48 protein-coding genes and 7 tRNA genes (1 of these 55 cut by a window edge) are annotated in these 57671 nt (G+C 63.5%); 33 read left to right on the top strand and 22 right to left on the bottom strand.

The window, feature by feature from the left end; all coding sequences use genetic code 11:
* On the bottom strand, positions 1-887 hold the 5' portion of the coding sequence (locus D3260_RS09655) for a LacI family DNA-binding transcriptional regulator (protein ID WP_120098386.1). 109 nt of this gene lie to the left of the window's left edge; 887 of the gene's 996 nt are visible here — the first part of the coding sequence; the start codon lies at positions 885-887; its stop codon lies off the left edge, out of view.
* Between the two features lie 148 nt (positions 888-1035).
* Between D3260_RS09655 and D3260_RS09650 the strand changes: the two genes are divergently transcribed.
* The 5 genes from D3260_RS09650 (at position 1036) to D3260_RS09630 (ending at position 8283) form a co-directional block, all read left to right on the top strand.
* Positions 1036-2187: a Gfo/Idh/MocA family protein gene (locus tag D3260_RS09650; protein WP_120098385.1), complete on the top strand. Its 1152-nt coding sequence runs from the start codon at positions 1036-1038 to the stop codon at positions 2185-2187.
* Between the two features lie 16 nt (positions 2188-2203).
* Complete coding sequence (locus D3260_RS09645; RefSeq protein ID WP_120098384.1) at positions 2204-3280, top strand: sugar phosphate isomerase/epimerase; 1077 nt, start codon at positions 2204-2206, stop codon at positions 3278-3280.
* A 54-nt stretch (positions 3281-3334) separates the two neighbouring features.
* Positions 3335-4582, top strand: coding sequence for a nucleoside permease (locus D3260_RS09640; protein ID WP_120098383.1), 1248 nt, complete (start codon positions 3335-3337; stop codon positions 4580-4582).
* 823 nt (positions 4583-5405) lie between these two features.
* The gene (locus D3260_RS09635; RefSeq protein ID WP_120098382.1) at positions 5406-7178 is read left to right on the top strand and encodes an ABC transporter transmembrane domain-containing protein; all 1773 of its coding nucleotides are present in this window, start codon (positions 5406-5408) and stop codon (positions 7176-7178) included.
* A gap of 313 nt (positions 7179-7491) precedes the next feature.
* The gene (locus D3260_RS09630) at positions 7492-8283 is read left to right on the top strand and encodes a sulfite exporter TauE/SafE family protein (protein WP_370456288.1); all 792 of its coding nucleotides are present in this window, start codon (positions 7492-7494) and stop codon (positions 8281-8283) included.
* Between the two features lie 266 nt (positions 8284-8549).
* Here D3260_RS09630 and D3260_RS09625 read toward each other — a convergent pair.
* Positions 8550-8625 (bottom strand) — tRNA-Arg (locus tag D3260_RS09625).
* Positions 8626-8815: 190 nt separating this feature from the next.
* Here D3260_RS09625 and D3260_RS09620 point away from each other — a divergent pair.
* The 12 genes from D3260_RS09620 (at position 8816) to D3260_RS09565 (ending at position 19262) form a co-directional block, all read left to right on the top strand.
* A tRNA-His gene (locus D3260_RS09620) sits at positions 8816-8891 on the top strand.
* Between the two features lie 7 nt (positions 8892-8898).
* Positions 8899-8973: transfer RNA gene (locus D3260_RS09615), tRNA-Lys, on the top strand.
* A 92-nt stretch (positions 8974-9065) separates the two neighbouring features.
* The gene (locus tag D3260_RS09610; RefSeq protein WP_120098380.1) at positions 9066-10061 is read left to right on the top strand and encodes an aldo/keto reductase; all 996 of its coding nucleotides are present in this window, start codon (positions 9066-9068) and stop codon (positions 10059-10061) included.
* A gap of 135 nt (positions 10062-10196) precedes the next feature.
* A complete protein-coding gene (tig, locus tag D3260_RS09605; RefSeq protein ID WP_120098379.1) occupies positions 10197-11519 on the top strand; it encodes a trigger factor in 1323 nt (440 codons plus the stop codon).
* 79 nt (positions 11520-11598) lie between these two features.
* The gene (gene clpP, locus D3260_RS09600) at positions 11599-12240 is read left to right on the top strand and encodes an ATP-dependent Clp endopeptidase proteolytic subunit ClpP (RefSeq protein ID WP_120098378.1); all 642 of its coding nucleotides are present in this window, start codon (positions 11599-11601) and stop codon (positions 12238-12240) included.
* Between the two features lie 220 nt (positions 12241-12460).
* Positions 12461-13738 carry an ATP-dependent Clp protease ATP-binding subunit ClpX gene (gene clpX, locus D3260_RS09595; protein ID WP_120098377.1) on the top strand — a complete coding sequence of 426 codons (1278 nt, stop codon included), beginning with the start codon at positions 12461-12463 and terminating at the stop codon, positions 13736-13738.
* Positions 13739-13852: 114 nt separating this feature from the next.
* Positions 13853-16240, top strand: a complete 2388-nt coding sequence (gene lon, locus D3260_RS09590; RefSeq protein WP_120098376.1) for an endopeptidase La — start codon at positions 13853-13855, stop codon at positions 16238-16240.
* A 208-nt stretch (positions 16241-16448) separates the two neighbouring features.
* Positions 16449-16721 carry an HU family DNA-binding protein gene (locus D3260_RS09585; RefSeq protein ID WP_120098375.1) on the top strand — a complete coding sequence of 91 codons (273 nt, stop codon included), beginning with the start codon at positions 16449-16451 and terminating at the stop codon, positions 16719-16721.
* Positions 16722-16762: 41 nt separating this feature from the next.
* A tRNA-Val gene (locus tag D3260_RS09580) sits at positions 16763-16838 on the top strand.
* Positions 16839-16853: 15 nt separating this feature from the next.
* Positions 16854-16930, top strand: a tRNA-Asp gene (locus D3260_RS09575).
* Between the two features lie 113 nt (positions 16931-17043).
* Positions 17044-17120: transfer RNA gene (locus D3260_RS09570), tRNA-Asp, on the top strand.
* Positions 17121-17303: 183 nt separating this feature from the next.
* Complete coding sequence (locus D3260_RS09565; protein ID WP_158583479.1) at positions 17304-19262, top strand: SurA N-terminal domain-containing protein; 1959 nt, start codon at positions 17304-17306, stop codon at positions 19260-19262.
* Between the two features lie 178 nt (positions 19263-19440).
* Here D3260_RS09565 and D3260_RS09560 read toward each other — a convergent pair whose 3' ends face one another.
* The 3 genes from D3260_RS09560 to gloB form a co-directional block, all read right to left on the bottom strand.
* On the bottom strand, positions 19441-20232 hold the full coding sequence (locus D3260_RS09560) for an enoyl-ACP reductase (protein WP_120098373.1): 792 nt from the start codon (positions 20230-20232) through the stop codon (positions 19441-19443).
* A gap of 214 nt (positions 20233-20446) precedes the next feature.
* A complete protein-coding gene (locus D3260_RS09555; RefSeq protein ID WP_158583478.1) occupies positions 20447-22195 on the bottom strand; it encodes a LysM peptidoglycan-binding domain-containing protein in 1749 nt (582 codons plus the stop codon).
* Between the two features lie 4 nt (positions 22196-22199).
* Positions 22200-22976 carry a hydroxyacylglutathione hydrolase gene (gene gloB / locus D3260_RS09550; protein ID WP_120098371.1) on the bottom strand — a complete coding sequence of 259 codons (777 nt, stop codon included), beginning with the start codon at positions 22974-22976 and terminating at the stop codon, positions 22200-22202.
* A gap of 55 nt (positions 22977-23031) precedes the next feature.
* Between gloB and D3260_RS09545 the strand changes: the two genes are divergently transcribed.
* The 3 genes from D3260_RS09545 to dnaQ are packed head-to-tail and all read left to right on the top strand — an operon-like array spanning position 23032 to position 24977.
* The gene (locus tag D3260_RS09545) at positions 23032-23772 is read left to right on the top strand and encodes a methyltransferase domain-containing protein (protein WP_158583477.1); all 741 of its coding nucleotides are present in this window, start codon (positions 23032-23034) and stop codon (positions 23770-23772) included.
* Positions 23769-24212, top strand: a complete 444-nt coding sequence (rnhA, locus tag D3260_RS09540) for a ribonuclease HI (RefSeq protein WP_120098404.1) — start codon at positions 23769-23771, stop codon at positions 24210-24212. The genes D3260_RS09545 and rnhA overlap by 4 nt, the downstream gene beginning before the upstream one ends.
* Positions 24213-24257: 45 nt before the next feature.
* Complete coding sequence (dnaQ, locus tag D3260_RS09535) at positions 24258-24977, top strand: DNA polymerase III subunit epsilon (protein ID WP_120098369.1); 720 nt, start codon at positions 24258-24260, stop codon at positions 24975-24977.
* 459 nt (positions 24978-25436) lie between these two features.
* Here the strand turns inward: dnaQ and D3260_RS09530 are convergent, their stop codons facing one another.
* Genes D3260_RS09530 through D3260_RS09470 form a run of 13 tightly spaced genes read right to left on the bottom strand, consistent with a single transcriptional unit; the run spans position 25437 to position 35963 of the window.
* Positions 25437-27140 (bottom strand): Na(+)/H(+) antiporter subunit D, encoded by a 1704-nt coding sequence (locus tag D3260_RS09530; RefSeq protein WP_120098368.1) that lies wholly within the window; start codon positions 27138-27140, stop codon positions 25437-25439.
* Entirely contained in the window at positions 27133-27435 is a 303-nt protein-coding gene (locus tag D3260_RS09525) for a hypothetical protein (RefSeq protein ID WP_120098367.1), read from the bottom strand. The genes D3260_RS09530 and D3260_RS09525 overlap by 8 nt, the downstream gene beginning before the upstream one ends.
* Positions 27432-28898 (bottom strand): monovalent cation/H+ antiporter subunit D family protein, encoded by a 1467-nt coding sequence (locus D3260_RS09520; RefSeq protein WP_120098366.1) that lies wholly within the window; start codon positions 28896-28898, stop codon positions 27432-27434. Before D3260_RS09520 ends, D3260_RS09525 begins: the two co-directional genes overlap by 4 nt.
* Complete coding sequence (locus D3260_RS09515; RefSeq protein WP_120098365.1) at positions 28895-30391, bottom strand: monovalent cation/H+ antiporter subunit D family protein; 1497 nt, start codon at positions 30389-30391, stop codon at positions 28895-28897. Before D3260_RS09515 ends, D3260_RS09520 begins: the two co-directional genes overlap by 4 nt.
* Positions 30388-30873: a cation:proton antiporter subunit C gene (locus tag D3260_RS09510; protein ID WP_120098364.1), complete on the bottom strand. Its 486-nt coding sequence runs from the start codon at positions 30871-30873 to the stop codon at positions 30388-30390. Before D3260_RS09510 ends, D3260_RS09515 begins: the two co-directional genes overlap by 4 nt.
* Positions 30870-31310 carry a Na(+)/H(+) antiporter subunit B gene (locus D3260_RS09505; protein ID WP_120098363.1) on the bottom strand — a complete coding sequence of 147 codons (441 nt, stop codon included), beginning with the start codon at positions 31308-31310 and terminating at the stop codon, positions 30870-30872. Before D3260_RS09505 ends, D3260_RS09510 begins: the two co-directional genes overlap by 4 nt.
* Positions 31311-31313: 3 nt before the next feature.
* The gene (locus D3260_RS09500; RefSeq protein ID WP_120098362.1) at positions 31314-31871 is read right to left on the bottom strand and encodes a DUF4040 domain-containing protein; all 558 of its coding nucleotides are present in this window, start codon (positions 31869-31871) and stop codon (positions 31314-31316) included.
* Complete coding sequence (gene mnhG / locus D3260_RS09495) at positions 31868-32227, bottom strand: monovalent cation/H(+) antiporter subunit G (RefSeq protein ID WP_120098361.1); 360 nt, start codon at positions 32225-32227, stop codon at positions 31868-31870. The genes D3260_RS09500 and mnhG overlap by 4 nt, the downstream gene beginning before the upstream one ends.
* Positions 32220-32510 carry a monovalent cation/H+ antiporter complex subunit F gene (locus D3260_RS09490; RefSeq protein ID WP_199671439.1) on the bottom strand — a complete coding sequence of 97 codons (291 nt, stop codon included), beginning with the start codon at positions 32508-32510 and terminating at the stop codon, positions 32220-32222. Before D3260_RS09490 ends, mnhG begins: the two co-directional genes overlap by 8 nt.
* The gene (locus D3260_RS09485; protein WP_120098359.1) at positions 32507-32998 is read right to left on the bottom strand and encodes a Na+/H+ antiporter subunit E; all 492 of its coding nucleotides are present in this window, start codon (positions 32996-32998) and stop codon (positions 32507-32509) included. The genes D3260_RS09490 and D3260_RS09485 overlap by 4 nt, the downstream gene beginning before the upstream one ends.
* A 54-nt stretch (positions 32999-33052) precedes the next feature.
* Positions 33053-33790, bottom strand: a complete 738-nt coding sequence (locus tag D3260_RS09480; RefSeq protein WP_120098358.1) for a TVP38/TMEM64 family protein — start codon at positions 33788-33790, stop codon at positions 33053-33055.
* Positions 33787-34761, bottom strand: coding sequence for a metalloregulator ArsR/SmtB family transcription factor (locus D3260_RS09475; RefSeq protein ID WP_233544021.1), 975 nt, complete (start codon positions 34759-34761; stop codon positions 33787-33789). Before D3260_RS09475 ends, D3260_RS09480 begins: the two co-directional genes overlap by 4 nt.
* Positions 34762-34811: 50 nt before the next feature.
* Positions 34812-35963 carry a phasin family protein gene (locus D3260_RS09470; RefSeq protein WP_120098357.1) on the bottom strand — a complete coding sequence of 384 codons (1152 nt, stop codon included), beginning with the start codon at positions 35961-35963 and terminating at the stop codon, positions 34812-34814.
* Positions 35964-36203: 240 nt separating this feature from the next.
* Between D3260_RS09470 and fadB the strand changes: the two genes are divergently transcribed.
* Positions 36204-38354: a fatty acid oxidation complex subunit alpha FadB gene (fadB, locus tag D3260_RS09465; protein WP_120098356.1), complete on the top strand. Its 2151-nt coding sequence runs from the start codon at positions 36204-36206 to the stop codon at positions 38352-38354.
* 49 nt (positions 38355-38403) lie between these two features.
* On the top strand, positions 38404-39564 hold the full coding sequence (gene fadA / locus D3260_RS09460) for an acetyl-CoA C-acyltransferase FadA (protein WP_120098355.1): 1161 nt from the start codon (positions 38404-38406) through the stop codon (positions 39562-39564).
* Between the two features lie 413 nt (positions 39565-39977).
* On the opposite strand, the gene D3260_RS09455 is transcribed toward fadA, so the two are convergent.
* Entirely contained in the window at positions 39978-40808 is an 831-nt protein-coding gene (locus tag D3260_RS09455; RefSeq protein WP_120098354.1) for an aldo/keto reductase, read from the bottom strand.
* 479 nt (positions 40809-41287) lie between these two features.
* Here D3260_RS09455 and D3260_RS09450 point away from each other — a divergent pair, with 479 nt between their 5' ends.
* From D3260_RS09450 to D3260_RS09440, 3 genes are all read left to right on the top strand, one after another.
* Positions 41288-42226 carry an OmpW family protein gene (locus D3260_RS09450; RefSeq protein ID WP_120098353.1) on the top strand — a complete coding sequence of 313 codons (939 nt, stop codon included), beginning with the start codon at positions 41288-41290 and terminating at the stop codon, positions 42224-42226.
* 360 nt (positions 42227-42586) lie between these two features.
* Positions 42587-43213 carry a hypothetical protein gene (locus D3260_RS09445; protein ID WP_120098352.1) on the top strand — a complete coding sequence of 209 codons (627 nt, stop codon included), beginning with the start codon at positions 42587-42589 and terminating at the stop codon, positions 43211-43213.
* A gap of 37 nt (positions 43214-43250) precedes the next feature.
* Positions 43251-43679: a hypothetical protein gene (locus tag D3260_RS09440; RefSeq protein ID WP_147418155.1), complete on the top strand. Its 429-nt coding sequence runs from the start codon at positions 43251-43253 to the stop codon at positions 43677-43679.
* 85 nt (positions 43680-43764) lie between these two features.
* Here the strand turns inward: D3260_RS09440 and clpB are convergent, their stop codons facing one another.
* Positions 43765-46350, bottom strand: coding sequence for an ATP-dependent chaperone ClpB (clpB, locus tag D3260_RS09435; RefSeq protein WP_120098350.1), 2586 nt, complete (start codon positions 46348-46350; stop codon positions 43765-43767).
* 189 nt (positions 46351-46539) lie between these two features.
* On the opposite strand from clpB, the gene D3260_RS09430 reads away from it, so the two are divergent.
* A complete protein-coding gene (locus D3260_RS09430; RefSeq protein ID WP_120098349.1) occupies positions 46540-47304 on the top strand; it encodes an LOG family protein in 765 nt (254 codons plus the stop codon).
* 27 nt (positions 47305-47331) lie between these two features.
* On the opposite strand, the gene D3260_RS09425 is transcribed toward D3260_RS09430, so the two are convergent.
* On the bottom strand, positions 47332-48030 hold the full coding sequence (locus D3260_RS09425) for a TIGR04282 family arsenosugar biosynthesis glycosyltransferase (protein WP_120098348.1): 699 nt from the start codon (positions 48028-48030) through the stop codon (positions 47332-47334).
* Positions 48031-48219: 189 nt separating this feature from the next.
* Here D3260_RS09425 and D3260_RS09420 point away from each other — a divergent pair.
* From D3260_RS09420 to D3260_RS09390, 7 genes are all read left to right on the top strand, one after another.
* A tRNA-Ala gene (locus D3260_RS09420) sits at positions 48220-48295 on the top strand.
* Between the two features lie 207 nt (positions 48296-48502).
* Positions 48503-49477: a sugar-binding transcriptional regulator gene (locus tag D3260_RS09415; protein ID WP_158583476.1), complete on the top strand. Its 975-nt coding sequence runs from the start codon at positions 48503-48505 to the stop codon at positions 49475-49477.
* Positions 49478-49834: 357 nt separating this feature from the next.
* Positions 49835-51448 (top strand): hypothetical protein, encoded by a 1614-nt coding sequence (locus tag D3260_RS09410; RefSeq protein ID WP_147418154.1) that lies wholly within the window; start codon positions 49835-49837, stop codon positions 51446-51448.
* A gap of 203 nt (positions 51449-51651) precedes the next feature.
* The gene (gene zwf / locus D3260_RS09405; RefSeq protein WP_120098345.1) at positions 51652-53130 is read left to right on the top strand and encodes a glucose-6-phosphate dehydrogenase; all 1479 of its coding nucleotides are present in this window, start codon (positions 51652-51654) and stop codon (positions 53128-53130) included.
* A 47-nt stretch (positions 53131-53177) separates the two neighbouring features.
* Positions 53178-53861: a 6-phosphogluconolactonase gene (gene pgl / locus D3260_RS09400; protein WP_120098344.1), complete on the top strand. Its 684-nt coding sequence runs from the start codon at positions 53178-53180 to the stop codon at positions 53859-53861.
* A 36-nt stretch (positions 53862-53897) separates the two neighbouring features.
* Positions 53898-55727, top strand: coding sequence for a phosphogluconate dehydratase (gene edd, locus D3260_RS09395; RefSeq protein WP_120098343.1), 1830 nt, complete (start codon positions 53898-53900; stop codon positions 55725-55727).
* A 68-nt stretch (positions 55728-55795) separates the two neighbouring features.
* Positions 55796-56428, top strand: coding sequence for a bifunctional 4-hydroxy-2-oxoglutarate aldolase/2-dehydro-3-deoxy-phosphogluconate aldolase (locus D3260_RS09390; RefSeq protein ID WP_120098342.1), 633 nt, complete (start codon positions 55796-55798; stop codon positions 56426-56428).
* Between the two features lie 75 nt (positions 56429-56503).
* On the opposite strand, the gene D3260_RS09385 is transcribed toward D3260_RS09390, so the two are convergent.
* Positions 56504-57610, bottom strand: coding sequence for an ABC transporter ATP-binding protein (locus D3260_RS09385; RefSeq protein WP_120098341.1), 1107 nt, complete (start codon positions 57608-57610; stop codon positions 56504-56506).
* Between the last annotated feature and the right edge of the window lie 61 nt (positions 57611-57671).

Below are 57671 nucleotides of genomic sequence, written 5' to 3'. Positions count from 1 at the left end.
GCTTCGCCGAACGCTTCGGCGGGTTGGCTGATTGTCGTGAGGGGTGGGTCGCAGTAGCGGGCGAACTCGATATCGTCGAAGCCGGCCAGGGAGATGTCATGGGGCACACGCAGACCGGCATGCTTGAGGTAATGCAGCGCGCCGATCGCCATTTCGTCGCTTTCACAAAATAGGGCGGTGGGCCGGTCGGTCCGCTCGATCAGCGCTCGAGCGCCCGCATAGCCGGATTGGGGTGTGAAATCGCCAGGTTGGATCCATGACGGGTTATGGGTGATGCCGGCCCGGGCCAGGGCATCGCGATACCCGTCGGCCCGATCCCGTGTCAGCGGGCTGCGGCGCGGCCCTTTGATCATCGCGATGTGTCGGTGGCCGAGCGCGATGAGATGTTCGGTCATTTCACGGGCGGCCGTGCGGTTGTCCAGCCGAATCGACGGGCAGGGTGGGTCGTCCAGCACTTCGCAGGCATTGACCATCGGCCAGCGCTGCGAGGTGGCCGTTGCCGGGAAGGGATCGTGCGCTCGGAGCTGGATGACGCCATCGGCCTGGCGTGCGCTGACAAGCGCGGCGTAACGGGCCTCGACCTGTTCATCACCCTGTGTGTGACACAACAAGACTGCATAGCCAAAGCGTTGTGCGGCTTGCTGGATGCCGCTGATGACTCGGGCATAAAACGTATTGGCGATCGTGGGCACGAGCACGACCAGGCTCTGTGTCTTTTGTGCCCGAAACTGTATTGCTGTGCGGTTGGGGTGGTAATCCGCCTTGTCCACGGCGGCCAGAACGCGTTCCCGGGTCTTCGGCGAGACGACGTCCGGTTTCTTCAGCGTCCGCGAAACGGTTGCGACAGAGACGCCCGCCAACCGCGCGACCTCGCGGATACTCGACACAACGCGGCCCTCGAGTGCAAAACGAGCAGCATAAGACAATTGCCCGCGCGTTGCGGTCGTCTCCGACTTTGCGCCAATTGATCGACTGCACATGCTTGATACTTTATCGACATGTAACCGGTTACATTCGTGAAATCAGAGGTCAACGATGGCAGAACTCTTCCCGCCGATTCGTGCGGGCATGATCGGCGGTGGCCAGGGCGCCTTCATTGGCCAGGTGCATCGCATGGCGGCCCGACTCGACGGCGATTATGCGTGGGTGTGTGGCGCTTTCAGTCGCAATGCCGATAACAACCAGGCAACGGCTGACGGACTGGGCATCGAGTCGGCACGGGCCTATGCCGACTGGGAAACGCTGATCGAACAAGAGCAGCGTCTACCGGCGGATCAGCGTGTCCAGCTGTTGGTGATCGCCACGCCCAATCATCTACATGTGCCGATTGCTCGGGCCGCGCTGGCTGCAGGCATACATGTGTTCAGCGAAAAACCGGCCGGTATCGATGTGGGCGAGGTCGCGGCGCTGGCCGCGCAGCTCGACAGTAGCGGGACGCTCTACGGGCTGGCCCATACGTATCTGGGCTATCCACTCGTCTGGCAGGCGCAGGAGATGGTGTCGCAGGGTGCGCTCGGGGCACTGCGCAAGATTCATGTCGAATATCCGCAGGGTTGGCTCGGGAAGGCAGGCGACAACGCTGGCGCCTGGCGGGCCGACCCGGCCCAATCGGGCGTCGGTGGGTGTCTGGCTGATATCGGCACGCATGCCTTTACGCTGGCCGAGTTCATCTCGGGGCAAAAGATCGATCAGGTCTGTGCCGCGCTGGGCCGCCATGCCGACGCGCGACAGCTCGACGATGATGCCGACGTGCTGTTTCGCACCGAGACGGGCGTAAGCGGGACGTTGATCGCCAGCCAAGTCTGCACCGGTGAAGAAAACGGCCTGAAAATTCGCCTTTACGGCGAATACGGCGGCCTCGAATGGCAACAGATGGCGCCGAATAGCTTGATCCACCGCCGCCACGATGCGCCCCAGCGCTGTCTCCGTGCCGGCATCGACCGGCCCGGGCTTTATCCGGTGGCCCAGGCGCGATTGCGCCTGCCGGGCGGGCACCCGGAAGGCTACCTAGAAGCTCTGGCCAATCTCTATCGCGATTTTGCCAAGGCGATTCATCAGCAGGCCGCGGGCACGCCGGCGGGGGTGCCCGGTATTCAGGCGGGTCTACGGGGCATGGCGTTCATCGAAGCCGCCGTGCGCAGCCATCGCGATCACCAGCGCTGGGTCGCGCTCAAGACCGCGGCCTGATTCATTCGGAGTGTTCATGCAAGCCAACCTATCCATCGACAGCGCGATTCGTGGCCCAGGCCTGTTTCTGGCCCAGTTCCTTGGGGACGAACCGCCGTTCAACACGCTTGATGACATCGCGGCCTGGGCGAGCGGCCTGGGCTATGCCGGCATCCAGATTCCCAGCGGTGATCCGCGCTGCATGGATCTGGCGCTGGCTGCCGAAAGCCAGGAATACTGCGACGAGCTCAATGCCCGATGCGAAGCGGCCGGGGTAAGCATCACCGAGCTTTCGACGCATATCCAGGGCCAGCTCGTTGCCGTGCACCCGGCCTGCAACGAATTGTTCGACGATTTTGCGCCGTCTTCGGTGCGTGGGCGCCCCGAAGCTCGAACGCAGTGGGCGATCGAGCAGCTGCATCTGGCCGCGAAAGCAAGTCGCCGTCTGGGGCTGAGCGCGCACGCGACCTTCTCCGGTGCCTTGCTGTGGCCGTTCTTCTATCCCTGGCCGCAGCGCCCCGAAGGTCTGGTCGATGAAGGATTCGCCGAGCTGGCCCGGCGTTGGCGACCCATTCTCGACAGCTTCGAAGACGCGGGCGTTGATCTGTGTTTCGAGATCCATCCCGGTGAGGATCTGCACGATGGCGCCAGCTTCGAGCGGTTTCTGGAGGCGGTCGAGCACCACCCGCGGGCCCGGATTCTGTACGACCCCAGCCATCTACTGCTGCAACAGATGGATTATCTCGGGTTTATTGATCGCTATCACGAGCGCATCGGCATGTTTCATGTCAAGGATGCGGAATTCACGCCGAATGCCAGTTCGGGTGTCTATGGCGGCTACCAATCCTGGGTGGATCGCCCCGGACGGTTCCGATCGTTGGGCGATGGCCAGATCGATTTCGGGGCGATCTTCAGCAAGCTGACCCAGTACGGCTACGACGGATGGGCCGTTCTCGAGTGGGAATGTTGTCTGAAGGATTCGGCCCAGGGCGCCCGGGAAGGCGTTGCGCATATTCGCCGTCATCTGATCCAGCGGGCCGGCCGGTCTTTCGACGATTTCGCGGGCGTCGAAGCCAGTCCGTCACGCAATCGACGCATTCTCGGGCTCGAATGATCCGTCGCGGGCTGCGCGCGGCGTCGTTCTAAAGAATAAACAAGGAGGGGAGTCATGATTCGCGCTCGGCTCAGCATCATGATGTTTCTCGAGTTTTTCATCTGGGGCGGCTGGTTCGTCACCCTGGGGACCTTTCTGGGCAGTACGCTTCACGCCTCGGACGGGCAGATCGGCATGGCGTTCGCGACCCAGTCGTGGGGAGCGATCGTGGCGCCGTTCATCATCGGCCTCATCGCCGACCGATTCTTCAACGCCGAGCGTATTCTCGGCATCCTGCACCTGGTTGGTGCGGTGCTGATGTACCGGCTTTTTGTTGCCCAGGATTTCAGTGCGTTCTACATCACGGTGCTGGTGTATATGATCCTTTATATGCCGACGCTGGCGCTGGTGAACGCGGTCGCTTTTCGGCAATTGCGCGAACCGGACCGGGAATTCGGCAAGATTCGGGTATGGGGCTCGTTGGGCTGGATCGCGGCCGGGCTGGCCATCAGCTATGTCTTTGCATGGGATGGCGCGGCAGCCATCGAGACGGGCGCGCTGCGCTACACCTTTCTCATGTGTGCCGTGGCGTCTCTCGTTCTAGGCATTTATAGCTTCACGCTGCCCGCGACACCGCCGAAAGCCGGAGAGGCTGCGGGCGCGAGCCTGAGCGAACGGCTCGGTATCGACGCGTTGAAGCTGCTCAAGAACCGAGATTACGCGGTCTTTTTCGTCGCCTCGATCCTGATCTGTATTCCGCTGGCTTTCTATTACCAGAATGCCAACCCCTTTCTATCCGAGATCGGTGTGGCCGATCCGACCGCAAAAATGACTTTGGGCCAGATCTCGGAAGTCTTTTTCATGTTGATGTTGCCGCTGTTCATCCAGCGGGTCGGGATCAAGAAGACGCTACTTCTGGGCATGCTCGCCTGGGGTGTGCGGTATTTGTTGTTCGCGTTCGGCGATAGCGGCAATCAGGTATGGATGTTGTTGCTGGGCATCCTGTTGCACGGGCTTTGCTACGATTTCTTCTTCGTTTCCGGCCAGATCTATACCAATCAACGGGCCGGCGAACGTTTTCGAAGCGCCGCGCAGGGCATGATCACCCTGGCAACCTATGGTTTTGGGATGCTGATCGGCTTCTGGGTGGCCGGGGCGATCACCGATTACTATTCACTGGACGGCGGCACCCGACACGACTGGCAAGACATCTGGCTCTTTCCCGCGGTGTTCGCGCTGGCCGTGATGGCCATATTCTTCGTCTGCTTTCGTGGTGGGCAGCGCCCCCAAACCGACGGCCGCGGCGCTGATCACACCTCATGACGAATGCGAATCGGGCAGGGTGAACTTGTGTGATGTCCGCGCCCGTGCATCCGCCTGATCAAGGCGGGGTTAGGGCCTGTTGACACGTGCCGCGTGCGCCGCGCCGGCGCTTTGGTGTGAAAAGCATGTGGCATGAACGGCATCGCCTGTAAAAACTGCGATCGGGGGCAGATGCGCGAGCCCAATGGCACGCTGGTGGGATTTTTCCGCATGCTCGCTGCCTGTCAGTTGGGATGCCGGCGCCGCAAGGCTTGGCAATGCAAGTCAGGCCGAGCAGTGGGCCGCTCGCATGCCATACACGGCCGGTGTCCTAGGGCCTGTTGATGTTTCGTTCGAGCGCCTTTTCGTCGAGAGGCCGCAGTGTGTCCTGCAAGGCGCGAGTTGCCGATCGTGGCGTGCCACGATCCAGACTCGCAACGCCGCCGCCGGGCGAGATTTGTAGTCCAACCCGAAGGGACAAGTGCCCCCAAAATCAAAAACACGACGGCAATCCAGCGTTCTAGCCCGCTGGCGCAGAATGACACGCTATGCGTGCTATGCCTCGTCTTGCCGCCCATCGTCAATTTCAGGGCGCACTTGGCGCGGACTCGCACGACACATCAACAGGCCCTAGCGCGAGTCGGGCCGTGGACGCCCCTCCGTCGTGCCGACTGATCAGCCGTGTCCCGGTTTCGTCTCGATGGCGTTCGGACTCTAGCGCGGCGCTGATATCCGGTGATCTCTTTCTACCGGAGTGCGCGCGCCCGGCACGAGACTGGCTCCGGTATCTTGGGGCGTTAATCCTTATCGCTACGGTCCGCGATGTGTGCGGGCATGACGCCTTATGCGTACGACGTCGGTCGATTCCGGGAATCGCAATCATCGGTTTTCAGCGCTGTTCGGTCTGTGGCCGTTCTTGCGGCCGCACCGTGGCCTGGCACTGGGTTGGCTGCTCGCGTTGGTGTTGTCTTCGGGGGCGAGCCTCGTGTTGCCGGTCGCCGTGCGTCATATGATCGACCGCGGGTTCACAGCCGATAACGCCGCGGCTGTCGATCGCACGTTTGCCGCGCTGTTTCTGGTCGCTTTCGTCTACGCGCTGGCGATGGCGCTGCGCTATTTCTGTATCACGCTGCTGGGCGAACGAGCGCTGGCGTCGTTGCGCGGGGCGTTGTATCGCCATCTCGTGGGGCTGGACATGGCGTTTTTCGACACCAGTCGCACCGGCGAGCTGATGTCGCGTCTGGGCACGGATGCTGAACTGGTGCAGACGCTGATCGGCTCCAGCATATCCACAGCCTTGCGCTCCATCGTGATGCTGGTGGGCGCCAGCGCGGCCATGGTCTGGACGAGCCCGCGGCTGGCCGGCCTGACGGCCCTGATCATTCCGACGGTGGTCGTTCCGATTCTGGTCTTCGGCCGTCGCGTCCAGCGATTGTCGCGGCACAGCCAGGATCAGCTGGCCGAGGCCAGTGCGATCAGTCACGAAACATTGAATGCCGTCGCGACGGTCAAGGCATATGGTCGAGAGCATCTCGAAGGCCGGCGATACGGCCAGGCGATCGAACGGGCATTGCATACCGCTCGTCGTCGTATCGGCATGCGCGCCGCGCTGATCGCCGGTGTCGTCGTTCTGGTGTTCGGCGCGATCACGCTGGTGCTCTGGATCGGCGCGCTGGATGTGCTTGCCGGCACGCTCGAGGTCGGCATCCTGAGTCAGTTCGTGCTGTATGCCGTGTTCGCTGCCAGCGCGGTCGGCTCGATCAGCAACGTCTGGGGCTCGGTCCTGCGGGCTGCGGGGGCGATGGGGCGGATCGCCGATCTTTTCGCCGAGCGTTCGCACATCGTGGCGCCGGCCGAGCCCGAGCCCATGCCGACGCCTCGACAGGCGCGGATCCGCTTCGAGCGGGTGGCGTTCGCGTATCCGACGCGCACATCGCAGCCGGTGCTCGAGGATATCGATCTGGCAATCGTGCCAGGCGAGACCGTGGCACTCGTCGGGCCGTCCGGGGCTGGCAAGAGCACGTTGCTGGCCTTGCTGTTGCGGTTTCACGATCCGGTTGCCGGCGCCATCACATGGAACGGGGTCGATCTGAAAGCGTTATCGGTGGATATGCTACGCCAATCGATTGCCCTGGTGCCGCAGGACACGGTCGTCTTCGCGGCGAGCGTTGCCGACAATATTCGCTTCAGCCGGCCGACGGCCACGGATGCCGAGGTGCGGGCGGCTGCGCAGGCTGCCGAGGCACACACGTTTATCGCGGCGCTGGCCGAGGGCTACGACACACGTATCGGCGAGCGCGGCGTGGGGTTATCCGGCGGTCAGCGACAACGTCTGGCGATCGCTCGCGCGATCCTGCGTGATGCGCCGCTGCTGTTGCTGGACGAGGCGACGTCCGCGCTCGACGCGCAATCCGAGGCCGCGATTCAACAGGCCCTCGCCCGACTGGCTGTCGGACGTACCACGCTGGTCGTGGCCCACCGGCTGTCCACTGTCCAGCGCGCGGATCGCACCGTGGTCATGGACAAAGGCCGCATCGTCGCCCAGGGCACCCATGACAGCCTGCTTCGCGAGAGCAGCCTGTATGCGGAATTGGCGCGGCTGCAATTCGCGGCCTGAGCGCGCATACGGATTGTAGTGTGGCGCGGTATTCAAGGCTGGTTTCGTGTCTGCCGTCTCGGCTTTGCTGTGCCACGCGGGCCGTAAGCGCCTTGGCCCCGGGCGACCGGGAATCGGGCTGCCGATCCAGCGGCGCGCAAGCCAGCAAGACAACACGCGTGCTTCTATTCGGTGGTCGTGTGTCGACATTGCGGCCGGGCGCGTCTTGCTTCTGATCGGCGGCCGTTCCTGCGTCGTTGCAGACCGTCTCGACGCTTGGTCGGGGCTCGATTAAAGTGTCGCGCGACCGCCGCGTGCTCGGGCCTCACGGCGAATCGCTGAATATTGTCCGTCGCAACAGGATCGGCGCATTCTTACAACGCATATCGTTCTGCTGCTGATCGCTGCCCTGATTGTGGGCATGTCGAAGGGCGGTCTGGCCTCGGCGGCCGCGATTTCGGTGCCGATGCTGGCGCTGGTGATGAATCCGATTCAGGCCGCGGCCCTGTTGTTGCCGGTCTATATCGTGACCGACTGGGTCGCCGTGTCGCTCTATCGTCGCGATCACTCGAAGCGCAATCTGGCGATTCTGATCCCGTCGATGCTGGTTGGCGTGACGATCGCGACCGTCGTCACGCCGTATACGCCGGAAAGCCTGTTGCTGATCGTCACCGGCTTGATCGGGCTCTGGTATTGCCTGCGGACCTGGCTTGGCCGAGGCCAGGGGGCGGCCACGGAGGCGGCGGTGCCGCAGGGCGTGTTCTGGGGCACGATCACCGGCATTACCAGCTTCATCACGCATTCGGGCGGCCCGCCGGCCCAGGCGTATCTGTTGCCACAGCGGCTGCCCAAGCTGCAATTCGCCGGCACGATCGCGATTGCGTTTGCCTTTTGCAATCTCGCGAAGCTCCCGGCCTACTGGTGGCTCGACAAGCTCCATGGCCTGAGCTGGCAGCTGACGTTGGGGCTGGTCGCCACCGGCATCGTGGGCACCGTGATCGGCCGTCGGATCGCGCAATGGCTGTCCGAAACCACGTACCGGCGCATGATTGAAATCATGCTTTTCGCCCTGTCGATCATCCTGCTGTCGAAGGGGGCCTGGATGGCGCTGGTCCGGGTCGCGTGAGACCGTAGCCACCGGGCTGGCAAGAGTCGTGGTGAGACTGGCGGCGCGGTCTCGATGCGGTGCCGACCGCTTGTCGTTCGCAGCAATGACGACTCGCAATGGGGGCCGTCGTCGATCGTGGCAAGGGCCTTGCAATACCGGTGGAAAAGCGCGACGAGGCTCACGACTTGCCTATCTCGTGACGAGGCGCCCTGGTGAGGCGCCCTGGTAAAGCCCGCCCGCGCTGCGGGCGCGGTTCATCGAAGGCGGCTTGTCGTGGATGAGGATGGTGCGCCCGGCTGGATTCGAACCAGCGACCAGCGGTTTAGAAGACCGCTGCTCTATCCCCTGAGCTACGAGCGCAGCGTGCGTATTATCAAGGCTGGCCAAGGCATGCTGCAACTCGTCGGGCGCAGTGGCATGCGCTTTCAACACCGCTGGCGGCGGGGCGCGTAGGGCGATGATGCGATCGGCTGTTGGCAAGCGCTGACAAGCCCGCTAGAATACGCCGCTCGTTAGGCGGGATGCCCGGCTGACGAGTGATCTGTCGGTGGTGGGCGTAGCTCAGTTGGTAGAGCCCCGGATTGTGATTCCGGTCGTCGTCGGTTCGAGTCCGATCGTCCACCCCATCCCGGCGGGCCGCTAGCTCAATGGTAGAGCAGTTGACTCTTAATCAATTGGTTCGAGGTTCGAGTCCTCGGCGGCCCACCATCCTCTCCTTTTCCCGACGTTTCGAGCATCCACGCTTGAATGCGTCGTGATCGCACCCCACCTCCATGGCATTCGTCACGTGGAGAGACTGGTTGGAAACACGCGATCTCAACGGTAACGGCCTCGACGCATCCCGGATCGGCCTCGGCACATGGGCCATCGGTGGCTGGATGTGGGGCGGCACCGACGAAAAAGAATCGATTCACACCATCCAGAGCGCGCCCGATCGCGGCGTAACCCTGATCGATACCGCGCCCGTCTACGGGTTCGGCCGATCCGAGGAAATCGTCGGCAAGGCCGTCGAACAGGGCGGCATGCGCGATCAGGTGGTGTTGGCGACCAAATGCGCGCTGGAGTGGGACGACGACGGCAACGTACGTCGAAACGCCAGCAAGAAGCGCCTTCTCAAGGAGGCGGACGACTCGCGCCGCCGGCTGCGCAGCGATACGATCGATCTGCTCCAGGTGCACTGGCCGGATCCGCAGGTCGATATACGCGAAACTGCCGAGGCCATGGCCGAGCTGAAGTCGGCCGGCAAGATACGGGCGGTCGGCGTGTCGAATTTCACGCCCGCGCAGATGGACGCGTTCCAGGAGATCGTGGCCATCGATGTTGCGCAGAACCCCTATAACCTGTTCGAGCGCGAAATCGACAACGACGTGCTGCCATGGGCGCGTGATAACAATACACGCCTTTTGGCCTACGGCGCCCTGTGCCGGGGGCTGTTGTCCGGGCGCATGCACGCGGATCGAGAATTTCCGGGTGACGACCTGCGCAACAGCGACCCCAAATTCCAGCAGCCGCGCTTCGGGCAGTACCTGGCGGCGGTCGATGCGCTGGAAGCCTTCGCGCAGGAACACTACGGCAAGCACGTGCTGGATCTGGCGATTCGCTGGTTGCTCGATCAGTACGACCATGCTTTTGCGCTGTGGGGCGCACGCACGCCCGATCAGCTCGATGCGGTCGCCAACGTGCCCGGTTGGCATCTCGATGACGATGCTCGGGCGGAAATCGAGGCCATCGTGAATCGCCATGTCACCGACCCGGTCGGGCCGGAGTTCATGGCGCCGCCGGCGCGCGAGGGGTGAGCACTGAGCGGGGCGCCCGCGCGGGCGCCAACGATTGACTGGTTGTTATACTGGTTGGTCGATTGAGGCGATGCCTTCGGGCATCGCCTCGTTATTGTCTTTAGATAAACAAGATCAGTTTCGATTGAGGTACCAATGGACGTCTCCGTAGAAAATCCCGGCGGTCTGAAACGACGGCTCAAGGTCCAGATCCCGGCCGAACGTGTTAACGGCGCGGTGGACGAAAAGGTCAAGCGCGTCGGGCAGAATGCGCGCATTCCGGGTTTTCGTCCGGGCAAGGCGCCCGCCAAGGTGCTTTATCAGCGCTATGGCGCCCAGGCGCGCCAGGAAGTGGTCAGCGAACTGATTCAGCAGACGTATCCGGAAGCGATCGAGAAATCCGAGCTCAACCCGGCGGGTCAGCCGGAGATCCAGCTCGATTCGTTCGAGGAAGACGGGCCGCTGTCGTTCACGGCCGATATCGAGGTCTATCCGGAAATCACGCTTCAGGGGCTGGATTCGATCACCGTCGAAAAGCCGGTCGCCGAAGTGGGCGAGGCCGACGTCGACAACACCCTCGAGCGGATCCGCGACCAGAATAAGACCTTTGAGGCGGTCGAGCGCGAGTCCGTCGACGGTGATCAGGTCACCGTGGATTACATCGGGCGCATCGATGGCGAAGCCTTCGAGGGCGGCTCGGCCGACGACATGGAAATCACTCTGGGCGAGCAGAAGTTCCTGCCCGACATGGAGCGCGGGCTGGTCGGTCGCAAGGCCGGCGAGGATTTCGATCTGGATGTTGCCTTCCCCGAGGACTACGGCGCCGAAGAGCTGGCCGGCAAGACCGCGACGTTCTCCATCACGGTGAAGTCGGTCGCCGAGGCCAAGCCGGTCGAGTTGAACGAGGCGTTCATCCAGCAGATGGGCGTCGAGGAGGGTACGGCAGAGGCCCTGCGTGCACGGATCCGCGAATCGCTCGAGCAGGAGCTCAAGCACGCGATCGAAACGAGCATGAAGACGCAGACCATGGATGCGCTGCACGAGGCCAACACGATCGAAGTGCCCGAAGCGATGGTCGCTCAGGAAATCGATCGCATGCGCAAGGAAGCGATGCAGCGCATGCCACAGGAAATGCAGCAGGATCCGGAACAGGCCAAGCAGCTGCTGCCTGACGAGGCACTGCGCGAACAGGCGGAAAAGCGTGTTGCGCTCGGTCTGCTGATCGCGGAAGTGATTTCGGAGCGCGAGCTCGAACTCGACCAGGCCAAGGTCGACGAGAAGATGGACGAAGTCGCCTCCGGCTACGGCGAACAGGCCGAACAGGTCAAGCAGTACTATCAGCAGAACCCGCAGCTCATGCAGGGTCTGCAGGCGATGGTCATGGAACAGCAGGTGGTTGATAACCTGCTCGCCGGCGCCACCGTCACCGAAAAGGAAACCGAGCTCGACGAGCTCTTGAACGCCAACAGCCAGGGCTGATCAGGCGCAGATCGTTCCGGTCGGCCGGCCAACCCGGGCCGGCCGGCTTGCCCTCGTTGGCTCAGACAAGCGAGACGTTATGGCAGACAACGACAGCATGGCGCCCCAGAATCTGGGGCTCATCCCGATGGTCATCGAGCAGACCGCCCGCGGCGAGCGCTCGTTCGACATCTATTCGCGCCTGCTCAAGGAGCGGGTCATCTTCTGCGTCGGCCCGGTCGACGATCACATGGCCAACCTGATCGTCGCGCAGCTGCTGTTCCTGGAGTCGGACAACCCGGACAAGGACATCCAGCTGTATATCAATTCGCCCGGTGGCGTGATCACGGCCGGCATGTCGATCTACGACACGATGCAGTTCATCAAGCCCGACGTGGCGACCATGTGTCTCGGCCAGGCCGCGAGCATGGGCGCGGTGCTGCTGGCCGGTGGGGCCGAGGGCAAGCGGTTCGCCTTGCCGAACTCGCGCGTGATGATCCATCAGCCGCTGGGCGGCTTCCAGGGTCAGGCCACCGACATCGAGATCCACGCGCGCGAGATTCTGCATGCGCGTGAACGGCTCAACGAAGTGCTTGCGTACCACACGGGTCAGCCGCTGGACAAGATCAAGCGCGACACCGAGCGCGATTTCTTCATGAGCGCGAACGAGGCCAACGAGTACGGCGTTATCGACGATATCCTGTCGTCGCGCGCGGCGCTGGCCGAAAAGGCGGACAAGTAGCGAAACGTCACGCCCCGGCGTACGACGAGCGCCGGGGCGTTACCGCGTTCGATGCCTTGCTTGCGGACAATGGTGGCAGCCATGGTGCTCGATGCACCGCGCAAGGCCTGCATCATGCCGTTGCTGAGACCGCGGCACATGGCGATGGCGTGACAATTATTTGTCCGGTGTGTCATACAGGACGTATCGGACACTGAAGAGTTTCAAGAGGTCCCAATCCATGGCAGACAACGGCAACAACGACACGGGGTCCAAGGAGAATTCCGGGCGGACCCTGCATTGCTCGTTCTGCGGCAAGAGCGAACACGAGGTTCGCAAGCTCATCGCCGGCCCCTCGGTCTTCATCTGCGATGAGTGCGTGGACCTGTGCAATGACATCATGCGTGAGGAACTGGCGAGCAAGCCGGCCAAGAAAGGCCTGCCGAGCCCGCAGGAGATCCGGCGCGTGCTCGATGACTACGTGATCGGCCAGGAATCGGCGAAGAAGATCCTGGCGGTCGCCGTCTACAACCACTACAAGCGGTTGAACGCCGAAGCGGGCGAGGACGACGTCGAACTGGCCAAGTCGAACATCCTGATGATCGGGCCGACCGGTTGCGGCAAGACGCTGCTGGCCGAGACTCTGGCGCGTCTGCTGGATGTGCCGTTCGCGATCGCCGATGCCACCACGCTCACCGAAGCGGGCTATGTCGGTGAGGATGTCGAGAATATCATCCAGAAGCTGCTGCAGAAGTGCGACTACGACGTCGACAAGGCACAGCGCGGCATCGTCTACATCGACGAGATCGACAAGATCTCGCGCAAGTCGGAAAACCCGTCGATCACGCGGGATGTCTCGGGTGAGGGTGTGCAGCAGGCGCTGCTCAAGCTCATCGAAGGCACCACGGCCTCGATTCCGCCGCAGGGTGGACGCAAGCATCCGCAGCAGGAGTTCCTGCAGGTCGACACCTCCGGCATCCTGTTCATCTGCGGTGGCGCGTTCGCCGGCCTTGATGAAACCATCAAGACCCGTGAAGGTCGCTCGGGCATCGGTTTCTCGGCCGAGGTCAAGGGCGCATCCGACCAGCGCAGCCTGGGCGCCATGCTCAAGACGGTCGAACCCGAGGATCTGGTCAAGTATGGCCTGATTCCGGAATTCGTCGGCCGTCTGCCGGTGGTGGCCACGCTTGAGGAGCTCGACGAAACGGCCCTGATGTCGATTCTGCAGGAGCCCAAGAACGCGCTGACCAAGCAGTACGCCAAGCTCTTCGAAATGGAGAACTGCGAACTCGAGCTGCGCGAGGATGCCCTGCGGGCAATCGCGCATCGGGCGATGGAGCGCAAGACCGGCGCACGCGGGCTGCGTACGCTGCTCGAATCCATTCTGCTCGACGTCATGTACGAGCTGCCGGCCATGGAGAACGTCTCCAAGGTCGTGGTCGACGAAGCGGTGGTGCGCGGCGACGCACAGCCTTATATCGTCTATGAAAACGCCGACGCGGAACGTGCCGGCGCCTGAGGCAGGCGATCTGCGGCCGCGTTCGCGATTGAAAACCGCGGGCGCGCCCTCAACGTTTTCCTGAAATCCACGCGGCCGGCCTCTTGCCGGCCGCTTTATGTCAGCGAGGGCTGAATGGCAGACAACGCCCTGGTACCCGTGCTTCCGCTTCGCGACGTGGTGGTCTTCCCCCACATGGCGATCCCGTTGTTCGTGGGCCGCGAGAAATCCATTGCCGCGCTGGAAGCCGCAATGGCCGAGGACAAGAAGATTCTTCTTGTCGCGCAACGAGCGGCGGATATCGACGATCCCGGCGCAGGCGATATCTACGAAGTCGGCACGCTGGCTTCCATCCTGCAGCTGCTCAAATTGCCTGACGGCACCGTCAAGGTGCTGGTCGAGGGCGCGAATCGTGCACGCCTGTCGAATCTGCACGAGGCCGACGGCGGGCTCGTGGCCGAGCATGTCGATATCGACGAGAACGAACACGACTCGGCCGAAATCGATGCGCTGATGCGTTCGGCCGTCTCGACGTTCGAGTCCTACACCAAGCTCAACAAGAAAGTGCCGGCCGAGCTGTTGCCGTCGCTGTCCAGCATGGATTCGGCCGGTCGGCTCGCCGATACCGTGGCCGCGCATCTGAACCTGAAGCTCGAAGAGCGACAGGACGTGCTTGAAATCGCCGACGCCCAGGCCCGACTCGAACACGTCGTCGCCAAGACCGACGCCGAGATCGAGGTGCTGCAGATCGAGAAGAAGATCCGCGGTCGCGTCAAGCAGCAGATGGAGAAGTCGCAGCGCGAGTATTATCTGAATGAGCAGATGAAGGCCATTCAGAAAGAACTCGGTGAAATCGACGACGCGCCGAACGATCTCGACGAGCTCGAAGAGAAGATCGAAAAGGCCGGCATGCCGAAGGAGGCCAAGAAGAAGGTCACCACGGAGTTCAACAAGCTCAAGAGCATGTCGCCGATGTCGGCCGAGGCCACGGTCGTGCGCAACTATCTCGACTGGATGGTCGACATCCCGTGGAAGAAGCGCTCAAAGACCAAGATCGATCTCGCCAAGGCCCAGAAAACCCTCGATACGGACCACTACGGTCTGGAGCGCATCAAGGAGCGCATCATCGAGAATCTGGCGGTTCAGAGCCGCGTCAAGAAGATCAAGGGCCCGATTCTGTGTCTGGTCGGCCCGCCGGGTGTGGGCAAGACCTCGCTGGGGCGCTCGATCGCCAAGGCAACGAACCGAGAGTTCGTGCGCATGAGCCTGGGTGGCGTGCGCGACGAGGCCGAGATTCGTGGCCATCGTCGAACCTACATCGGCAGTCTGCCGGGCAAGATCATCCAGAACATGGCCAAGGTGGGCGTACGCAACCCGCTCTTCCTGCTCGACGAAGTCGACAAGATGGCCAACGATTTCCGCGGTGATCCGGCTTCGGCGCTGCTCGAGGTCCTCGATCCGGAGCAGAATAATACGTTTGGCGATCACTATCTCGAAGTCGACTACGACCTCTCGCAGGTCATGTTCGTCTGCACCGCCAACACCCTGGATATCCCGGCGCCGTTGCTCGATCGCATGGAAGTGATCCGCCTGTCGGGCTACACCGAGGACGAAAAGGTCAATATCGCCGAGCGTTATCTCGTGCCCAAGGCCATGCAGGAAAACGGCCTCAAGGAAAACGAGCTGTCGATCTCCGACAACGCGCTGACCGATATCATCCGGCGCTACACGCGTGAGGCCGGGGTGCGTAATCTCGAGCGCGATATCGCCAAGATCTGCCGCAAGGTGGTCAAGGAACTGATCAGCGACAAGGCGCACGATGCCAAGCAGGTCTCCAAGCGCAACCTGGACAAGTACCTTGGGGTGCCGAAATTCCGCTACGGTCGCGCCGAGGAGCATGACAGCATCGGTCAGGTCGTCGGGCTCGCGTGGACCGAGGTCGGCGGCGAGCTGCTGACGATCGAGTCGGCCGCCGTGCCGGGCAAGGGTAAGCCGCTGAACACCGGTTCGCTGGGCGATGTGATGCAGGAGTCGATCCAGGCGGCGCTGACGGTGATCCGGTCGCGTGTGGCCGCGCTCGGCATCGAGCGCGACTTCATGGCCAAGTCGGACCTGCACGTGCACGTACCGGAAGGGGCGACGCCCAAGGACGGGCCGTCGGCGGGCATCGGCATGTGCACGGCCATGGTGTCTGCGCTGACACAGATCCCGGTGCGGGCCGATGTGGCCATGACCGGCGAGATCACCCTGCGCGGCGATGTGTTGCCGATTGGCGGCCTCAAGGAGAAGCTGCTGGCGGCGCACCGCGGCGGTATCAAGATCGTGGTCATTCCGGACGAGAACCAGAAGGATCTGTCCGAGATCCCGGCCAACATCAAGAGCCGTCTGGATATTCGACCGGTCAAGAGCATCGATGAAGTGCTCAAGATCGCTCTCACCCGGGCGCCCCAGCCGCTGGCCTCGGATGAGGCCAATACGGACGGTCCCGGCAAGAGCGAACCCGGTGAGCTGCGCGCTCACTGATCGTGTATCCGACGCCAGGCGTCGATTCCGCGCCAAGCCTTTGTTGACGCTGGAATCGGCGCCTTGGTATAAATCTCCGCTCGTGACGGCCGACGCCAGCGTGAGCGTTCCAGTAGGCCGGAGGCCGGACGCGGCAGTTCAGCGCCAAGGCCGGTTCGCCAGGCGGACCATCGCAAATCTCTCATTCCTTATCAGGGGATAAAACGTTATGAATAAAACCGAACTCGTCGATGCCGTCGCTGCGGATGCAGACCTTTCCAAGGCCGACGCGTCTCGCGCCGTCGACGCGATGATCGACTCGGTCACCGATGCGCTCAAGAAGGGTGACAAGGTTTCGCTGGTGGGCTTTGGCGTGTTCTCCGTGCGCGAACGTGCCGCCCGTCAGGGCCGCAACCCGAAGACCGGCCAGTCGATCCAGATCCCGTCGGGTAAAACTCCTGGTTTCAAGGCTGGTAAAGCACTTAAAGACGCTGTAAACTAGCGCTCCTTCGCAAGGCGGGAAGCATATTTCCTGTCTTGGCGGGGTGCTTAGCTCAGTTGGTAGAGCGTCGCCCTTACAAGGCGAATGTCGGCGGTTCGAATCCGTCAGCACCCACCAAAAGTCAAGGTCAACGGAGCGGTAGTTCAGCTGGTTAGAATGCCGGCCTGTCACGCCGGAGGTCGCGGGTTCGAGTCCCGTCCGCTCCGCCACGGTTTGATCATCAGGCGAATGCCTGATCAGCCGGACAAAGAGAGCGCTTTCACGGTGCTCTCTTTTTTTAATCGCGATCCATTCGCCTGCGAGGCGTTCGGGTCCAATGTTTGGAGCGGTAGTTCAGCTGGTTAGAATGCCGGCCTGTCACGCCGGAGGTCGCGGGTTCGAGTCCCGTCCGCTCCGCCAGTCTGTTATCGGCACTTGCCGATCAGACCGAAAAGACGCTCTTCGGAGCGTCTTTTTTTTGCCCGGAATCCGCGACGCGCGCTGGATTGCGCGGTCCCGGCAGCGCGTCGGGTGCGCCCAGCCGCCCGGGCAGGCACAATGCAGGGCTTGTCCTTGCGAGTGACGGGTTCGAGAGCAAGACTTATGCTGCAGAAGATTCGGGATGGTGCCAGCGGACCGCTGGCTTATATTGTCGTCGGTGTGATTACCGTGGTGTTCGGTGTCTGGGGGATCGGGTCCTATTTCACGCCGTCCGCCGACCCCGTGGTCGCCTCGGCGGGCGATACCGATATCACGCAGTCCCAGCTGCAACGCGCTTTTGATCAGCGCTATCAGCGTCTGCGCCAGATGATGGGCGACAACTTCGACTCCAGCATGTTTCCGCCCGGTCAGATACGTCATCGCGTGCTCGACAGCTTGATCAACGAAGCTGTCACCCAGCAGTACGCCAAGGACGCCGGCTATCAGGTCAGCGACGCGAATCTGCTGGCCACGATCCGCAGCAATCCACAGTTCCAGCAGAACGGCCAGTTCTCGACCGAGCGATACAAGACATTGCTCGCGCAGGCGGGCATCCAGCCCGCGCAATACGAAGCGCGGTTGCGCCAGAGCCTGCTCAGCAATCAACTCGAACAGATCGTGGCCGCTGGCGCGTTTGCCGCACCGCCGGAAGTGGATGCGCGTTTCAAGGCGGCCAACGCACAGCGTCGTATCGCCGTATTGAACTTCGACCCGTCCGCGTATCAAGACCAGGTCGCGGTCGATGACCAGGCCGTACAGGCGTACTACAACGCCCACAAGCAGCAGTTCATGCAGCCGGCGAAGGTCAAGCTGTCCTACGTCTCGCTGAATGCGAATACGCTGTCCACCGACGCCGCGCCCAGCGAACAGACGCTGCACACGCTCTACGATCAGCATCGCACGGAATTCGGCGCGCCCGAGAAACGCTCGGCGGATGTGGTACGGATTCCCATCACTGATGGCGATGACGACGCGGCGCGGCAGACCGTGCAGGCAATCGCGGCCGCGATGAAAGGCCGGGACTCGTCGACATTGAAGGCGCAGGCCGGCAAGCACGCCAACGCCCGTTTCGAGCAGATCGATGCGCAGGCCCAGTCGGCAATGCCGACTGCGCTGGGCAATGCCTTGTTCGGTATGGACAAAGGACAGCTCTCCAACCCGGTGCGTACCGACAACGCCTGGTATGTGGCACGTCTGACCGGTGTGACACCGGCCGATCATCCGGACTTCGATGATGCCGTCGTGCAGAACCGGCTCAAGGCCATGGCGCGACAGAAGGCCAAGGCCAAGACATTCCACAACAAGTCCCAGACACTCGGCGATCTGGCCTACCAGGCGCCCAACGACCTGCAGACGATTTCCAAGAAACTCGATCTGCCGATCCAGACCACCGGCTGGATCACGCAGCAGGACGGCGGCGGCATCGGCCAGTATCAGGCGGTGCGGGATGCCGCCTTTTCGGACGCGGTGCTCAAGGACAAGCTCAACAGCAAGGTCGTGAATCTGGGCGAGCAGCGACAGATCGTCCTGCGTGTCGCCGACCACCAGGCCGCCAAGCCGCAGCCGGAATCCGCGGTTGCGGGGACGATTCGCCGACAGCTGGTCCGACAGAAGGCCCAGGACAAGGCGCGCGCGGCGGCACAGGCGGCCATGGCGAAGCTCCAGCAGGGGAGCGCCGATCTACAGGACATCGCGCGTCAGGGGCCGGCACAATTGTCCTCGCCCGGCTGGGTCGGTCGGGACGGGTCGAACGTGGCCAGCGCTGTCAGTAAGGCTGCGTTCGCGGTGCCGCTGTCAGGCGCCGACGGCCAGCAGAAGACCGGTTATCGTATCGCGACGACCGATCAGGGCAGCGTGGCTCTGGTGGCCGTGCAGGATGAGCGGGTGCAGTCCGGCGGTGACCGGAAGCAGACGACACAACAGCGCGACCGGATGGCCAAGCAGCAGCGCCAGTACAATGCCGCGCTCGAATACGCCGCGCTCGACAATTACATCCGTGAACAGGCTGATGTCTCGATCAAGAAGGACAGCCTGCGCCAGAGCCCCGGCCAGAATGGCCAGGGGGATCCTGCCACGGATTGAATGCCGGCGGTCATGCGGTGGCCGCCCGGCCGTAATGACCCGATCGCCACAGAGGCGTCGGGTGTCGGCGGTGGCCGCAGCCCCGAAGGCCGTGCGGGGGCATCGCATCAGACAAGCTGATATGAAAAAGCCACGCCCGAGGGCGTGGCTTGCAGTGGCTGCGATAAGGCGTTCGGCCTTATTCGTCGGTGTCGATCGGCCCCATGCCCATGATGCGATAACCACCGTCGACGTAGATGACTTCGCCGGTGATGCCCGAGGCCAGATCAGAACCCAGAAAGGCAGCGGTGTTGCCGATCTCTTCCTGTGTGACATTGCGCTTGAGGGCAGCGCTGTCCTTGGCGTAGGTCAGCATCTTGCGGAAACCGCTGATACCGGCCGCGGCCAGCGTCTTGATGGGGCCGGCCGAGATGGCGTTGACGCGCACACCCTGGGCGCCCAGGTCGGCCGCGATGAAACGCATGTTGGATTCAAGGCTGGCCTTGGCCGGGCCCATGATGTTGTAACCGGGCATCACCCGGTCGGCGCCCAGATAGGTCAGGGTGATCAGCGAGGCATGCTCGGAGAGCATCGGCCGCGCCGCCTTGGCGAGCGCCGCGAAGCTATAGGCACTGATATCGTGCGCGATGCGTGAGGCATCGCGCGAGATGCTGTCCAGATAGCCGCCGGCCAGGGCTTCACGCGGGGCGAAACCGATCGCATGAACCAGGATGTCGAGCTCCGACCAGTGCGCGCCGAGCGACTCGAACAGCGCATCGATCTGGGCATCCTCGGCCACATCCAGCGGCAGCACGGCCGTGGCACCGAGATCCGCGCCCATCTTCTCCACGCGCGACTTCAGCTTGTCGCCCTGATAGGTCAGGACCAGCTCGGCCCCCTGTTCGCGCATGGCATTGGCGATGCCGTAGGCGATGGATCGATCGCTGGCCAGGCCGGTGATCAGCGCCTTCTTGCCGGTGAGAAACCCCATGTCGTCTCCTGATGGTCGTCGGCTGTTGTCTTTGATGGGTCTTTGATGACGCCGCCGCACGGCCGTTAGCGGCCGCGCGATGGGCGTTTCGCGGATTACGTTAGGTCGGCTGCGTCACGATGTCACGCATGCGTGCCACCGGCCCGACCATCGTCGTTCCGGCAGCGGCCGCCCGATGGTCCGCGACAGCGGCGCACCGCGGTAGCCGGGAATGTCAGCCGGAGACAGCCGGCTGCAGACGCAGACGCTGACCGGGCTGGATCTTGCTGTGCGAGGACATATCGTTGAGGCTGCGCAACGTATTGACCTGCATCGAGAAACGGTCAGCGATCGACCAGAGCGAGTCGCCTGGCTCGACCTCGTAGAAATCCGGCAACTGCGACGGGCCGTCGACAGAAATCGTCGTGCCCGGCGACAGGGCGCTGTTGCTGCCCATGCGGTTCCAGCGTCGCAGATCGGCCACGGAGACATCGTTGGCCTGCGCGATGGACCAGAGCGAGTCGCCGCGTTGCACCACGACGGTGGTCGGGGCCGGCGGTTTGGCGGCGCCGGGGATGTCGATCTGTTGTCCCGGATGAAGCGTGGCGACGTTGTGCCCGTTGGCCTGCTTCAGGGCGCTGACGCTGACGCTGTAACGCTGCGCGATATGCCAGAGCGTATCGCCGGATTGCACCACATAGGTCTGGCTGGGTTCGCTCGATGTCGCGCGCGCCGGGCTGCCGGGTTTCGGGATGGTCAGGTTCTCGCCGACCGTAATCCGGTTCCCCGATAGACCATTGGCCTGACGCAGGCTGGCCACGCTGACGTGATATGTCTGGGCGATGCGACTCAGGGAATCGCCGCGACGCACGATATGACGCTCGCTGTGAATCAGCTTGGCCGGGTTGATGCTCGCCAGTTCGCTCTTGAAGGCGGCTGCCCGCGCGGCCGGCACCAACAGCTCGGCATGGCCGCTCGGATCGCTGGCCCAGCGCCGCATGCCGGGGTTGAGCTTGCGCAGATTGTCTTCCGACATGTCGAGCATCTGCGCCGCGATCTTCATATCGATCTGGCCGGGCAGCTTGACCACACGCGTGCGCGGCTCGTTGGCCAGGGCCGGCCAGTTCACGCCGAAGCGCGAGGGCGCCATCATAATCCGGCGCAGCGCCAGCAGCTGCGGTACGTATTCGCTGGTTTCCTTCGGTAGATCGAGGTCCCAGTAGTCGGTCGGCTTGCCTTCGTCTTCGGCTCGCGCGATGGCGTTGTCCACGCGGCCCGGGCCGGCGTTGTAGGCCGCGAGCGCCAGCATCCAGTCGCCGTTGTAGCGCTCGTTCAGGTTCTGGAGATAGTTCAGGGCGGCGTCGGTCGAGGCGATGGGATCGTTGCGTCCGTCATACCACCAGTCGCGCGGCAGGCTCATGTGGTCGGCGGTGCCGGGCATGAACTGCCACAGGCCGCTGGCACCGACATACGACTTCGCGGCCGGGTTGTAACCGCTTTCCACGATCGGCAGCAGCGCGATCTCGGTGGGCATGTCGCGTTTTTCGACCTGCTGGACGACATGCCAGAGAAACGGTCGTGCGCGCTGCAACGACGCGCTCAGATGGTCGGTGTGCGTGGCATAGAACTGGGTCCATACCCGCACCGAGCGACGTTCGCTGTTGGGATCGAGCTCGAAGCCGGCCCGGATCTTCGACCAGAGGTCCTGGTCCGGTTTCGGCCAGTGATGCGGTACGTAATCGGTCTTTTCGGCCGGAATTGGTTCCTGGCTGGAACCGGTCGACTGGATGGCAGCCTCGGCATCCGCGGGCACGGTCGACGGGTGAGGTTCGACCTGCCAACGCGAAATGCGCGCCTCGCTGGTCTCGCCGGCGGTCCGCGCGTTGTTGCCGGGTGTGCTGGCACAGCCCGCGACGAGGCCGGCGGCGAAAAGACAGCCGACGAGCGGGTAGAGGCGTATCGGTTGGCCGCGGCGGCCCGTCATTCGGTCAGCTTGCATCTTTCCAGTCGCGCAGGGCTCCGAAGATTTCAGCCGGCGTATTCAAGTCGCGGCCGGCATGGGCGCTGGCGGAGGCGCGCACCGTCGCGTCGTCCCAGCGCAGAAACGGGTTGATCCGGCGCTCTTCGGCGATCCGGCCGGGCAGGCTCGGCCGGCCCTCGCGGCGCGCCGCGTCGACCGCTGCGATCACCTCGGTGATGGCCGTGTTGTCCGGCTCGACACGGCTGGCGAATGCCAGATTCTTCTGGGTGTACTCATGACCGCCACAGACTTGCGTGTCGTCCGGCAGGTCGCGCAGTCGAGCCAGCGAGGCCTGCATCTGCGCATGACTGCCCTCGAAGACACGACCACAGCCGCCGCGGAACAGGGCATCGCCGGCCAACAGCACACCGTCCGTCACGAAAGCGATATGGCCGAGTGTATGGCCGGGCACGTCGAGGACGTCAAACGTGGCCCCGAGTGCGTCGATCGTCACCGTGTCGCCGCCGGCGACGGGATGGTCGATATGGCCGATTCGATCGGCTTCGCTTGCCGGGCCGTAGACCGGTGCCGGATGGGTTTCGAGCATTGCCGCCAGCCCGCCGACATGGTCGCCGTGATGATGCGTGATCAGATAGGCCGCCACCTGGCCGCCGTGGGTGGCCAGATAGTCGTGGACCGGCGCCGCCTCCCCGGGGTCGACCACGATCACGGCGTCGCGTTCGCGCTGGGACAGGACCCAGATATAATTATCTGACAGGGCAGGGATGGCATTTGGCTCGAGCATCGTCGAATGTTGCCAATGGCTTGAGTCAAAATCAATTCTTTCGACAGGGCCCGTGATGTTCCGCGAACTGGCCGATGACAAGCACACGGCACGCCGATGGCACGACGGTCCGACGGCGCGCCTGTGGCAACGCCGCGAGGCGGTCGTGCTGGCCGATATCCTGCCGCGGCTGACCGGTTATCGCTGTGTCGAACTCGGGCCGGCCGCGACGAGGGCGGCTCGCGGCAACGGGGCGACGTTGCGACAGTGGCACGGTGATCTGCGCGGCGGGCCGGATGTCGATTTCGTCTACGACGGTCAGAGCCTGCCCCTGGCCTCCAAGAGCGTCGACGTTCTGATTCTGCGGCATGCGCTGGAACTGACGGTCGAGCCGCATCAGCTCGTTCGTGAATGTGCTCGGGTGCTCAGCGACCGGGGCCAGATCGTGTGTCTGGTCTTCAATCCATTGTCCTGGTGGGCCTTGACGCAGGTCTTTGTGCGCCGACGTCATCGGTTTTGTCCCTGTGGCCGACCGCCGCGCGCGGCGCGCTTGATCGACTGGCTGCGACTGGTCGAGTTCGAGGCTACCGAGTGCCGACGCTACGGCAGCGGTTTCCCGCTGTTTTCGCGGTGCTGGTCGGCTGATCGCGGTCCACGATGCCTGGCGCCGATTGCCTGGGCCGCCGGTGGCTACGTTATCGTGGCGCGTCGGCGCGCACTGCGTCGTGTTCCGCCGGGCGGGAAGCAATTACTGGTTCGAAAGGCGCGTCCCGGTTTGGCGCGTGCGCCCGCCTCTGGGCTACCATGCGCACGATGACGAAGACGGTCGTGATTTATACCGATGGCGCCTGCCGCGGCAATCCGGGCCCGGGCGGCTGGGGCGCGCTCCTGCATTATGGTGAGCACCAGCGTGAGCTGTGCGGCGGCGAGACGAACACCACGAACAACCGGATGGAGCTGACGGCGGCCATCAAGGCGCTTGAAGCCCTGTCACGACCGTGTCGCGTGGACCTGCATACCGATTCCACCTACGTTCGCCAGGGCATCACACAATGGATGCACAACTGGAAGAAGAACGGGTGGAAGACCGCCGCCAAGAAACCGGTCAAGAACGCCGAACTCTGGCGTGCGCTGGATGCGGCCTGCCAACGTCATGAAATCGAATGGCACTGGGTGAAAGGGCACGCCGGCGACCCCGGCAACGAAGCCGCCGATGCCCTGGCCAACCGCGGCATTGACGAGATGACGACATCGTGACCGACCCCGGTATCGGGTCGTTGGTCCATTGAACGGCGAGCAGTTATGCGACAAATCGTACTCGATACCGAAACCACGGGAATGGAACCCGAAAACGGCCATCGCATCATCGAGATCGGCTGTGTCGAGGTGGTCAATCGACGATTGACCGGTAACGATCTGCATCTGTATCTGCACCCGGACCGGGATATCGATCAGGGCGCCATCGATGTGCATGGCATCACGCTCGAGTTCCTCGAGGGCAGGCCCCGTTTCAATGAAGTTGCGGCCGATCTCGCGGCTTATCTCGACGGGGCGGAGCTGGTCATCCACAACGCCCCTTTCGACCTGGCGTTTCTCAACACCGAAATGCGTCAGGTGAACACTGCCCACGTGGCGCTTGAAGAAGCCTCGTCGATCATCGATACGCTGGTGGACGCTCGACAGCGTTTCCCGGGCCAGCGCAATAGCCTGGATGCACTGTGCAAGCGTTTCGAGATCGACAACACCAACCGCGAACTGCACGGCGCGCTGCTCGATGCGCAGCTGCTGGCCGATGTCTATCTGCGGATGACCGGTGGCCAGATCGACATCGGGCTGCTGGCCGACGCCGACGACGAAACCAACGCGCTCGCGGGCTCCGATCTGGCGTCATATCTGGCGCGTGGCGTGCGCCCGCGGGTCTCGCAGCTCTCGGCCGACGACAGCCAGGCGCACGAGGCCTATCTCGACATGCTGGCCAAGGCCAGCGGCGATCGCTGTCTCTGGCAGGGCCTGGATAGCTGAAAGCCTGCGTCGGCCGGGCAATGGACCGGTCCTGTCGTCAATGCCGCGTCGGCGGGCACCGGTTCTGCCCATCCCGTGGCCCGCGTCGATGTCGATTCGATGCCGGGGGCAGCGCCTGCTATCGGCGCTTCGTGATACCGCTGGCCGGTGCCGTGCGCTGTCGAATCTCGACAATCGCCCCGTGTTCCAGAGCCTGTTGGTGTGTCGGGCGAGTCCGCGCCAAGTGCTGTCGGCAATAGGTTATGGGCGACGAGACGCGTCGCACGCATGACGCGGCACCGGCGCGCTCGAGCGCGGGATTGCCGCACAACAGCACCTGTCCCGAAGGGTTGGGCCACAAATCCCGCCCGGCGGCGTTGCGAGCCTTGGTCGTGGCACGCCACGATCGGCAACTCGCGCCTTGCCGGACACGCTGTGGTCTCTCGACGAAAAGGCGCTCGCACGAAACCTCAACAGGCCCTAGTAGTAGATGACCAGATAGAGCGCGAGCAGCACGATCACCCACAGGAGCATCACGCCGGTCGTCCATGTTCGGGCCATCGCGCCCCCCAGACCGAAAGCACTGGCCAGCCAGTCCGCGGCCCGCGATCCGTTGCGGCTGAAGACATGCATGACCCGGGCACGCAACGAGACGGAGCTCTGGCGGAAGCGCTCCACCAGCGCAGGCAGGGCGCGTCGATAGGCCCAGTCCGTATCGAGATTGAGCCCACGGACGTTGGCCGGGAACAACCGGGCGGCATAGAGCAGTACGAAGGCAAGCGCGGCGAACGCCAGCAGCTGCAGCTGGTTGATCACGTGCGACAGCGTATAGGCGTTGTAGGTGGCCTCGTAGGGCAGCAGTGCATAGAGCGCGCCGGGAAAGACGCCAACCGCGATACAGAGCAGCGCGGTCGCGCCCATCGCCAGCTGCATATTGAACGGGGCTTCCTTGACGCGATAGCCGCGGTCCCGATGGAAGAACGCGAAGAACGGCACCTTGATGCCGGGTACGATCGCACCGAGGCCGGCGGCGACCAGCAACACCACCCACACGACAGCCATGTGTTCGTAGCCCAGCGCGCCCTGAATCATGGATTTGCTGACGAATGCCGAAAACAGTGGCACGGCGGAACTGGCCATGGCGCCAACGATGCAGAACACGGTCGTGGCAGGCATGCTTCGGTACAGCCCGCCGAGCTGACTGGCCTTGACCGTGCCCACGCGGTAGAGCACCGCGCCCATGGTCATGAACAGTAGTCCCTTGTAGAGAATGTGTGCCACCGCGTGGGCGGCCGCGCCGTTCAGGGCGAGCGGTGTGCCGATACCGATCGCCACGACCATGAAGCCCAGCTGGTTGTTCAGACAGTAGGCCAGTACCCGTCGCAGATCGTTCTCGATGAGCGCGAAGATGAGCGGAAAGATCGTCATCACGGCGCCGATCGGAATCAGCAGATCGGTGCCAGCGAAACCGCGCGCCAGCGCATAGATCGCCAGCTTGGTGGTAAAGATGGACAGGACCACCGTGCCGTAGACCGTGGCTTCCGGGTAGGCGTCCTGAATCCAGTTGTGCAGCAGCGGAAACCCGGCCTTGATGCCGAATGACAGGAAGATCAGCCAGCCGCCGGCCGAATCCAGTCCGAGCGTGTTGAAGGCGATCGAGCCCGTGGCGCGCTGGTGGATGATTGTGCCCACCATCAGCAGCAGGCCCGAAATCACCTGGATGATCAGGTATCGCACGCCGACGATATGCGCCCGCACGGTACGCCGTGCCCAGATCAGAAACACCGACGAGATCGCCGTGCCTTCCCAGAACAGGAACAGCGTGACCAGATCGCCGGCCAGAACCGCGCCGACTGCGCTGCCGGCGTAGAGCAGACTCGCGACGTGCTGGAGCCGGTCCTTGACGTTGAGACCGTACAACCCGGTCAAGGCAGCCGAGAGCAGAAAGATCGCGCCCCAGAGTCGCGACAGGCCGTCCACGCGCAGGGTGCTCAGTTCGTGGCCGAACATGGAGACCGTACCGTGCATACCCTCGGGCAGGGCGAACAGCAGTGCCAGGGCCGCTGCGGGCACACCGACCAGCCACAGCCCGTGCAGCAGGCGTGGTGTCACGGCCACCAGGAGTGCCGCAAAGAAGAGCGCCAGTGCGGGGCTCGCGATCGCCTGACCGAGCCAATCACTCATCGGTCGGTCCCTCGGAGTCGAGCTCGGCGATCCCCGGATCGGCCTCGCCGTAGTGGTTTTCGTGCCGCCCGATCATCGGGCGCAAGAGACGAGCAAGCAGCACGGCGACGATCACGGTGGCGAACCCGACGAGCGCATAGAAGCCGAAGAAACCGTCGAAGCCGAAATACGGATGTTTTTCGTAGGCGAATTCCGCGCCCACCAGCATCAGACACACCGCGAGCAGGGCCGCGGCGGGGATCCGGGCGGCGCGCTCGGACAGCAGCCGCGGTGTATTGACGGGGGGACGACTCATGCCGGGCCTCCCAGGGCGGTGCCGACGAAATCGATGATCGGATGCGCGAGGAAGAACAACGCGATGCATCCGGCGGCCGTGATGCACAACGGAATCACGCAGGCCGCCGGTGCTTCGGCGATGCCCTTCGGCGTCTCGGCATCACCGGGCAGGAAGAAAGCCCGCGCCGGAATATCGAGCAGGTAGACGATATTGAGCAGCGAGGAAAGCGCGAGCACGCCCAGCAGCGCATATTCCTCGACGCCGGCCGAGCCGGACATCAGATACCACTTGCTCCAGGCGCCGGCCATCGGCGGCAGCCCGATCAACGACAGCGCGGCGATGGTGAATGCCGTGAAGGTGAGCGGCATGGCACGCCCGAGTCCGTTGAGTTCGGAGACGTACTTGCGATGACAGGCGGTATAGATCGCGCCGGCACAGAAGAACAGCGTGATCTTGCCGAAGGCATGCGTGACGATATGCAGGCTGCCCGAGACCGCCCCCAGCTTCGAGGCCATCGCGCTGCCGAGCACGATGTAGGACAGCTGGCCGATCGTGGAATAGGCCAGCCGTTTCTTGAGGTTGTCGCAATAGATCGCGACCGCGGAAGCCGCGATGATCGTGAACGAGGCCAGCCAGAGGAAAGGCGCAGTCGCACTGGTCTGATAGGCGAAATCCAGCCCGAAGACATAGACCGTGATCTTGAGGACAGCGAACACGCCGGCCTTGACCACGGCCACGGCATGCAGCAGCGCCGAGACTGGAGTGGGGGCGACCATGGCCGCCGGCAGCCAGCGATGGACCGGCATCACCGCGGCTTTGCCGATGCCGTAGATGAACAGGGCATACAGGCCCATGGCGCCGACGCTGCCGATGCCGGTACCGGCCAGAATGCCACCGGCGGTGAAATCGGTAGTGCCCGAGATCAGCCAGGTGATGACGATGGCCGGCAGGAAGAAGCCGATCGATGTCGTCATCAAAAGGCCGATATAGGTGCGCCCGCCTTCGCGCGACTCGGCATCGCCGTGATGGGTGACCAGCGGATAGGTCACCAGCGTCATCATCTCGTAGAAGACGAACAGCGTGACGAGATTGCCCGCCATGGCCATGCCGATGGCCGCCGAGATCGCCAGCGCGAAGCACACGAAGAAACGGGTCTGGTCCGGCTCGCGGTTGCCGCGCATGTAGCCGGCTGCATAGATCGTGGTCAACGGCCAGAGCCCGGCGGCGACCAGGGCGAAGATCAGGCCGAGTGGCTCGAGCGCGAAATGCAGATCGAGCCCGGGCAGGATCGAGAACAACAGGATATCCGGGCGCCCGCCGTCGACGAGGGGCCCGATCTGGAGAATGACGCCGGCCAGCAGGACCAGGCCGGTGATCACGCTCAGCGTCTCGCGCAGGTTGGGCCAGCGCCCACAGGCTACGATCGGCGCCGCCATCAGCGCCGGCCAGGCCACCAGCGCGACCAGCCACCAACCGCTCATGTGCCACCTCCCATCAGGCCGGCAGCGGCGCGCTGCGCGGCCCCGAGTTCCGGTGTCGCGTGCAGCCCGATCGCGATGTTGGCTGCGATCAGCGCCCAGGTTGCCAACTGCATGCCGAGCGGTGCCTCACCGTGGGCGTGCTCGGTCACGTCATCCGGGCGCGCGCGAAAATACAGGGCCTCGATCACGCGGCCCACATAGATGATCGACAACAGCGAGGCCAGCAGCAGCATGGCGACGAGCAGATAGCGATGTGCTTCGAACAGGGCCGACAACAGGACCCATTTGCTGATGAAGCCGGCTGTCGCCGGCACCCCGATCAGGCTCAGACCGCCCACGACGAAGGCGGCCGAAGTCACCGGCATGGCGCGCCCCATGCCGGCTAGGTCGTTGATCGAGGAGCCGCGCAGCCGCCAGAACAGCGCGCCGACAGCCATGAACAGGGCGCCCTTGATCAGCCCGTGATTGAGCAGGTGCACCAGACCGGCAGAGATGCCGTCCGGCGTGGCCAGTGCGAAGCCGGCCACGATATAACCCATCTGCGCGATGCTGGACCAGGCCAGCAGGCGTTTCACATCGGTCTGGAAGATAGCAGCCAGGGATGCCGCGATCATGGCGATCGCCGACAGCACCAGCAGCACCTCGCCCAGCGGCAGCGTGCCGAAGGCGTAGTCGACGCCGAAGACCGTGAACACGAAACGGAACACGGCATAGACTGCCACCTTGGTCGCCGTTGCCGAAATGAAGGCGGAAACGACCGACGGCGCATAGGTATAGGCGTTTGGCAGCCAGACGTGCAGCGGAAAGAGCGCGGCCTTCAAGCTCAGGCCCACGACGATAAAGGCCAGGGCTGCCTGAACCGTGTGGGTATCGGCGACCGGCGGCAGCCGCGACGCCAGATCGGCCATATTGAGGGTACCGGTCATCATGAAGACCAGTCCGATGCCGATCAGCAGGAACGTGCCGCCGACCGTGCCCATGATCAGATACTGAAACGCCGAGAGCAGTGCCCGTCGTTTCGGGCCCATCGCGATCAGCGCATAGGACGAAAGCGACGAAATCTCGAGAAAGACGAACAGATTGAAGGCATCTCCGGTGATCGTGATGCCCACCAGGCCGGCGATGCACAGTAACAGCAGGGCATAGACCAGATAACCGCGTTCGGCGACGATTTCAGCCGCGATGCTCGCTCGCGCATAGAGCGAGGTGAGCGCGGCCACGCCGGTCACGAGCAGCAGGACCAGCGCGTTGAACGGGTCGATGACCAGCTGAATCCCGAACGGCGGCGCCCAGCCGCCGACCGCATAGCTGACCTGGCCCGCGATCTTGGCTTCGACGAACAACAGAAAGGCCATGCCGAAGATCGCCCAGCAGGCGCCGACGAAGATCAGCCAGGCCGCCCACTGCCGATGGGCCAGCACGACCAGCGGGGCAGCCAGCATGGGCACGACCACCACGAGCGCCGGCATCTGGTTGAAGAAATGCGTGATCATGACGGCCGGGACTCCTCGCGTTCGGCGCCGTCGTCGGCATCGGCCGGGGCATGGGGTTCAGTGGCACGCGCCTGGGCGCTGCGGGCCTGCTCGGTCGCGTCCTCGGCATCCTGCGTCGCGAAGTCGGCTGCCAGCACGTCGTCTTCCTCGATCGCGCCGTAGGCCTCGTGAATACGAACGATCAGCGCCAGACCGAGCGCGGTGGTGGACACACCGACCACGATGGCGGTCAGGATCAGGACCTGCGGCAGTGGATGGGCATAGATCGCCTGACCGTCAATCAGAATCGGCGCCGTGGCACCGCGGATATCGCCCATGCTGATATAGAGGATGAACACCGAGGTCTGAAAGACATTGAGCCCAATGAGTTTCTTCACCAGGTTGTCGTGCGCGATCACGGTGTAGAAGCCGATCATCATCAGCCCGAACACGATCCAGTAGTTGAACAGCCCGGCGACCGTGTCGTTGAAGAAATCCATCATGCCGGCTCGTCCTCATCACGATGACGGCCGCGCCCGGCGAACACGTAGAAGATCGCGATCATCACGGAGGCGACCGTGATGCCCACGCCCAGCTCGATGATGATCAGACCATAGTGCTGGCCCTTCTCGGGCTTGGGTAGCAGCACGTCGTACTCGAGAAAATTGCCGCCCAGCAGCATCGTGGCCACCCCCGTGCCGCCGAACACGAGCAGGCCCAGGGCAGCACCGATGCGCAGCGCGGTCGGCGGGATGGCCCGGCGCGCGGCTTCGACGCCGAAGATCAGGCCGTAGAGCACGATGGCGCTGGCGAAGATCACGCCGGCCTGGAAACCGCCGCCCGGGCTGTATTCCCCGTGAAACTGCACATACAAGGCGAAGATCAGAATCGGCGCGACGACAAGCTGCGTGACGATACGCAGCACGGTATGTTCTCGCATCGACTACTCCGGATTCTGCTTGCGGCCGCGTCGGCCACGTCCGAGCAGCATCAGCACGCCCATGCCGGCGGTGAACACGACCGCGACTTCACCCAGCGTATCGTAGCCGCGATAGCTGCCGAGCACGGCCGTCACCGTGTTCGGAATATGGATCTCGTCCTGTGAAGCGACCAGATACTTATCGCGCAGCGGATGGGTCTGAACCGGGGTGTCCGGCGCCCCGAAGCGCGGCATGTCCAGACTGGCATAGACCAGAATGGCACCAGTAACCGCCGTCAGCGCGAGCCCGATGAGACGACGCGAGCTCTTGACCGGTTTCTCCCGGGCCCGCGTCAGGCCGAAGGTCGCCAGAAACAGAACGGTCGTGATGCCGGCGCCGACCGCGGCTTCGGTCAACGCGACGTCCGGCGCGTTCAATACCGTGAACAGGCTCGCCGACAGCAGGCTGTAGAGGCCGGTCAGCATCGCGACGGGAAACAGATGACGCCAGTGCGCCAGTGCCAGAGCAACGGCGACAAGAAAGACCAGCAGGCCGAAATTGAGCAACAGGGATACGGTCATCGCGTCGTCTTCGTGCGCTGGGCGTTCGATTCGGGGGTGACACCGTCCTGGCGCGCGGCCCGGGCAAGCGCATGCGTGGCCGTGGGGCTGGTGATCAGCAGGAAGATAACGATCAGCACGAGCTTGGCGGTCACAAGGCCGAGCCCGGCCTGAATCATCAGGCCCGCCAGGATGAGGATCATGCCGCCGGTATCGGCCACCGACGCGGCGTGGATGCGGGTATAGAGATCCGGCAGGCGCAGCATGCCGATGCCACTGACCACGCTCAGCACGGCGCCGGCTGCGATCAGAAACCAGCTCGCCAGATGTCCGAGCTCGTGCCAGGCCACGATATCGAGCAGATCGAGGCTAGACATCGGTGTCGTCCTCGACGTCGCCCGCCCAGCCGAGGTCGCCGTACTGCATGAACTTGAGTACAGCGATCGTACCGATGAAATTGATCAAGGCGTAGGTCAGGGCAAGATCCAGATAATCCGTGCGATCCGTGATGAAGGCCACCAGCGCGATCAGCAGCACGGTCTTGGTCCCGAACAGGTTGATGCCCAGGATGCGGTCGTAGGTGGTCGGTCCGGCCAACACGCGCACGAGGATGAGCAGCATGGTCACGGCCACGCCGAGAATGCCGGCGATCAACATCATGGTTCAGCCCTCGCGTGCCTGCTTTCCAGCCAGCGGACGCGTCGGTTCATCACGCCCTCGGTGACATCGTCGTCGGCCAGCGGCGTCAGCGAATGGATCATCGCGCGGCCGTTCTCGAGTCCGATAGTCACGGTCCCCGGGGTCAGCGTAACCGAATTGGCGAAGATGGCACGACCCAGATCGCTACGCTGGCCGAGTCCGACCTCGACGAGCCCCGGCTTGATGAAGCGGCGCGGCGCGAGCAGGCGCCACGTCACGCTCATGTTGGCGCGCGCGATCTGGAACAGCAGCCAGACGGTGTACAACGGTAGTCGTGGTAGCAGCGCGATCGGCACGGCTTCGCGGCTGACGAGCCCCAGGCGCGCGCAGAGCCAGGCCACGAGCACGCAGGACAGACCGCCGAGAGCCAGCACGAGTGGGGTGTAATGCCCGGACAGAATGAGCCACAACAGGACGAGTCCCGACATCAGCGCGACAAGATGACGCACGACAACCCTCGGCTAAGCAACGACTCCCGACGTTACAAAAGCGCGATCACGGGGTCAATTTGTATCCGGAGCGCTGCCGGCGGCCAGCCGCTTGCGACGCCGGTGCGCGAAGTAGGCGATGATCGCGCTGGCGACCAGCAACCCGCCGGAAATGGCGAGCTGTTTGCCGTCGATGAGCTGTTCGGGCGAGAAACTCTGCTGCTTGAGCAGTTTCGGCAGGTTGACCGTCGCGCCGAAGGAGACGAACGTGATCATCGGCGGTAGCATGCCGATCACGCTGCCCGCGGTGTAGGACGGCCAGGGCACGCGGAGCAGCCCACAGGCATAGTTGACGAGGTCGAAGGGCAGAAACGAGGCGCGCAGCACGAGCACGGTCGGAAAGGCCTGTTCGGTGAGCAGGCGTCGAAACGCGGCGATCTTGGGATTGCGATCGGACTCGCCGTCGCCGTCCATGTCGGTGCGGAAGAAACGGGCGAGCAGATAGGCGGTCTGGGCCGATGCGTTCTCGCCGAGCAGGCCGAAGATCAGTCCCGGGACGAAACCGAACAGGCTGCCGCCGGCGATGGTCAGCCACATCGCGGGAAAGAACGTCAGCGGGCGCAGGGCATAGATGATGATATAGACCAGCGGCGCGATGGGGTTGTCGACCACGTAGTGATAGATCAGCGCCATGATCTCGCGCACCGACAGGCCCTGGGCAAGCACCCAGCACACGAGCGCGCCGAACAGGACCGCCCAGACCGACCCGGCGATGATGCGAAGCTTGGTGCGGCGTTTCAGCGTATGGCTCATCGCTTGTCGGCGCTGGCAGTGATCAGGCGGAAATAGGGCGGGTGTCGTTCTCGGGCACGCTCGTCGCAGTCGCGAATCACGAGCCCGGCGCCTGCCAGCCAATCGGCGATTTCGTCCGGGGTGAAGCCGAGGTTGACATGGTCATAGGCGGCCACGGTCGCGGCATGCTCGTGACGGGCGATCGTGGCGACCACAACGCGTCCTCCCGGCCGGAGCACGCGCCCGGCCTCGGCCAGAGCCTGTGCCGGATCGGCACTGTAACTCAAGCCGTGCAGCATGAATACCTGATCGAAGGCGGCTTCGGCGAAGGGAAGCGCATGCATGTCGCCCACTTTGAAATCCACGTTGGGATAGGGAGCCAGACGCTGCCGTGCCGCCTCGATGACCGCGGGGCTGAGATCGAGACACGTGAATCGCTGGCATCGCGCACAGAGCAGCTCGGCCAGGAGGCCGTCGCCCGAGCCGATATCGAGCACGTTGCCGAACTCCACGCATTCGATGATGCTGCGGCTGACGGCTTCCCAGGTGCGGCCCGGGGAGTATTGACGCTCCATGCGCCCGGCCACGGATTCGGCCCAGCTGCCCCGCAGGCTGCGTCGACGCACGATCTCGGCGGCCCGCTCGCGGTCCTGGGCGATCTGGGCATCGTCGACGCGTTCGGACAACAGATTCCATAGCGGCAGCAGATCGTGCGGCCAGCGTTTGGCATCGACGCGATAGCGATTGCTGCCGGCCACGCCTTCATCGAGCACGAGGCCGGCTTCACGCAGGCGGGCCAGGTGCGTGGAGATACGACTCTGTGTGAGCTGCGTCACCGATGTCAGCTCGGCGACCGTCAACGACTCGTGGCCGAGCAGCAACAACAGGCGAAGCCGGGTTGGCTCGGCGAGCAGGCGGAGCAGATGAGAGCTGTATTCGAGATCGAGCATCGCGTGTCGCTTGCCGCCGCCCGCACGGGATAGCGTATCCAATAAAAAGGCCGCTCGTCGAGAGCGGCCCACATGCAGCCTTGTCGGTCCGGTCAGCTGTTGCCAGTCCCGTTGCTCGAGCCGCTGCTGTTGTTGTTTTGATTACTGTTGTCACTCGTACCCGACGAGGAAGCGCCAGTCGACGACTTCGTCGACGACGCGGACTTGCTGGCCGAGGACTTGCGGCTGCTAGCCGTCTTGCGTTTCGTGCCGCTCTTGCTGGCCGTCGATTTCTTGCTGCCGCTCGTCTTGGACGTACTGCCGCGCTTGGTCTGGGTCTTGCCGGAAGCGTTGCTGCCGGCGGTCTTGCCCGCGCTCGTCTTCGTCGTTCGCGACTGGCTCGTGCTACCGGACTTTGACGCGCTCGACTGGCCAGATGTGGACTTCGAGGCCCCCGACTTGGACGCACTGGACTTCGCTGTCTTGGATTTCGTCGTACCCGACTTGCTCTGGGACGATTTCGACGCCCCGGATCGGGCCGACGACTTGGCGCTGCTTGCCTTGCTCGTGCTGCGCTTGGTCGAGCCGGATTGGGTCGTTGAAGATTTCGAGCCGGATGCCTTGGCCGAAGACGATTTCGTCCGTTTACGGGATGTACTGGAACCACCGGCGCCGGTGCTGGCCGATTCGCCGGTGCTCTGGCTCGCGCGTTCACTGTCCGAGCCAGCGGCGCCGGGCACTGCCTCGGCCGGGGAATCAACCGCATCCTGTGCCCGATCTCGTGCCTGATGTGCCGCTGATTCGGCCGCCGCACCAGTCTGGTCGACATAACGGCTTGCCTGCGCGCGCGCCTTGTCGGCGGCCCGCTCGGCGGCCTGTTGGGCCGCCTTGCCGGCGTCCTCTGCCGTGTCCGGCACATCCGACATGCCGTCGCGGAACTGGCTTGTCACCTCACGGCGCGTGCCGTCGAGAATCGCCAGGCTCTGACGCGCGTTGGAAAGAACGCGGTCGATGGTTTCCTGAAGGAACTGGAGCTGGGCCAGTGCCATATCGCTCGGCGAGCCGCCTTTCTTGATCGACTGGAGCGTCGACATGGCCTGGCTGTAATGCGTTCGGATCGCATTCAACTCGTGCTCGGCCAGCTGTTCCATTCCGTCGTAGATGGCCTTGTTCGCGCCGGCCAGCGCCTGCGTGTAGCTGCGCCGAAGGCTGTCGATATCGCCACGAATCTGCGTGATCGGATTGTGATGCTTGGAGCGGGCCATGCGAGTGATTCCACCACCATCGGATAATGGCGCTAGATAATCATGCCGCCCCCGGCCTGTCAAAAACAAGCCGTCGGGTGTCGTATGAAGACTGTGGCGGGATCGAGGCTGTCTTCAGCGTCATGCGAAGCGCGTTGTCTGCCTATTGACAATACGCTACCGTATTGACCAGCTTTGTTCCGGGCCATTCGGCGTGCACGGATCGTGAACGCCGCTTCAATCGTTGGGAGTGAGTCAACAATGCTGTACGAAGGCAAAAAGCTCACGGTCACTGTCGATGGCGACATCGCAGTGCTGTGTTTCGATGCTGCCGAGTCCTCGGTCAACAAGTTCGATGAGGCCACGGTCGCCGAACTGGGCGAGGCGGCTGCGGCTCTGGTGGCGTCCGAGGGTGTGCAGGGACTGCTGGTGACGTCGGCCAAGCCCGCGTTCATCGTCGGCGCGGACATCATGGAGTTCGGCGCCCGCTTCAAGCTGCCCGACGACGAATTCGCGCGCGGCATGGCCGACAGCCATGCGGTATTCAATGCTATCGAGGACCTGGCGATGCCCAGCGTCACTGCGATCAACGGCATGGCGCTCGGTGGCGGGCTGGAAATGTGTCTGTCCACGGATTATCGGGTGATGGGTGAGAAGGCCCAGATCGGCTTTCCGGAAACGAAACTCGGTATTTATCCGGGGTTCGGCGGTACCGTGCGTACACCGCGCCTGATCGGTGCGGACAACGCCATCGAATGGATCGCCGACGGCAAGAACCGTGACGCCGGCAAGGCGCTTGCCGTGGGCATGGTCGATGCGGTTGTCGCCGACGACCGGCTCGAAGCGGCCGCCCGTGATCTTCTGGCGCGCGCCATCGCCGGCGAGTTCGACTGGGCGGGCCGACGCGCGGACAAGACGGGGCCGCTCAAGCTCAACCGCACCGAGGCAGCGATGACCTTCGAGACCGCGAAGGGTTATGTGCTCGGTACGACCAAGGGCCACTATCCGGCGCCCATCGCGGCCATCGATGGCATGGCGCAGGCGGCCCATCTGTCGCGCGACGAAGCGCTCAAGGTGGAAACACAGGGCTTCATCAAGGTTGCCAAGACGCCGCAGGCCGCTGCCCTCATCCAGCTTTTCCTCAACGACCAGTTGATCAAGAAGAAAGGCAAGCAGGCCGGCAAGATCGCACACGAGATCGATCAGGCGGCCGTGCTGGGGGCCGGCATCATGGGGGGTGGTATTGCCTATCAGTCGGCTTACAAGGGCGTGCCGACCCTGATGAAGGACATCAAGGAGGACGCGATCGATCAGGGGCTGGAAGAAGCCGCCAAGCACTTCGCCAAGGGCGTGGAGCGCGGCAAGCTCGATACGCAGGGCATGGCGACCGGCATGTCGCGGATTCGCCCGACGCTGTCGTACGCCGATTTCGGTGACGTCGATGCCGTGATCGAGGCCGTGGTCGAGAATCCGAAGATCAAGAAAAGCGTTCTGGCCGAGACCGAAGGCGCGGTCTCCGAATCCACGATTCTGGCCTCGAATACCTCAAGCATCTCGATCGACGAGCTCGCCACGGGCCTGTCCCGTCCCGAGAACTTCCTCGGCATGCACTTCTTCAATCCGGTGCATCGGATGCCGCTGGTCGAAGTCATCCGGGGCAAGGCCTCGTCCGACGAGGCCGTGGCCACGATCGTGGCCTTTGCCCACAAGCTCGGCAAGACGCCGATCGTGGTCAACGATTGCCCGGGCTTCCTCGTGAATCGGATCCTGTTCCCGTATTTCTTCGGGTTCCAGCAGCTGATCGCCGACGGGGCCGACTTCGCGCATATCGACAAGGTCATGGAGAAGTTCGGCTGGCCGATGGGCCCGGCCTATCTGTCGGACGTGGTCGGCATGGACACGTCCCAGCACGTCGAGGACGTGTTGGCCGCAGGCTATCCGGATCGGATGAAGCAGGACGAGAAGTCGTCCCTGGATGTGATGGTCGAGAACAATCGGCTGGGTCAGAAGACCGGTGCCGGCTACTACGCTTATGAGAAGGACAAGAAAGGTCGTCCGAAGAAGTCGGAGGATCCCAAGGCCTACGAACTGATCAAGCAGGTTCAGCGCGACAAGCAGGATTTCGAGGCCGACGAGATCATCGATCGGATGATGATTCCGATGATCATCGAAGCTGCGCGGGCCTACGAAGAGGGCATTGCCGAAACGCCGAATGAGGTCGACATGGGCCTGATCATGGGCCTCGGTTTCCCGCCGTTCCGTGGCGGCGCGTTCAAGTATGCCGATGCCCAGGGGCTGCAGACGGTCTGCGACAAGGCCGATCGCTATGCGCGATTGGGCAAGCTCTATGAGCCGACCGAGCGGATGCGCGAGATGGCGGCCCGCGGTGAGACCTATTTCCAGATGTCGTGAGCGCAACCCTGCGCCCGCGTGATCTGCACTTCCTTTTCGGAGACAAGTCATGAAAGACATCGTGATCGTCGATGCCGTGAGAACCGCCATGGGTCGCTCGAAGGGCGGCATGTTTCGCGATACGCGTGCCGAGGCCCTGTCCGCGGCTCTGATGAAAGCGCTGGTCGCCCGCAACCCGCTTGATCCCAACGAGATCGAGGACGTGATCTGGGGATGTGTCCAGCAGACCAAGGAGCAGGGGCTCAACATCGGTCGCAATGCTGCCCTGTTGGCCGGCCTGCCGCATGCGGTGGCCGGCCAGACCGTCAACCGGCTCTGCGGTTCTTCCATGCAGTCGATCCACTCGGCTGTCGGCGCGATCGCTGCCGGCATCGACGGCGTCTACATCTGTGGCGGCGTCGAACACATGGGCCACGTGCCGATGGACTACAACATCGATATCGCCCCGGCGTTGTCACGCCAGGTCGCCAGGCCGGCAGCAATGATGGGGCTGACCGCCGAGATGCTGGCCACGATCCACGGGATTGATCGACACAGCCAGGACGCGTTCGCCCTGCAAAGCCATCAGCGCGCGTATCGGGCCAACACCGAAGGTGAGTTCGCCGCCGAGATCGTGCCGGTGGCCGGTGTCGATGAGCACGGTTTCGCGCGCATGTGTGCCGCCGACGAAGTCGTACGGGCCGATGCCAGCATGGAAGCACTCGGTTCGTTGCGGCCGGCCTTCAACCCGAAGGGTGGCAGCGTGACAGCCGGTAATGCCTCGGCCATTTCCGACGGTGCCGCGGCGGTGCTCGTGATGTCGGCCGACAAGGCAAAGGCGCTGGGGCTGGAGCCCATGGCCCGGATACGCGGCATGGCGGTGGCCGGCTGTGACCCCTCGGTCATGGGGCGCGGTCCGGTGCCGGCGACGCACAAGGCCCTTGAGCGCGCCGGTGTGGCGCTCTCGGACATCGACTACATCGAGCTCAACGAAGCGTTCGCGGCACAGAGCCTGGCCGTGCTGACGGAACTCGGTATCGCCGAGCGTCAGGACATCGTCAACGTGCGGGGTGGGGCGATCGCGCTCGGCCATCCGCTCGGGACGTCCGGCGCGCGCATTACCGGGGCCTTGGCGCATATTCTGGAAGACAAGGACGCCACACTCGGGTTGGCAACCATGTGCATCGGCATGGGCCAGGGGATCGCCACCGTGATCGAGCGCGTGCGCTGATCGCATCGCGCCAAGGCGCAAGGAAAGCCGGCCCGGCGTCATGCCCGGGCTCGGTGCACGACGGTCGAGCCGCTGCCTCGGCTCGAGCCGTGGCTGATGCCCGAGCGCCGTATTGCTCGGGCATCACGTCATCGCGATGCTGTTGCCTAGGGCCTGTGAACACTTCGCACGTGACCGCGTTGCCGCCCAAAAACAGGCCATGCGGCGTTGCACGGCTTGACCTTGGCATGACCAAGGTCAAGCCCTGCCGCCTTGCCTGGCCGGTTTTTGGCCGCAACCCGACGGGACGGCGGTCATTTTCCGCAATCCGTTGTAGTCGTTCGCTACGGCAGAATGACGGCCGTAAGCGCCCGATGCCTTGCTCTTGTAAAAAATGATCGCCGGCGCGGCGCACGCGGGATGTGTTAACGGCCCTACGCAGCCGTATCCCAGGCCGGGGCGAACGATGGATTGATCATGCGGCCGTCGTCGGAGTGCAGCTTCGATATTTCGGCCATCTCCTCCTCGGTCAGTGAAAAGTCGAAGATGTCGAGATTCGAGCTGACATGGGCCGGTTTCGATGACCGCGGCACGGCGATTACATTGTCCTGCTGAACCAGCCAGCGCAGCCCGATCTGACCGGCATTTTTGCCGTAGCGCTTGCCGATCCGCTCCAGCGTGGGGTCCTTGAAGACGGCGCCGCGGGCGAGCGGGCAATAGGCCGTCAGCGAAATGCCGTGTTCGGCCAGTGCGTCGAGCACCGGTCGCTGGTCGAGATAGGGGTGGTATTCGACCTGGTTCGTGGCCAGGGGCACGCGCGACAGCGACGCGGCCTCGTGAATCAGTTCCGCCGTGAAATTGCTGATGCCGATATGGCGGACCAGGCCTTCTTCCTGCACGGCGTTCAGTGCGGCCATGGTCTCCTTGAGAGAGATATCCGGGTTCGGCCAGTGGAGCAGCACCAGATCCAGATAATCGGTGCCGAGTCGCTCGAGACTGTCGCGTACCGAAGCCTGGAGATCGCCGTCGGCAAACTGGTCTGTCCAGACCTTGGTGGTCAGAAAGATATCGCCGCGGTCGACGCCGGCGTTGCGGATGCCGCGGCCGACAGCTTCTTCGTTGTTGTACATCTGGGCCGTATCGATGTGGCGATAGCCTGCCCGAATGGCGTGCTCGACCATCGCCTCGGCATCGGCGGGCTCGAGCTCGAACGTGCCGAAACCGAGTGCCGCGATATTGGCGCCGTTGGCAGTGACGTGATGCATAGTCATTTCCATGTTCGGCCGGTGATGATTCAGCTCGAAACAGGGCGCACCCGTGGGGTGGGCGTGATGGAGCGCCGCTTGGAAAGCAGCGTCCTGCCGGTCAGCGTTCGGGGTGACCGCGCCGGTCTCACGGCCATCACAAAGCGCTGACGCCAAAGCATGTTCCGATTACTGGATTCAAACTTCAACGTACACTCATTGAGTGTTGTGTTGCCTCGCCGATAATCAAGTCGTGCACGAGGAGACGGCCGATGACGGCGTGGGCAACTCGGGAGTGCGCAGGTCGCTGCCTTAATCTTTAGTCGAGTGCGCTTCTAACGCCTTCTCTTTCATATAAATTAGACCTGTCGCGAGCTAACAAGGAAAATTTTCCAATTGCTGCGATGATCGTTGGTGAACGGTTGGGGAAGCACGTCGCAGCGGTCTGGCGCTGGCGACGCATCAAGCAAGAACAATATCGCTGATCAAGGGAGATCGAGATGGCAAGCTGCAGACAAGGATTCGCGCGCATCAATCGGCGCGGGCTGGCTGCCGGGCTGGTAGTGCTGGGCGGGCTTTTATCCACGACGAGCGCATCGGCCCAGGGCGAGATGCAGGACCTCGATGCGAATCAGGGCGGCGACTCGATCTTCGGCAATGCGCTGCATTACGTGTCGGACAATCTGTATTTCCGCTTCGGTGCCGGCTATTTCGATTACTACGGCGACAGCACCAAGCTCCAGATCGACAATGCCAAGGGACTGGCAGCCCAGGCCTTCGGCCCGGGCGAGTCCAAGATCGCCGACTCCGGTTCTTCGGTCGGTGACAAGATGTTGCCCTCCGGTACGCTCGGTTTGTATATCCCGCGGACGAATCATCATCTGGCCACAGAAGTGACCCTGTCGGCGCCGATCAAACTGGACTTCCAGGTATCGGGCCTGGCGGCGACGCAATCGATTGCCGGCGATGCGCTGTCGGGTAACGGCCCCGGCAACACGATTCCCACGGGCGTACCGACGACGGGCCGCAATATCGGCACGCTCAAGACGCTGCCGCCGAACATCAGTTTCGTCTATCGGCCGTTCGTCGAGACGCGGGTGCAGCCTTATATCGGCGTGGGCGCGATGTATCTCTACACCTACGACACCGACATCAGCAACAAGCTGCTGAACTCGGTCAACGAGCCGACGCTGTATGTCTCCAAGCCCTGGGCCTGCACCGGCAAGCTGGGCGTGGATATCAACATCACCGAAACCTTCTTTGTCGGCGCCGAGGCCCAGTACATCGGTTGCGCCGAGGTCAAGTCCAAGCTCAACGACGTCGTCGTCGATGCGCCGAATCTCTCGGATACGCTCGGTCCGGTGAATGTCGGCACTATCAGCAGCACGAACCATTTCCGTGCCGTGCTCTATCAGCTTTCCATGGGCGTGCGGTTCTAGGGCCTGTTGAGGTTTCGTGCGAGTCCGCCTGTCTCGAAGGGAGAGGCCGCCGGGTGGATTTTCGGGCGCTACGCGCACGCGCATCGGGACGCAGGTCAATATCCTGAGATTCGGCGTTGTAGCTCGCACATGTCACACATCGATAGCCTGTTCGATGTGTCCGGTCCGGCACGAAACGGCCCGCGGGGCGGCGGTTTCATTCGTGTCGACGGGCGCCGGGAAGGGGGCTCGGCCGTGACGCATCGGTTCTGACCGGACATGCCAACGCGTGTCTCTGCGCTGTCTCTCCTGGCGCGACATGCGCCGCCGTGATCGGTCCTTCATGCCGCCGGCGGCGGTGATCCCGAGGAGGAAACGATAATGCAGAACAGCATCAGGCGAGCCCGACAACTCGTCTTCGTTTCGGTCGCGGCCGGGCTGATGTCCGGCTGTGGTCTGGCCTACAAGCCGGTCGGCCACACGTTGAACCATTATGCGCTGGACGAGGTCGTGCCGTACGCGCTGGCAAGCGACGATCTGGACCAGTCCGCCTGTGGGACCGGCATGGGGCTGTCCCGGCTTGTCGGCAGTTTCTCTCGCGTCATCGACCGCCCGGCGCGGCTGCTGATCGTGACCAACACGACGGCGTCGTTCTGTTCCGAGGCCCGAGCCCAAAAATACCACCTGCTGGTGCAGCGCAATCTGTACAACGGGCAGACGGACGTCGCCCGGGACAATCGCATATCGGCCCAGCGCTGGGAGCGCATCACGGCGTTGCGGCGTTACCAGGTCTATCGCGATACCGTACAGGCCTTCGGCGAGATCGGCGGCGCGCAATGCTCGACCGTACGCGATGAGATCGGCACCGATCAGGACGCCTTGGTCTATCTGACCGGGCTGCTCGTCGGCGTGCAGGGGCTGTTGAACGATATTCAGGCCAATTCCAGCGTTGGCGTGCCGCAGAACATCGCGGCCAAGGCCGGTCCGCGCCTCCCGTTGTCTGGATAATCAACAGTGGTGGGGCATACCGAAAGCGTTGGAGGCGGTGGTCTGGCTGTCCGTGCCGGGCAACGCGCCCGATGACGCTGATCCCTGGGCACAATTGCGAGCGTCCGCCGCGCTCGGCGAGTCACAGGGCATGGCGCTGCCGGCGATGTTGTACGCGCTGGCCGCCTATGGCCGCTCGGACGTCGCCAGGGAAAGAGAAGCGATCGAGACGGTCGCCCGCATTCACAATCGGTACCAGCCGTCGTCATTTGCCGAGCCCGCCGACAAAGACGGTGCCGAGAAGACAGCGGCCCGTTATCGTCTGCTGAACGAGATTGCCTATAACGAAGCGTTGTATTCGTCGGATCGTCTCTGGATCGATGCGACCGGGCACCGCACACCGTTGATGGCGCTCGGCCGCTTTCCGGGGGCGCGTTCGGAGACAAACGACGACGCGGATTTCGACGCCGGGCGTTATTTGAATTGATACCGAGCGTCTGACGCTACGGCTCAGGCGCAAAAAAGCCCGCGATATGGGTCGCGGGCTTTTCCATCGGTGATGGCCGTGTGCTTCAGGCCGCTGTTGTGAAGACCATTTCGCGCTGTGCCGAGTCGGCCACATCGGCGGTGACGATATCCCCGGCCACGAAGTCGCCGGCCAGTATCCGCTTGGCCAGCGGGTTCTCGATCAGGGTCTGGATCGAGCGCTTGAGCGGGCGTGCCCCGTAGACCGGGTCGAAGCCGGCCTCGGCCAACCGGTCGAGCGCCGCATCGGTGACCGAAAGCGTCAGATCGCGTTCGGTCAGCCGGGCTTCAAGCTCGTGCATCTGGATACGTGCAATCTGGCGAATCTCGGCCTGATCGAGCGGGTGGAAGACCACCGATTCGTCGATCCGGTTGATGAACTCCGGCCGGAAGTGCTGGCCGACCACTTCCATCACCGATTCCTTCATCGTCTCGTAGCCCGTGTCGTTGAGCTCTTGGATCAGCTGACTGCCCAGGTTTGAGGTCATCACGATGACGGTGTTGCGGAAATCCACTGTCCGGCCCTGGCCGTCCGTGAGGCGCCCGTCGTCGAGAACCTGCAACAGGATGTTGAAGACGTCGTGATGCGCTTTTTCGACCTCATCCAGCAGGATCACGGAATACGGTTTACGACGCACGGCTTCGGTCAGATAACCGCCCTGTTCGTAGCCGACGTAACCGGGTGGGGCGCCGATGAGCCGGGCGACGGAATGTTTTTCCATGAACTCGGACATATCGATGCGCACCATCGCGTTTTCCGTGTCGAACAGGAAATTCGCGATCGATTTGCACAGCTCGGTCTTGCCGACGCCGGTCGGGCCAAGGAACAGGAACGAACCGATCGGCCGGTCCGGATCGGACAGCCCGGACCGAGAACGTCGGATCGCATCCGAAACCGCCGAGACCGCTTCGTTCTGGCCGATCACGCGCTCGTGCAGTGAATCCTCCATGCGCAACAGCTTGTCGCGCTCGGCCTCGAGCATGCGATTGACCGGGATACCCGTCCAGCGCGAGACGATCTCGGCGACTTCTTCATCGGTGACGTTGTCACGCAGCAGCTTGTGATCGGCCGGGGTGGCCTCGGCTTCCTGGGCTTCGGTCAGCTCGCGCTCCAGGGTCGGGATCTTGCTGTACTGGATCTCGGCCATGCGCTCGTAGTCGGCCGCCCGCTGGGCGGCTTCCAGTTCACGTCGGGCGGATTCCAGTTCCTCGCGCTTGTGGGCAGCGCCCTCGACGCTGGCTTTCTCGGCCTTCCAGATTTCTTCCAGATCCGAGTATTCGCGATCAGCGGCCGCTATTTCCTCCTCCAGCCGAACCAGGCGTGCCTTGGAGCCTTCGTCGGATTCCTTGGACAGGGCCTGTTTCTCGATCTTGAGCTGAATCCGGCGTCGATCGATGCGATCCATCTCCTCCGGCTTGGAGTCGATCTCGATCCGGATCTTCGAGGCCGCCTCGTCGATCAGATCGATCGCCTTGTCAGGCAGCTTGCGATCGGTGATGTAGCGCTGCGACAGCTTGGCCGCGGCGATGATGGCACCGTCGGTGATGTCTACGCCGTGATGGACCTGGTATCGGTCCTTCAGGCCGCGCAGGATCGCGATCGTGTCTTCCAGATCCGGCTCGTCGACGATCACCTTCTGGAAGCGGCGCTCCAGTGCCGCATCCTTTTCGATGTTCTCGCGATACTCGTTGAGCGTGGTGGCGCCAATGCAATGCAGCTCGCCTCGGGCGAGCGCCGGCTTGAGCATGTTGCCGGCGTCCATCGAGCCCTCGGTCTTGCCGGCCCCGACCAGCGTATGGATCTCATCGATGAACAGGATGATGCGGCCTTCCTGCTTGGACAGGTCGGACAATACGCCCTTGAGGCGATCCTCGAACTCGCCGCGATACTTCGCGCCGGCGATCATTGCGGCGAGATCGAGTACGAGCACGCGCTTGTCGCGCAGCGACTCCGGCACCTCGCTGTTGACGATGCGCTGGGCCAGACCTTCCACGATCGCGGTCTTGCCCACGCCCGGGTCGCCGACCAGCGTGGGGTTGTTCTTGGTCCGGCGTGAGAGCACCTGAATCACGCGGCGGATCTCTTCATCGCGGCCGATGACCGGGTCGAGCTTGCCCTGTTCGGCGCGTTCGGTGAGATCAGTGGTGTACTTGTCGAGCGCGCCGCGCTGTTCCTCGGCGTTGGCATCGTCGACGTTGTCGCCGCCGCGGATGGCATCGATCTGGGCCGTGATCTTGTCGCGCGTCGCCCCGGCGTTCTTCAGGATCTTGCCGACCTCGGACTTGTCCTCGAGCATCGCGAGCAGCACGAGCTCGCTGGCGATATACGAATCGCTACGTTTCTGAGCGAGCTTGTCGGCCAGATTCAGAACCCGGACCAGCGCCTGGCCGGGCATGACGTCGCCGGTCGGGTTGCCGACTTTCGGCAGGTCGTCCAGCGCCTTGAATACCTGATTACGGATGTCGCGAACGGCCAGTCCGGCTCCGTCGAGCACCGGGCGTACGGTGCCGCCTTCGGCATCGAGCAGGGCCGCCAGCAGGTGGGCCGGCTGGATTTCGTTGTGGTCGCGCCCCACGGCCAGGCTCTGGGCATCCGCCAGTGCCTGCTGAAGCTTGCTCGTGAGTTTATCCATTCGCATATCGTTGATTCCTTTCGCGTGCGTTCGGCGGATTGCCGGGGCCTTCGTGATTCATCTCTCTTTATAGAGGCAAAGACAAACATTTCAACCATTGTTTGAAACATGCCGTGCGATCGCCCTCGATGGCGCTGCTACACTGCCCGGCTTTCGTTTGTCCCTGTGACCGAATCGCCGAGGAAGGCCATGTCGAACGCTTACACCGACGCGGAGTTCATGACCAGCGACGAGGCCCGTCCGCTGCGAATCCTGTCGGAATACATCGAGCCGCGCACGCGGCTGATGAATCTGAATGTACACAACGGCCTGATCTTCTGGGGATCGGCACGACTGCACTCGCCGCAGGGGCCGAAAGTGGCCGATGCCGTGGATTATTACGGTCAGGCACGCGAGCTGGCGGCACGTATGGTGCGCTGGACCATGGACAGCCATGCCGAAGGCGAGCAGTACTATGTCTGCACCGGCGGGGGGCCCGGCATCATGGAAGCGGCCAACCGTGGGGCGGCGGACGTGAATCCCGAGCTGTCGATGGGGCTGAATATCGAGCTGCCACACGAGCAGGGCACCAACGCCTGGGTGCATGAGCGGTTGAACTTCAACTTCCACTACTTCTTCATGCGCAAGTTCTGGTTCATGAACATCGCCAAGGCGTTGATCATCTTCCCGGGCGGCTTCGGCACGATGGACGAGCTGTTCGAGATGCTCACCCTCATTCAGACCGGCAAGCAGCCTCGGATACCGGTGGTACTCTATGGTCGCGCGTTCTGGGACCGGCTGATCGATTTCTCGGTTTTCGAGGAGCACGGTCTCATCAGCAGCAGCGATCTGGATCTGTTCTACGAGGCCGAGAACGTCGATGACGCATACGGCTTTCTGACCGAGGCGCTCGACGATTGCCCGGTCGAGACCAAGCGTCGTCGCGAGGGGCGGGACAGCGTGGCGGCCGGCTGAACCACGACGCCGACAGCGGAGCGCCGATCAGCGTGGTTCGTCGTCGGGCGCAGCGCCCCTGGCGGCGGCTCGGCCCGGCATCACCACAGCTCGGCCGAGCGCAAGCCTTGTCCGACGGGGTAGCGCACGCCAATCGGCGTGCGTATCGACATCGCGGCGCGGGGTCGACTCGGTCCAGCTCATGCGCAGGCGCCGAAATCCGGTCCGGGTCTGGCGTGCGACTCGCGGTGTGCTCCAGCTGATGCCCCAGAACAGGCGTGCCTGGGTCTGCGGCAACGCGATGAACCAGTAACCGCCGTCGTGCGTCGGTGCCAGTACCGCGCGATCGGCATCGAGTGCCTGGCGAACCCCGGCGAGCGGCAGGTCGGCCAGATCCGGCTGGTCGCTGCCCATGACAAGCGCCGGTTCCTGACGCCGGATTGCCTGTCGCAGCGCGTGATGCATGCGCTGACCCAGCGTGCCGCGATGCTGGCGTTCGAGCCGGCAGCGATAACGCCGCGCGAGTCGTCGAAAGAACGCATGTCGGGTGTCCGGTGCGCACATCAGCGTCAATCGGACGTCGGGCAGGCCGGCGAGATGTCGGACCACATGTTCCGTCATCGCGCGATGACAACGCGCGGCATGGACGTTGCCGACGTGACGCGCCAGGCGAGTCTTGCATCGGCCCGGTACCGGCGCCTTGACGAACAGCAGCACCGACACAGGCTTGGTGATTGCATCCTCCATGCCCGCGGCAGTCTATCAGCGCCCCGAGCTGCTGTTGCATCGAGGCGCGCCGACCCGGACATCGGCACCGGTTGCGACGGTGCCGGTGCCGTTCACGACCCGGCTGCTGAATCGAAGAGGCACAAGGGGTTGGCAACGCCGACAAGGTTGGTATGATACGCAGCTCGTTCGCCGCGGCGGACGTTGTTCGGGGCCGTAGCTCAGTTGGGAGAGCGTCGCGTTCGCAATGCGAAGGTCGGCGGTTCGATTCCGCCCGGCTCCACCAGATTGCAGAAAGGGCCGCTCGACAGGGCGGCCCTTTTTTATGCGCGACGACAGGCCGGCATCAAGCCGCCTGTCGGTCCGCTGCCAGGCGCTCCGGCCTGTTCCGGCGCATGCGCCATTCGTGCCCCCCACCAAGGTCTCAATGACATCCCGATAGCCCGTGTCGTAAATTTTTTCGGTTGCCGAAAAAATGTTCGATGCCGGTGTCATGACGATTGCACAAGATTCTCGAGACCTGTCGATTTATGTCGCCTGGCTGTCTTATGTGGGCGGCTATACGCAGGCCGAGATCGCGACGCGTCTGTCGTTGTCGCGTGCCAAGGTGCATCGTTTGATCGGCGAAGCGCACAAGGCGGGCTATGTGCACGTCTTCATCGATCGTTCCCCGCAGCAGCTTGTCGACCAAGAGGATCGGCTCGCCCGACGTTTCTCGTTGACGCAGTGCACGGTCGTGCCGGACGTCGAGGACGAGGCCGAGCGTGGCGGCAACCTGGCGGCCCTCGGCGCTGCGTCGGCGCGTTATGTCCATGGCCGCCTGGCCAGCGGCGAGGTGACGTCGCTGGGCGTGTCCTGGGGGCGTTCGCTGGCCGAAATGACACGACGCATGCCCCGCGAGCAGCGTACCGATCTGTCCGTGGTCTCGCTCATGGGCAGTTTGACGCAGCAGGCCGCGATCAATCCGTTCGATGTCGTGTATCGACTCGCCGAGATCACCGGCGGCCAGGGATTCTTCCTGCCGGTGCCCTTCATTGCCGACACCGTTGCCGATAGAGACGTGCTCAACGCACAGCGCATCGTCGGCGAAGCGCTCGAGCGGGCGCGCAGCGTCGATCTGGCGGTCGTCGGGATTGCTGCGATGCGGGCCGACCAGCCGATCTTTCGTGCCGAACGCGGGCTGCTCGGCGCCGATGAGCTGGCCGATCTCAAGGCGGCTGGCGTCGTGGCCGAGCTCGTCGGACACTTTCTCGATCGGACCGGGCGTCTGGTCGATATCGACATGAATCGACGCACGATTGGTGTCTCCTTCGCCGAGCTTGCGGGCCTGGAGGTGGTGGCAGTCGTCGGCGGCGCCGACAAGGCCGAGGCGATCCGCGCCGTACTCGCCAGTGGCGTCATCGATCGTCTGATCATCGACGAATGCGCTGCCCGGGCCCTCGAGGCGTTGCCGACGCTTGTCGAATGAAGGTTTCAGCGACATGGATCCATCGCCAGAAGACACGGTCGGACCCGCGATTGGCGGCCGTGCATGCCGGGTCTCGCCCCGCAGCGACGATACGCTGCGATCTGCGACTTTTCTCTTATGGGGGCACGGCATCGCGGTGGGTATGATGCTTGGCAAGGGGAGACTCGATTTTTCATGGAACCAGTTCCGCGCGGTGTAGACCGTGGTCGGTGCTGCGGCGTGAACCAACGTGCGCGTCGTTATCGGCGCGCTCGGATACACCGCAGTCGGCCCGAGCGGCGCGGTGTGATGAAGGGGAAGGCGGCACGAGGCAACACCGTGTCGCTGCAGTAAAAACTAGCCAATCAGGAGATAAAGGTGGGCGAACAGGAAACGAAAGGGCGCAACGCGCCCGCTAGCCGCGTTTGGCGTCTGTCGGGGCTGGCGCTGGGGGCCGGTGCAGCACTTTGTGCCGGAACGGTGCAGGCACAGTCCAGCGACGATGCTGCCTCGAACGACATGACCGCGAAGACCTTCGCGGAAAAATTTCAGGAGCAGGTCGTCAAGGGCTCGGAAGTCCACGGCCGCGTCGGTGTCTACGATTTCCGTCGCTGGCACGACACCAACCAGCCGTATCCGGGCCAGCCGGATACCGACGATGATTTCAACACCCAGGGCACCAACTACGGCGCTCAGATCGGTATTCAGACAGGACGGATCTACGGCTTTTCCGCGGGCGCCGAATTCGTCTATTCCGATAGCTTCTATGGCGATAACGACGACAACACGAAGCTGAACTGCAACCTGGCGTGCAACGGCGCGATCTCGAACATCACCCAGGGCTATCTGCAGTTCAATGCCTACGGCGCGCAGATTCGGGGCGGTCGTCAGTTGCTCAACACGCCGCTGGCCGGTGCCGACCAGTTCACTTTCCTGCCGCGTTCGTTCAACGGTGTGAGCGCGGTCGTTCGCCCGCTGCAGATGATCAAGCGTCTGAGCTACTCGCCGGGCGACCTGGCCCAGGGCGATGCCACCGATCAGAGCGAATACGGCCCGCAGATCACGCAGTCGCGCGTGGCTGACAATCAGAACTACGAAACGGATCAGTATCTGCCGTTTGCGTTCGGCGCCAAGTCCATGGATATGCCGGAATGGCAGATCTTCGGTGCCAAGATCGGTCGCTACGAGGGTCGTGGCAACGCCGACGAATTCGTCACCGACAACCGCTATTTCACTGACGTGGACGGTTTCTGGAGCGTCGGTACGACCTTCCGTAACGTGACCGAGAAAGGTCAGATCATCGGCCAGTACTACCACTATCGTTTCCAGCAGACCGAATCCGCCGACTACGGCGAAATCGGCTACATGGCCCCGATCATCGGGGATGCCGCCAACGGCGGCTGGGCACCCTATATCCGTGCCCAGGTCATGGCTGCCTACGATGCCGATGAGAACCGCGTGCCGCAGGGCATCAACAGCCAGATCTATGGTCTGAAACTCGGCTTCAACACGGCCGAATTCGGCTTCGCGGTCTTCGGCAACTTCTCGCCGGAGCACGAGGGGTCGTTCAACGACGGTCAGCTGTTGCATCCGTATACCGATCTGTCGGGCGTGCTCTACACCGACACCATGAACAACGGTATTCAGGAGTTCGGCCCGGGCTGGGCGGCCGGTGCCCGCATCGACTTCACGCCGACCGACAACCTGGCGATGTATGCGCGCTACGTGCGTTATCAGGCCAAGAACGGCCACTACCACGACTTCTACTTCAACGGCGGCGCGAACAACGTCATCACGGATGATTCGTTCGTCGGCGACGAGGTGAACGATCAGTACAGCGATGCCATCGGCATCGGCCTGACCTACGATCTGGGCGGTATCTGGAAGCAGCTCGCCGGTCTGAAGATCAACGACAACCTGGGTATCACCCGTTACGACGAAGGGGCCCCGAACTTCTACAACAACCGCGTGCGCGTCTACTACGAATTCTAGTCGACCGCTGTCTGAAAGCCCGGCCTGACGGCCGGGCTTTTTTTTGTCCGGCCTCCGGCCGACGTGATATCGCGTCGGCCGATCGGTCGCCGGGCGATTGATCCGCCGAGCCGCCGCCAGGTGTTGCCGCTCGGCACCACAGGCAACAGACGAGCGGTTATACTCGTCTGTCGTATTTTGAGAATCGAACCAAGAGAGGCGTCATGGCTGCCGAATTTGTCCCCGTTGACCCGTTCGACCTGGTGATTTTCGGGGGAACGGGCGATCTGGCGCGACGCAAGCTGTTGCCGGCGCTCTATCATCGTGACGCGGACGATCAGTTTTCGGATGACAGCCGCGTGCTGGCCGTTTCGCGTCAGGACATGGACGATGCGGCGTATGCGGACTGGGTTCGCGAAGTCCTCGAGGAGCACCTGCCGGAGTCGATCGACGAGGGCGTGTTCGAACGGTTCAAGCAACGTCTCTGTCATATCACGCTGGACGTGGACGATGCCGACAACTGGCGGACTTTCGCCGAGCGCTTCGTCGACAACGACAGCCGTATCTGTGTGTTCTATCTCGCCACGGCGCCGAGCCTTTTCGGCAAGATCGCCGCGGGTATCGCCGATGCCGGTCTCTCGGAAGCCCCCAACCGCATCGTGCTGGAAAAGCCGGTCGGTCACGACACCGAATCCGCGCGCGAGATCAACGATGCCGTGGGCGCGCGCTTCGACGAATCGCGCATCTATCGCATCGATCATTACCTGGGCAAGGAGACGGTCCAGAATCTGATCGCGCTGCGCTTCGGCAACTCCCTGTTCGAACCGGTGTGGGGGCGTCAGGCGGTCGACAACGTCCAGATCACCGTGGCGGAAAGTCTCGGCGTGGACGAGCGTTTCGATTTCTATGAAGCCACCGGTGCGCTGCGTGACATGGTGCAGAACCACATGCTGCAGCTGCTGTGTCTCACGGCCATGGAGCCGCCGGCCAGCATGAACCATGACGACGTCCGCAACGAGAAGATCAAGGTGCTGCGGTCGCTCAAGCCCATCACGGCCGACAACGTGCGGGCCGCCACGTCACGCGGTCAGTATGGCGCCGGCATGATCGAAGGCCAGGCCGTGCCGGCCTATGGCGCCACCGATGACAAGCAGCAGGCGCCGTCGACCGAAGCCGAGGCCGAGACCTTTGTCGCCATCAAGGCCGAGATCGACAACTGGCGCTGGCAGGGAGTGCCGTTCTATCTGCGTACCGGCAAGCGGCTGGCTCGCAAGTCGAGCCAGATCGTCTTCGAATTCAAGCCGGTCCCGCACTCGATCTTCGGCGACGAGCCGCTCCAGCCCAACCGCCTGGTGCTGCGTCTGCAGCCCGAAGAGGGCGTGGAAATGTCGATCATGACGAAGGAGCCGGGGCCCGGCGGGTTCCGCATGCGCAGCCTGCCGCTCAACCTGAGCTTCTCGCAGGCCTTCGAAGTGGCTTATCCGGATGCCTATGAGCGACTGCTCATGGAAGTGCTGCGGGGCAATCCGGCGCTGTTCATGCGGCGCGACGAAGTCGAGGCCGGCTGGCAGTGGGTCGATCGCATTCTCGACAGCTGGCACAAGGAACAGGTCGAAACCCAGGAATACATGGCCGGCAGCTGGGGGCCGACCGATGCATTCGTGATGCTCGACCGCGACGGACGTCGCTGGTACGAAGGCTGATTTCCTACGCCCGGACCCCGGGCTTCTGTCAAATAGGGACCGTTCCCATGTCCGAATTCACAAGCTATGATAGCCGCAAGGAGGCCGCTGAAACCCTGGCTGCCTCGATTGCCGAATCGCTGCGCGTGGCGATCGCCGAGCGCGGGCAGGCGAGCCTGGTGGTCTGCGGTGGTAGTTCGCCGCTCGAGCTGTTCGAGCATCTCTCGGCCACCGAGTTGGACTGGTCTCGCGTGACCGTCGTGCCGTCGGACGAACGCTGGGTTGCCGTCGACGATGCCCAGAGCAACGAACGCATGATCCGGGATAAGCTGCTGACCGGGTTGGCCGCGGATGCTCATTTCGTGAGTCTGCATCGGGATACCGAGACGCCCGCGGCCGCGGTCGAGAGCGTGACCCGGGCATTGGCCGACATTCCCCGGCCGTTCGATGGGGTGCTGCTCGGCATGGGCGGTGATGGCCATACGGCATCACTGTTCCCGCATGCGTCGGACATCGACGAAGCGGTCGCCTCGGATGCGGCCTGCATTCCGGCTGACGTCGGCCCGCCGGCACGGTTGAGCCTTGGCCTGTCGGTACTGACCGATGCCCGGCGCATCGATGTGCTGATCTTCGGCGATGACAAGCAGGCCGTGTACGAGCGGGCACGCCACGATGGTCCGATTGCCGAACTGCCGATTCGCGGCATCCTGAATACACAATCGCCGACGGCCACGGTGCACTGGGCGGCTTGACGCCCCCTGACCGCGGCCATTGCCACGGAGACTGATATGGCACTGAATACGGTGCTTCACGACGTCACGCAGCGCATCATCGAGCGTTCGCGGGATACTCGCGCCGATTATCTGGCGCGCATGAACGAGGCTGGCCGGCATGGCCCGCATCGGGGCGATATGTCCTGCTCGAACCTGGCCCACGGGTTCGCGGCCTGCGGCCCGTCTGCCAAGGACGCCCTGGCCACTGACGTGCGCCCGAACGTGGCGATCGTGTCGGCCTACAACGACATGCTCTCCGCGCATCAGCCGTTCGAGGACTATCCGGCCTGGATCAAGGAAGCGGCCTGGGCTGCGGGCGGCGTCGCTCAGTTCGCCGGGGGCACGCCAGCGATGTGTGACGGTGTCACGCAGGGCCAGCCGGGCATGGAGCTGTCGCTGTTCTCGCGTGATGTCATCGCGCTGTCGACCGGGGTGGCGCTGACGCACAACATGTTCGATGCGGCGATCTGTCTCGGCGTCTGCGACAAGATCGTGCCGGGGCTGCTGATCGGCTCGTTGGCCTTCGGGCATCTGCCGGTGATCTTCGCGCCTGCCGGCCCGATGACCTCGGGCATGTCGAATCCGGTCAAGGCCAAGGTTCGTGAGCGTTTTGCCCAGGGCGAGATCGGTCGCGACGAGTTGCTCAAGGCCGAGTCGTTGTCCTATCACTCGCCGGGGACGTGTACGTTCTACGGCACGGCCAACTCCAACCAGCTGATGATGGAGTTCATGGGCCTGCACATGGCCGGCACTTCCTTCGTCAATCCGGGCACGCCGTTGCGCCGTGCGCTGACCGAGGCCGCCGCCGGTCGTGCGGTGGAGATGAGCCATGTCGCCGATGATGGCAAGGCCCGTCGGATGTGCGACATCGTGGACGAGAAATCCGTGGTCAACGGGCTTGTCGGCCTGCTGTCCTCGGGGGGCTCGACCAATCACACCATGCATTACGTCGCCGTGGCGCGAGCCGCCGGCATTCAGATCAACTGGGACGACTTCTCGGAACTGTCTTCCGTGGTGCCTCTGCTGGCGCGTGTCTATCCCAACGGTGTCGCCGACGTGAACCACATGCGCGCGGCCGGCGGCATACAGCTCATGATCCGGTCTCTGCTGGATGCCGGCCTCCTGCACGACGATGTGATGACAGTCGAGGGGCATGGCCTGCATCACTACACGAAAGAGCCGTTTATCGAGGGTGACGCGCTGGCCTGGCGGGAAGGCCCGGCGGCCAGTCACGATGAAGACGTCATGCGCACCGTCGACAACCCGTTCGCGCCGACCGGTGGTATCACGGTCATGCAGGGCAACCTCGGGCGTGCCATCATCAAGACCTCGGCCGTGGCCGGGGCGCATCGACGCATCGAGGCGCCGGCACGTGTCTTCTCGAGCCAGGAAGCCGTGATCGACGCCTTCAAGGCCGACGAACTCAATCGCGACGTGGTCGTGGTCGTGCCCAATAACGGCCCGCGCGCCAACGGCATGCCGGAGCTGCACAAGCTCACACCGAGCCTGTCCGTGCTCCTGCAGCGGGGCTATCAGGTCGCGTTGGTGACCGACGGACGGATGTCCGGCGCGTCGGGCAAGGTCCCGGCGGCGATTCAGGTGACTCCGGAGTCCAAACTGGGCGGGGCGATCGGCAAGATCCGCGACGGCGATCATATCGTGGTCGACTGCATGACGGGCGAGTTGTCGGTCGCGGTCGCCGACGATGAGCTGGAAGCCCGCGGCTGCATTGAATTCGACGATGCACCGTCGGCCGAACATGGGCTGGGGCGTGAACTCTTCGCGCTGTTCCGCAACAACGCCTTGCCCGCCGAGGAAGGCGCCGGTCCCGCACTTCACGGTTGAGTTCGATGCGGTATCCGCGGCGATGATCGCGCGAATACCTAATCGCCACCATTTTCCAAGGATGAGTCATGGCTGACACGTTTGCCATCATGAAACTTTCGCCGGTGATCCCGGTGGTCACGTTCCACGACGTCGACGAGGCGGTGGCGGTGGCCCGCGATATCCACGCCGGCGGTCTCAAGACCATTGAGATCACGAGACGAACCAGCGTCGCGGTCGAGGCCATGCAGGCGATCGCCCGCGACGTGCCCGAACTCGTGCTCGGCATGGGCACCGTCTGGAGCGCAGACCAGTGTCGCGAGGCGATCGATGCGGGTGCGAAGTACATCGTTTCGCCGGGCGTTGCCGATGAGGTCGGCGACGTGTGCCGAGAAGCCGATATCCCGTATCTGCCCGGGGCCCAGACGGTCAGCGAGGTCGCGCATCTCGTTCGCCAGGGTTGGCAGCACATCAAGCTGTTCCCGGCATCGGTGATCGGTGGGCCGGCCGCGATCAAGGCTTATGCAGCGGTGTTCCCCGATGTGAAGTTCTGTCCGACCGGTGGCATCACCGAGCAGACTGCACCGGACTATCTGAAGCTGCCGAGCATCCCCTGCGTGGGCGGCAGCTGGCTGGCCAAGCCGCCGGGCAGCGACGAGGCTGGGGCGCAATCGGCAGTCGCCGCTGCGGCCACTCGCGCGGCCGCGCTCGGCTCGAGCTGAGCCCTGCTGGCCCGGCCCGTTGCGGGCCGGACGCAACGGGCATCACATCGTGCCGAGCGCTGCGCTTTTCCGGGCTCAGGCGATGCGCTGTTCCGTGTCGCAGTCGAAGAACACGGCGCGCTCGGCGTCGATGGCCAACGGGATGTGAGCGCCGGTATTCGGTGCCGCGGACGGCAGGCAGCGCGCCGTGACGGCGGCATCGTTGAGTTCGGTGTGCAGATAGGTGTCCGGACCCGTCGGCTCTACCACGTCGATCGCACACGTCACTCGCGCGCGGCGCGTGTCGGCTTCGGCGGCCGGTACCAGATGCTCCGGGCGCACGCCCATCAGCACACGCGTCTTGCCGTGCTCGGCCAGTTTGGCCGCGGTCGCCTGCGGCAGGGCAAGATGGGTCTCGGTGTCGCTGCCGGTCAGTCGGACCGCGGTATCGCCCCCGCTGCCGGTCAGTCCGCATTCGATGAAGTTCATGGCCGGTGAACCGATGAAACCGGCCACATAGCGATTCGCCGGATCGTCGTAGATCTCGCGCGGCGTGCCGAGCTGTTGCACGCGGCCGGCGTGCATGACCGCGATCCGGTCGCCCAGCGTCATGGCCTCGATCTGGTCGTGGGTGACATAGACCATGGCCGTGCCCAGACGTTGATGCAGCTGCTTGAGTTCGGTGCGCATCTCCACGCGAAGCTTGGCGTCGAGGTTGGACAACGGTTCGTCGAACAGGAAAAGCGCCGGATCGCGTGCCAGGGCGCGACCGATGGCCACGCGCTGGCGCTGACCGCCGGACAGCTGGGCAGGCTTGCGGTCGAGCAGGTTCTCGATCTGCAGCATCCGCGCGACGCGTTCGACGGTCTGGGCCCGCTCGGCCTTGGGTACGCCGCGCATCTTGAGGCCGAACTCGATGTTCCGGCGCACGTTCATGTTCGGATACAGCGCGTAGAACTGGAACACCATGGCGATGTTGCGTTCGCGAGGACTGGCATCGTTGACCGAGCGCCCGTCGAGCGTGATGCGGCCGTCCGAGACCGACTCCAGGCCGGCGATCATGTTGAGCAGCGTGGATTTGCCGCACCCCGAGGGGCCGACGAGAATCAGAAACTCGCCTTCGGCCATCGAAATGTTGATGTCTTCGAGTACACGGGTCTCGCCGAAGGTCTTCGATACGTTTTCGATATTCAGTACGGCCATGAGCGAATTCTTCTGCTTTGGAGACTGGCTTGTCGGACAAGACGGTTGGATAGGCAGCGGC

The sequence above is a fragment of the Salinisphaera sp. Q1T1-3 genome (assembly GCF_003602005.1).
Classification (GTDB): domain Bacteria; phylum Pseudomonadota; class Gammaproteobacteria; order Nevskiales; family Salinisphaeraceae; genus Salinisphaera.
The sequence above is the reverse complement of the archived record's forward strand: the minus strand, read 5'-3'. Positions and strand labels throughout refer to the sequence as shown.

Bases quoted from the DNA above. Each gene is read 5' to 3' on its own strand.
- D3260_RS09650 (WP_120098385.1), top strand. From the start codon at position 1,036: ATGGCAGAACTCTTCCCGCCGATTCGTGCGGGCATGATCGGCGGTGGC.
- D3260_RS09645 (WP_120098384.1), top strand. From the start codon at position 2,204: ATGCAAGCCAACCTATCCATCGACAGCGCGATTCGTGGCCCAGGCCTG.
- D3260_RS09640 (WP_120098383.1), top strand. From the start codon at position 3,335: ATGATTCGCGCTCGGCTCAGCATCATGATGTTTCTCGAGTTTTTCATC.
- D3260_RS09635 (WP_120098382.1), top strand. From the start codon at position 5,406: ATGCGTACGACGTCGGTCGATTCCGGGAATCGCAATCATCGGTTTTCA.
- tig (WP_120098379.1), top strand. From the start codon at position 10,197: ATGGACGTCTCCGTAGAAAATCCCGGCGGTCTGAAACGACGGCTCAAG.
- clpP (WP_120098378.1), top strand. From the start codon at position 11,599: ATGGCAGACAACGACAGCATGGCGCCCCAGAATCTGGGGCTCATCCCG.
- clpX (WP_120098377.1), top strand. From the start codon at position 12,461: ATGGCAGACAACGGCAACAACGACACGGGGTCCAAGGAGAATTCCGGG.
- lon (WP_120098376.1), top strand. From the start codon at position 13,853: ATGGCAGACAACGCCCTGGTACCCGTGCTTCCGCTTCGCGACGTGGTG.
- D3260_RS09585 (WP_120098375.1), top strand. From the start codon at position 16,449: ATGAATAAAACCGAACTCGTCGATGCCGTCGCTGCGGATGCAGACCTT.
- D3260_RS09565 (WP_158583479.1), top strand. From the start codon at position 17,304: ATGCTGCAGAAGATTCGGGATGGTGCCAGCGGACCGCTGGCTTATATT.
- D3260_RS09560 (WP_120098373.1), bottom strand. From the start codon at position 20,232: ATGGGGTTTCTCACCGGCAAGAAGGCGCTGATCACCGGCCTGGCCAGC.
- D3260_RS09555 (WP_158583478.1), bottom strand. From the start codon at position 22,195: ATGACGGGCCGCCGCGGCCAACCGATACGCCTCTACCCGCTCGTCGGC.
- gloB (WP_120098371.1), bottom strand. From the start codon at position 22,976: ATGCTCGAGCCAAATGCCATCCCTGCCCTGTCAGATAATTATATCTGG.
- D3260_RS09545 (WP_158583477.1), top strand. From the start codon at position 23,032: ATGTTCCGCGAACTGGCCGATGACAAGCACACGGCACGCCGATGGCAC.
- rnhA (WP_120098404.1), top strand. From the start codon at position 23,769: ATGACGAAGACGGTCGTGATTTATACCGATGGCGCCTGCCGCGGCAAT.
- dnaQ (WP_120098369.1), top strand. From the start codon at position 24,258: ATGCGACAAATCGTACTCGATACCGAAACCACGGGAATGGAACCCGAA.
- D3260_RS09530 (WP_120098368.1), bottom strand. From the start codon at position 27,140: ATGAGTGATTGGCTCGGTCAGGCGATCGCGAGCCCCGCACTGGCGCTC.
- D3260_RS09525 (WP_120098367.1), bottom strand. From the start codon at position 27,435: ATGAGTCGTCCCCCCGTCAATACACCGCGGCTGCTGTCCGAGCGCGCC.
- D3260_RS09520 (WP_120098366.1), bottom strand. From the start codon at position 28,898: ATGAGCGGTTGGTGGCTGGTCGCGCTGGTGGCCTGGCCGGCGCTGATG.
- D3260_RS09515 (WP_120098365.1), bottom strand. From the start codon at position 30,391: ATGATCACGCATTTCTTCAACCAGATGCCGGCGCTCGTGGTGGTCGTG.
- D3260_RS09510 (WP_120098364.1), bottom strand. From the start codon at position 30,873: ATGATGGATTTCTTCAACGACACGGTCGCCGGGCTGTTCAACTACTGG.
- D3260_RS09505 (WP_120098363.1), bottom strand. From the start codon at position 31,310: ATGCGAGAACATACCGTGCTGCGTATCGTCACGCAGCTTGTCGTCGCG.
- D3260_RS09500 (WP_120098362.1), bottom strand. From the start codon at position 31,871: ATGACCGTATCCCTGTTGCTCAATTTCGGCCTGCTGGTCTTTCTTGTC.
- mnhG (WP_120098361.1), bottom strand. From the start codon at position 32,227: ATGTCTAGCCTCGATCTGCTCGATATCGTGGCCTGGCACGAGCTCGGA.
- D3260_RS09490 (WP_199671439.1), bottom strand. From the start codon at position 32,510: ATGATGTTGATCGCCGGCATTCTCGGCGTGGCCGTGACCATGCTGCTC.
- D3260_RS09480 (WP_120098358.1), bottom strand. From the start codon at position 33,790: ATGAGCCATACGCTGAAACGCCGCACCAAGCTTCGCATCATCGCCGGG.
- D3260_RS09470 (WP_120098357.1), bottom strand. From the start codon at position 35,963: ATGGCCCGCTCCAAGCATCACAATCCGATCACGCAGATTCGTGGCGAT.
- fadB (WP_120098356.1), top strand. From the start codon at position 36,204: ATGCTGTACGAAGGCAAAAAGCTCACGGTCACTGTCGATGGCGACATC.
- fadA (WP_120098355.1), top strand. From the start codon at position 38,404: ATGAAAGACATCGTGATCGTCGATGCCGTGAGAACCGCCATGGGTCGC.
- D3260_RS09455 (WP_120098354.1), bottom strand. From the start codon at position 40,808: ATGCATCACGTCACTGCCAACGGCGCCAATATCGCGGCACTCGGTTTC.
- D3260_RS09450 (WP_120098353.1), top strand. From the start codon at position 41,288: ATGGCAAGCTGCAGACAAGGATTCGCGCGCATCAATCGGCGCGGGCTG.
- D3260_RS09445 (WP_120098352.1), top strand. From the start codon at position 42,587: ATGCAGAACAGCATCAGGCGAGCCCGACAACTCGTCTTCGTTTCGGTC.
- clpB (WP_120098350.1), bottom strand. From the start codon at position 46,350: ATGGATAAACTCACGAGCAAGCTTCAGCAGGCACTGGCGGATGCCCAG.
- D3260_RS09430 (WP_120098349.1), top strand. From the start codon at position 46,540: ATGTCGAACGCTTACACCGACGCGGAGTTCATGACCAGCGACGAGGCC.
- D3260_RS09425 (WP_120098348.1), bottom strand. From the start codon at position 48,030: ATGGAGGATGCAATCACCAAGCCTGTGTCGGTGCTGCTGTTCGTCAAG.
- D3260_RS09415 (WP_158583476.1), top strand. From the start codon at position 48,503: ATGACGATTGCACAAGATTCTCGAGACCTGTCGATTTATGTCGCCTGG.
- zwf (WP_120098345.1), top strand. From the start codon at position 51,652: ATGGCTGCCGAATTTGTCCCCGTTGACCCGTTCGACCTGGTGATTTTC.
- pgl (WP_120098344.1), top strand. From the start codon at position 53,178: ATGTCCGAATTCACAAGCTATGATAGCCGCAAGGAGGCCGCTGAAACC.
- edd (WP_120098343.1), top strand. From the start codon at position 53,898: ATGGCACTGAATACGGTGCTTCACGACGTCACGCAGCGCATCATCGAG.
- D3260_RS09390 (WP_120098342.1), top strand. From the start codon at position 55,796: ATGGCTGACACGTTTGCCATCATGAAACTTTCGCCGGTGATCCCGGTG.
- D3260_RS09385 (WP_120098341.1), bottom strand. From the start codon at position 57,610: ATGGCCGTACTGAATATCGAAAACGTATCGAAGACCTTCGGCGAGACC.